This is a genomic window from Mycobacterium sp. Aquia_216 (assembly GCF_026723865.1).
GTDB lineage: Bacteria > Actinomycetota > Actinomycetes > Mycobacteriales > Mycobacteriaceae > Mycobacterium.
The window spans coordinates 1-57,671 of the sequence record NZ_CP113530.1; the positions used below are offsets into that span (position 1 = coordinate 1).

At 65.1% G+C, this 57,671-nt stretch carries 52 protein-coding genes and 2 pseudogenes; 12 read left to right on the top strand and 42 right to left on the bottom strand.

Annotation, left to right across the window (positions count from 1 at the left end; all coding sequences use genetic code 11):
• Positions 1-3: 3 nt before the first annotated feature.
• From OK015_RS29395 to OK015_RS28535, 11 genes and pseudogenes are all read right to left on the bottom strand, one after another.
• Positions 4-450 (bottom strand): annotated as a pseudogene (locus tag OK015_RS29395) (serine/threonine-protein kinase); the annotation flags it as partial.
• 1,230 nt (positions 451-1,680) lie between these two features.
• Positions 1,681-2,517 (bottom strand): annotated as a pseudogene (locus OK015_RS29400) (serine/threonine-protein kinase); the annotation flags it as partial.
• 142 nt (positions 2,518-2,659) lie between these two features.
• Complete coding sequence (locus tag OK015_RS28495) at positions 2,660-2,830, bottom strand: hypothetical protein (RefSeq protein WP_268133306.1); 171 nt, start codon at positions 2,828-2,830, stop codon at positions 2,660-2,662.
• Between the two features lie 191 nt (positions 2,831-3,021).
• On the bottom strand, positions 3,022-4,797 hold the full coding sequence (locus tag OK015_RS28500) for an AAA family ATPase (protein WP_268133307.1): 1,776 nt from the start codon (positions 4,795-4,797) through the stop codon (positions 3,022-3,024).
• Positions 4,798-4,895: 98 nt separating this feature from the next.
• Positions 4,896-6,905, bottom strand: a complete 2,010-nt coding sequence (locus OK015_RS28505; protein ID WP_268133309.1) for a hypothetical protein — start codon at positions 6,903-6,905, stop codon at positions 4,896-4,898.
• Complete coding sequence (locus OK015_RS28510) at positions 6,899-9,499, bottom strand: ATP-binding protein (protein ID WP_268133311.1); 2,601 nt, start codon at positions 9,497-9,499, stop codon at positions 6,899-6,901. The genes OK015_RS28505 and OK015_RS28510 overlap by 7 nt, the downstream gene beginning before the upstream one ends.
• Entirely contained in the window at positions 9,496-9,861 is a 366-nt protein-coding gene (locus OK015_RS28515; RefSeq protein ID WP_268133313.1) for a hypothetical protein, read from the bottom strand. The genes OK015_RS28510 and OK015_RS28515 overlap by 4 nt, the downstream gene beginning before the upstream one ends.
• Entirely contained in the window at positions 9,861-10,154 is a 294-nt protein-coding gene (locus OK015_RS28520; protein WP_268133315.1) for a hypothetical protein, read from the bottom strand. Before OK015_RS28520 ends, OK015_RS28515 begins: the two co-directional genes overlap by 1 nt.
• Before the next feature lie 18 nt (positions 10,155-10,172).
• A complete protein-coding gene (locus OK015_RS28525; RefSeq protein WP_268133317.1) occupies positions 10,173-11,120 on the bottom strand; it encodes a conjugal transfer protein in 948 nt (315 codons plus the stop codon).
• A gap of 14 nt (positions 11,121-11,134) precedes the next feature.
• Positions 11,135-12,247 carry a hypothetical protein gene (locus tag OK015_RS28530; RefSeq protein WP_268133318.1) on the bottom strand — a complete coding sequence of 371 codons (1,113 nt, stop codon included), beginning with the start codon at positions 12,245-12,247 and terminating at the stop codon, positions 11,135-11,137.
• Positions 12,247-12,591 carry a hypothetical protein gene (locus tag OK015_RS28535; RefSeq protein WP_268133320.1) on the bottom strand — a complete coding sequence of 115 codons (345 nt, stop codon included), beginning with the start codon at positions 12,589-12,591 and terminating at the stop codon, positions 12,247-12,249. The genes OK015_RS28530 and OK015_RS28535 overlap by 1 nt, the downstream gene beginning before the upstream one ends.
• Positions 12,592-12,680: 89 nt before the next feature.
• On the opposite strand from OK015_RS28535, the gene OK015_RS28540 reads away from it, so the two are divergent.
• Positions 12,681-13,187, top strand: coding sequence for a hypothetical protein (locus tag OK015_RS28540; RefSeq protein ID WP_268133322.1), 507 nt, complete (start codon positions 12,681-12,683; stop codon positions 13,185-13,187).
• 14 nt (positions 13,188-13,201) lie between these two features.
• Here OK015_RS28540 and OK015_RS28545 read toward each other — a convergent pair whose 3' ends face one another.
• The 29 genes from OK015_RS28545 to OK015_RS28685 all read right to left on the bottom strand — a co-directional run bounded on the left by OK015_RS28545 (position 13,202) and on the right by OK015_RS28685 (position 46,786).
• Positions 13,202-13,873 carry a hypothetical protein gene (locus tag OK015_RS28545; RefSeq protein WP_268133324.1) on the bottom strand — a complete coding sequence of 224 codons (672 nt, stop codon included), beginning with the start codon at positions 13,871-13,873 and terminating at the stop codon, positions 13,202-13,204.
• A gap of 576 nt (positions 13,874-14,449) precedes the next feature.
• Positions 14,450-15,871 carry a type IV secretory system conjugative DNA transfer family protein gene (locus OK015_RS28550; protein WP_268133326.1) on the bottom strand — a complete coding sequence of 474 codons (1,422 nt, stop codon included), beginning with the start codon at positions 15,869-15,871 and terminating at the stop codon, positions 14,450-14,452.
• Positions 15,872-16,456: 585 nt separating this feature from the next.
• Positions 16,457-18,214 (bottom strand): type VII secretion protein EccE, encoded by a 1,758-nt coding sequence (gene eccE, locus OK015_RS28555; RefSeq protein WP_268133327.1) that lies wholly within the window; start codon positions 18,212-18,214, stop codon positions 16,457-16,459.
• The gene (mycP, locus tag OK015_RS28560) at positions 18,211-19,839 is read right to left on the bottom strand and encodes a type VII secretion-associated serine protease mycosin (RefSeq protein WP_268133329.1); all 1,629 of its coding nucleotides are present in this window, start codon (positions 19,837-19,839) and stop codon (positions 18,211-18,213) included. Before mycP ends, eccE begins: the two co-directional genes overlap by 4 nt.
• Positions 19,839-21,341 carry a type VII secretion integral membrane protein EccD gene (gene eccD, locus OK015_RS28565; RefSeq protein ID WP_268133331.1) on the bottom strand — a complete coding sequence of 501 codons (1,503 nt, stop codon included), beginning with the start codon at positions 21,339-21,341 and terminating at the stop codon, positions 19,839-19,841. Before eccD ends, mycP begins: the two co-directional genes overlap by 1 nt.
• Positions 21,322-22,992 carry a nucleotide-binding protein gene (locus OK015_RS28570; RefSeq protein WP_268133333.1) on the bottom strand — a complete coding sequence of 557 codons (1,671 nt, stop codon included), beginning with the start codon at positions 22,990-22,992 and terminating at the stop codon, positions 21,322-21,324. Before OK015_RS28570 ends, eccD begins: the two co-directional genes overlap by 20 nt.
• Positions 22,993-23,068: 76 nt before the next feature.
• Entirely contained in the window at positions 23,069-24,571 is a 1,503-nt protein-coding gene (eccB, locus tag OK015_RS28575) for a type VII secretion protein EccB (RefSeq protein WP_268133335.1), read from the bottom strand.
• Positions 24,572-24,646: 75 nt separating this feature from the next.
• Entirely contained in the window at positions 24,647-25,501 is an 855-nt protein-coding gene (locus OK015_RS28580; protein ID WP_268133336.1) for an ESX secretion-associated protein EspG, read from the bottom strand.
• Positions 25,502-25,593: 92 nt separating this feature from the next.
• The gene (locus OK015_RS28585) at positions 25,594-25,896 is read right to left on the bottom strand and encodes a WXG100 family type VII secretion target (RefSeq protein WP_268133337.1); all 303 of its coding nucleotides are present in this window, start codon (positions 25,894-25,896) and stop codon (positions 25,594-25,596) included.
• Positions 25,897-25,944: 48 nt separating this feature from the next.
• On the bottom strand, positions 25,945-26,268 hold the full coding sequence (locus OK015_RS28590) for a type VII secretion target (protein ID WP_268133338.1): 324 nt from the start codon (positions 26,266-26,268) through the stop codon (positions 25,945-25,947).
• Between the two features lie 83 nt (positions 26,269-26,351).
• Positions 26,352-27,548: a PPE family protein gene (locus OK015_RS28595; RefSeq protein ID WP_268133340.1), complete on the bottom strand. Its 1,197-nt coding sequence runs from the start codon at positions 27,546-27,548 to the stop codon at positions 26,352-26,354.
• A gap of 23 nt (positions 27,549-27,571) precedes the next feature.
• Entirely contained in the window at positions 27,572-27,877 is a 306-nt protein-coding gene (locus OK015_RS28600; protein WP_268133342.1) for a PE domain-containing protein, read from the bottom strand.
• A 151-nt stretch (positions 27,878-28,028) separates the two neighbouring features.
• Complete coding sequence (eccCa, locus tag OK015_RS28605) at positions 28,029-32,279, bottom strand: type VII secretion protein EccCa (RefSeq protein WP_268133343.1); 4,251 nt, start codon at positions 32,277-32,279, stop codon at positions 28,029-28,031.
• A gap of 110 nt (positions 32,280-32,389) precedes the next feature.
• Positions 32,390-32,707: a hypothetical protein gene (locus OK015_RS28610; RefSeq protein WP_268133344.1), complete on the bottom strand. Its 318-nt coding sequence runs from the start codon at positions 32,705-32,707 to the stop codon at positions 32,390-32,392.
• On the bottom strand, positions 32,707-32,955 hold the full coding sequence (locus tag OK015_RS28615; RefSeq protein WP_268133345.1) for a hypothetical protein: 249 nt from the start codon (positions 32,953-32,955) through the stop codon (positions 32,707-32,709). Before OK015_RS28615 ends, OK015_RS28610 begins: the two co-directional genes overlap by 1 nt.
• Positions 32,955-33,956 carry a hypothetical protein gene (locus OK015_RS28620; RefSeq protein WP_268133347.1) on the bottom strand — a complete coding sequence of 334 codons (1,002 nt, stop codon included), beginning with the start codon at positions 33,954-33,956 and terminating at the stop codon, positions 32,955-32,957. Before OK015_RS28620 ends, OK015_RS28615 begins: the two co-directional genes overlap by 1 nt.
• A gap of 2,245 nt (positions 33,957-36,201) precedes the next feature.
• Positions 36,202-36,756, bottom strand: a complete 555-nt coding sequence (locus OK015_RS28625; RefSeq protein WP_268133349.1) for a hypothetical protein — start codon at positions 36,754-36,756, stop codon at positions 36,202-36,204.
• 326 nt (positions 36,757-37,082) lie between these two features.
• On the bottom strand, positions 37,083-37,397 hold the full coding sequence (locus OK015_RS28630) for a hypothetical protein (protein WP_268133351.1): 315 nt from the start codon (positions 37,395-37,397) through the stop codon (positions 37,083-37,085).
• A complete protein-coding gene (locus OK015_RS28635) occupies positions 37,394-37,897 on the bottom strand; it encodes a hypothetical protein (RefSeq protein WP_268133352.1) in 504 nt (167 codons plus the stop codon). Before OK015_RS28635 ends, OK015_RS28630 begins: the two co-directional genes overlap by 4 nt.
• Positions 37,898-38,007: 110 nt before the next feature.
• Entirely contained in the window at positions 38,008-39,087 is a 1,080-nt protein-coding gene (locus OK015_RS28640; protein ID WP_268133353.1) for a PPE domain-containing protein, read from the bottom strand.
• A gap of 9 nt (positions 39,088-39,096) precedes the next feature.
• The gene (locus OK015_RS28645) at positions 39,097-39,393 is read right to left on the bottom strand and encodes a hypothetical protein (protein WP_268133354.1); all 297 of its coding nucleotides are present in this window, start codon (positions 39,391-39,393) and stop codon (positions 39,097-39,099) included.
• Between the two features lie 6 nt (positions 39,394-39,399).
• Positions 39,400-39,702, bottom strand: coding sequence for a type VII secretion target (locus OK015_RS28650; protein ID WP_268133355.1), 303 nt, complete (start codon positions 39,700-39,702; stop codon positions 39,400-39,402).
• Between the two features lie 69 nt (positions 39,703-39,771).
• Positions 39,772-41,775, bottom strand: a complete 2,004-nt coding sequence (locus OK015_RS28655; RefSeq protein ID WP_268133356.1) for a DUF4226 domain-containing protein — start codon at positions 41,773-41,775, stop codon at positions 39,772-39,774.
• Positions 41,772-42,092, bottom strand: a complete 321-nt coding sequence (locus tag OK015_RS28660; RefSeq protein ID WP_268133357.1) for a hypothetical protein — start codon at positions 42,090-42,092, stop codon at positions 41,772-41,774. Before OK015_RS28660 ends, OK015_RS28655 begins: the two co-directional genes overlap by 4 nt.
• 72 nt (positions 42,093-42,164) lie before the next feature.
• Positions 42,165-43,226, bottom strand: a complete 1,062-nt coding sequence (locus tag OK015_RS28665) for a C40 family peptidase (protein WP_268133358.1) — start codon at positions 43,224-43,226, stop codon at positions 42,165-42,167.
• A 264-nt stretch (positions 43,227-43,490) separates the two neighbouring features.
• Entirely contained in the window at positions 43,491-44,234 is a 744-nt protein-coding gene (locus tag OK015_RS28670) for an AAA family ATPase (protein ID WP_268133360.1), read from the bottom strand.
• Positions 44,235-44,273: 39 nt separating this feature from the next.
• Positions 44,274-44,609 (bottom strand): hypothetical protein, encoded by a 336-nt coding sequence (locus OK015_RS28675; protein WP_268133362.1) that lies wholly within the window; start codon positions 44,607-44,609, stop codon positions 44,274-44,276.
• 36 nt (positions 44,610-44,645) lie between these two features.
• The gene (locus OK015_RS28680) at positions 44,646-45,353 is read right to left on the bottom strand and encodes a DUF4226 domain-containing protein (protein ID WP_268133364.1); all 708 of its coding nucleotides are present in this window, start codon (positions 45,351-45,353) and stop codon (positions 44,646-44,648) included.
• A 293-nt stretch (positions 45,354-45,646) separates the two neighbouring features.
• Entirely contained in the window at positions 45,647-46,786 is a 1,140-nt protein-coding gene (locus tag OK015_RS28685) for a hypothetical protein (RefSeq protein ID WP_268133365.1), read from the bottom strand.
• A gap of 159 nt (positions 46,787-46,945) precedes the next feature.
• Here OK015_RS28685 and OK015_RS28690 point away from each other — a divergent pair, with 159 nt between their 5' ends.
• Both OK015_RS28690 and OK015_RS28695 read left to right on the top strand, forming a co-directional pair.
• The gene (locus tag OK015_RS28690) at positions 46,946-48,007 is read left to right on the top strand and encodes a phospholipase D-like domain-containing protein (protein ID WP_268133367.1); all 1,062 of its coding nucleotides are present in this window, start codon (positions 46,946-46,948) and stop codon (positions 48,005-48,007) included.
• Between the two features lie 23 nt (positions 48,008-48,030).
• A complete protein-coding gene (locus OK015_RS28695) occupies positions 48,031-48,567 on the top strand; it encodes a hypothetical protein (protein ID WP_268133369.1) in 537 nt (178 codons plus the stop codon).
• Between the two features lie 559 nt (positions 48,568-49,126).
• Here OK015_RS28695 and OK015_RS28700 read toward each other — a convergent pair.
• A complete protein-coding gene (locus OK015_RS28700; RefSeq protein ID WP_268133370.1) occupies positions 49,127-49,846 on the bottom strand; it encodes an XRE family transcriptional regulator in 720 nt (239 codons plus the stop codon).
• A gap of 195 nt (positions 49,847-50,041) precedes the next feature.
• On the opposite strand from OK015_RS28700, the gene OK015_RS28705 reads away from it, so the two are divergent.
• The 5 genes from OK015_RS28705 (at position 50,042) to OK015_RS28725 (ending at position 55,414) form a co-directional block, all read left to right on the top strand.
• Positions 50,042-50,326: a transcription factor WhiB gene (locus OK015_RS28705; protein WP_268133372.1), complete on the top strand. Its 285-nt coding sequence runs from the start codon at positions 50,042-50,044 to the stop codon at positions 50,324-50,326.
• A gap of 131 nt (positions 50,327-50,457) precedes the next feature.
• Positions 50,458-51,063 carry a hypothetical protein gene (locus OK015_RS28710; protein ID WP_268133373.1) on the top strand — a complete coding sequence of 202 codons (606 nt, stop codon included), beginning with the start codon at positions 50,458-50,460 and terminating at the stop codon, positions 51,061-51,063.
• Positions 51,060-52,103, top strand: a complete 1,044-nt coding sequence (locus OK015_RS28715; RefSeq protein WP_268133374.1) for an alpha/beta fold hydrolase — start codon at positions 51,060-51,062, stop codon at positions 52,101-52,103. The genes OK015_RS28710 and OK015_RS28715 overlap by 4 nt, the downstream gene beginning before the upstream one ends.
• A gap of 29 nt (positions 52,104-52,132) precedes the next feature.
• On the top strand, positions 52,133-52,930 hold the full coding sequence (locus tag OK015_RS28720) for a hypothetical protein (RefSeq protein WP_268133376.1): 798 nt from the start codon (positions 52,133-52,135) through the stop codon (positions 52,928-52,930).
• A 516-nt stretch (positions 52,931-53,446) separates the two neighbouring features.
• Entirely contained in the window at positions 53,447-55,414 is a 1,968-nt protein-coding gene (locus tag OK015_RS28725) for a hypothetical protein (protein ID WP_326498565.1), read from the top strand.
• Between the two features lie 10 nt (positions 55,415-55,424).
• On the opposite strand, the gene OK015_RS28730 is transcribed toward OK015_RS28725, so the two are convergent.
• Positions 55,425-55,691 (bottom strand): hypothetical protein, encoded by a 267-nt coding sequence (locus OK015_RS28730; protein WP_268133377.1) that lies wholly within the window; start codon positions 55,689-55,691, stop codon positions 55,425-55,427.
• Positions 55,692-55,809: 118 nt separating this feature from the next.
• Here OK015_RS28730 and OK015_RS28735 point away from each other — a divergent pair, with 118 nt between their 5' ends.
• From OK015_RS28735 to OK015_RS28750, 4 genes are all read left to right on the top strand, one after another.
• A complete protein-coding gene (locus OK015_RS28735) occupies positions 55,810-56,133 on the top strand; it encodes an ArsR/SmtB family transcription factor (RefSeq protein WP_268133379.1) in 324 nt (107 codons plus the stop codon).
• 171 nt (positions 56,134-56,304) lie between these two features.
• Complete coding sequence (locus OK015_RS28740) at positions 56,305-56,499, top strand: hypothetical protein (RefSeq protein WP_268133381.1); 195 nt, start codon at positions 56,305-56,307, stop codon at positions 56,497-56,499.
• Complete coding sequence (locus tag OK015_RS28745) at positions 56,490-56,927, top strand: PIN domain nuclease (RefSeq protein WP_268133383.1); 438 nt, start codon at positions 56,490-56,492, stop codon at positions 56,925-56,927. Before OK015_RS28740 ends, OK015_RS28745 begins: the two co-directional genes overlap by 10 nt.
• A gap of 384 nt (positions 56,928-57,311) precedes the next feature.
• A complete protein-coding gene (locus tag OK015_RS28750; RefSeq protein ID WP_268133225.1) occupies positions 57,312-57,494 on the top strand; it encodes a hypothetical protein in 183 nt (60 codons plus the stop codon).
• Positions 57,495-57,671: the final 177 nt, after the last annotated feature.

Genomic DNA, 57,671 nt, shown 5'->3' on the forward strand with positions numbered 1-57,671 from the left:
GTCGTCGGGTCGGCTGATCATGATGTTTGTGGGCTTGACATCGCGGTGAAGCAGCCCGCGGTGATGCGCGTGATCTAACGCCTCGGCCGCCCCGCTGACCGCCGCCAGGAGCTCGGCGACCGAGAGCCCGGCGCCCGCGCGGTCGGCGAGCAGCGCGCCCAGGTCGGGGCCGTTGACGTAATCCATCGCGATCCACAGCTGGCCGTCGAATTTGCCGCGGTCGTGTACTGCCACGATATGGGGATGCCACAGCCCCGAGGCCCGATCGGCCTCACGATTGAAGCGCTGCTCAAACCCGACGTCGCCGGATAGATCGGCGCGCAAGACCTTGAGCGCTTCGAGGCGGGGTAGCCGCGGATGGCGGGCCAAATACACCTCGCCCCTGTCACCGCCGCCGAGCCGGTGCAGCACTGTGTAGCCGGCGAACGGGACCTCCTGGCTCAGCGGCATCGCGGTGCACCTTCCTTTTCTCGCCTGTGGCCTTGGTTATCGGTGGGCGGACGGGGCGCTGTACGTCGGGGGGTCGTGCGTGAGATCGACTGTCCCAGCGGCGTTGTAGGTCACGGTGTAGGTGGGGGTCGCCGGGGTGTGGCCGTTATAGACGACGGTTCCAGACACGGCGACGACCATCGTGGTGGGGTCCAGCGAGAACTGTGCTTTGGAAAAGTCGCCGGGGCCGATGACCGACACGGTGGTGTCACCGGTGCTTAAGGCGTTGCACTCTGATGGTGGGGCGACCCCCTGGTAGCAGTAATGCTCCCAGTTGTCCACGGCAGTCCGGGCGGCCTGCACACCGGTGGGGTTGAGTGTCACCACCGGTTGGATGTTGGGGTGGGCGGTATTTCCCGTCAACGCGTTGAGCAGGACCGGCGGCGTTGGGGCGGTGATGTCGACGAAGCGGTTTGACGACGACACTGCCAGTGCGCCAGGGAAAACCGGGACCGGAGAGGTGCCGTCGGTCGCGACGCCGAGCAGTGCCACCGCTTTGAGGGCGGCGTTGGTCACTCCCGGTGTGCCAATATCGACCGGCACGGTGGCGGTGTCGAGCTTCCAGTCGTTACCGTTGCGGCGCACGGGGATACGGGCTTGGGACAGTGTCGGGCCGAAATTGGCCGACAGCATCACGTACTGCACGGTGTTGGGGTCATCGCCGGGTGCCGACGGGGCCGAGGTGACCGTGATGTCGGTGATCGGGGCCGCCGCCAGCTGGGTGTGCAGGGCGTCGGCGGTGACCCACTGGGCTGTGGTCGGGGCGCTGGCGCTCAGCGCCAACGCCGCAGTGGCGTCCCCGCGGGCCAGCGCCTCCAGATAGCGCTGGGCGGCTTGCAGTGCAGCGGCTTTGGGCTGGGTGGCATTCGGTGCCGGTGGGTTGTTGCTGTGGTGGGGGACCACGACATAGAAGGCCAGGGCCGCGGCGGCGATCGCGGCCCCGGCGGCCGCGGCGATGCGTCGTTCTCGCCGGCGGCGCGTTGCTTTAGCAGCCTTGCCGCCCGCCGGCGGGGGAGGCTGCGGCGGCCATCCTGGGTTGGCCGGGGCTCGGGCCGCTGTCGGTTCACCGGGTGCGGGCAATGCGGCCTGAGGCCCGCGCCGATCAGGTGGTGTGGCCCATTCGGGCTGGCCGGTGGAGCCGGGCCCGGTCGGTGGCAACGGGTGGGCGCCCGGTAGGCGGTGGGCCAGCTCGAGGTGATGGGTCAGGGCGGCCGCGAAGTCGGCGCACCGCGCGAAGCGGTGGTGAGGATCTTTGGCCAGCGCCCGGCCGAAGACCGCGTCGGTGACGGCCAGATCGGGGCGTAGAGCGCCAAGCAGAGGTGGCGGCGCGGTCAGGTGCGCGCTGATCACGGCCACCGCGGGGAGGTTTGAATACATCTTGGCGCCGGTCAACAGGTAGTAGGCCGTCGCTGCCAGTGAGTATTGGTCCGCGCGGCCATCGATGGGTGCGCCCATCAGTTGCTCGGGAGCGCTGTAGTTGACGGTGCCCAAGGCCATGTTGGTGACCGTCAGACCAGAGGTGTCGTCGATCGGTCGGGCGATCCCGAAGTCGGTCAACAGGATTCGGGGCGCCGTGCTGTCCTCGGGCTGGCTGATCATGATGTTGGCCGGTTTGACGTCGCGGTGCAGCAGGCCGCGGTGATGGGCGTGGTCGAGCGCGTCAGCGACGGCGCGGATCACGGCCAGCACCAACTGGGGAGGCATCCCCGCGGGATAGTGGGCGCCGACCAGCGCGGCGAGGTCGGTGCCCTCGACATAGTCCATGGTGATCCAGAGCTGGCCGTCGGCCTCACCGCGGTCATGGACCCCGACGATGTGGGGATGCCACAAGCCCGCCGCCAGTTCGGCCTCACGGTTGAATCGGAGCTGAAAACCGGGGTCAGAGGACAGGTCTGCGCGCAGTACCTTGAGGGCTTCCAAGCGCGGGAAGCGCGGATGGCGGGCCAAATACACTTCGCCCATGCCCCCGCTGCCGAGCTGGCGCACGATGGTGTACCCGGCGAATTGGGCGCCCTCGGTCAACGCCATGACCGAGCCCCGTGGTCCTGGCCGTTCCTGCCATGCCGAGACGGGTCGACGACGGCCGCAAGTCGTGCCGGGGGTGGCTCGGAGTCGCCCGCACAGCCGCAGGCTTTAACGTCAAACCCTGTGTAGAGGAACGCCTTTCGTCTCAGCATGGGGTTGATCGGGTGGTCAGCGGCGCGACCTCACCGGTGATCGGCGAACGGTTGCTGCGGGGGTCGGGGATCGCCCTCGGATGGCTTCGGGCGCTGGACAGGGTCGCGGGGACCCCACCAGCCGGCGCCAGGCCGGGGTAGGTCAGCGGCGCGATCCCTGTCATCAGTCGCCTTTCCTGCTCGGGGCCGTCGTCGTGAGGCCTGGGGACATGGTGGGGCATAACTCTTGACAGACGCAATAGTGCGCGCCGGCCGGCGACAACGCGGTCAGCGGGGCCCAGCAGCCGCGCATCTATGGCCGTGACGTGCCTCGATTGCAGCGCGGAGGCCTGGCGTTGCGCCGGCGCAGCGGGGGCTATCCGGTCGCGGGCCGAGACTCAGCGAGCGCACGCTGCATGTCGTCGACGCTGACCTTCAGGACAGCAGGGTCAGCCCGCACCAGCTGGTCGAGGTCTTGCGGGTTGGGCGCAAGCCGGTGCAACCGGCGGGCCCGTTCCCGCCGGCACGCCACCGCCACTTTGCGGGCATAACGCCCGTTGCCGGCGACGTCGAGCATGGTGCCGCTTTCGTACGGACGTGAACGCAGCTCGGTTGCTTCCGTGCGCAGCATCTCCCACGCGTCGTCCTCGACAGCGAGGCGCTCTTTGCCGGCCAAGTGGCGGCCGATCGCCACGATCTCGTCGGGGGTATAGCTGTTGAACGTCAGGGTGAAATGGAATCGCCCGGCCAGGCCGGCATTGGCCTTGAGGAAGTCCTGCATCTCCTTGGGATATCCCGCGACGATTACCACCAATTCGTCGCGGTAGTCCTCCATGTATTTCAGCAGCGTGTTGATGGCGTCGACGCCAAAGGAGTGCCCCTCGGTCTTCGGGACGAGCCGGTAGGCCTCGTCGATGAACAGCACACCGCCACGCGCCTCCTCACAGACCTCCTTCATCTTGGCCGCGGTCTGCGAGACATAGCCGATCACGATGTCTTCTTCCGTCACCTCTTTGACGTCGGGACGCGCGATCTTGCCGAGCCCAAAGAGCACTTCGCCGACCACCCGCGCGAAGGTCGTCTTGGCGGTGCCTGGGGGGCCGAGAAACACCATGTGGTTCTCGTTGCTGGTGGCGCCGCCCTCGCCCTGTTCGGCGAGTAGTTGGTCAATCTGAATCTCGGTGCGCCACACCGCTATTTGCTCTTTGGCCTCGTCGAGACCGATCAGTTCGTCGACGCGGGCCTGGGCGCGGCTCAAGACGTCTTGGCGCTCGCTGGCCAACGCCGCCGCCGCACGCGCGTCGCGGCTGGTTTCAGTTTGGGGGTCCCATTTATCGGTTCGCGTCGCGATCGTTTCGGCGTCGGTCGTGACGATGCGGTAGTCAGGCTCCTCGAGGGCTTTGCGTGCTTGCGGGATCACCGCGCCGTCGATGGTGGCGCTACGGAATGCTTCGTTGGCCGCCTCGAATTCGCCCAGTTCACGCAGGCACCACCCTTTGGTGAGGGCCAAATCCGCGGCGATGTAAGCATTTTGCGTAGTAGTCTGGCTGATAAGGTCGGCCGCTGCCTGCGCTTGTCCCAGCGAGGCTAACGCCATGGCCCGCAGTGTTTGCACCGCGGCCAGTACATCGGTGGGAACGTAGGTCGCGTTAGCTGGCGGGCACACCTCGGTAATGGCGCACAGATCAGGCCATCGCTGGGTGGCGTGATACGCGGTGGCGGTGAGGAACTGTCTCCACAGCGCAGTTTGACTATCGGTGGCCAGCTCGGCGTCGTTGAGAACCGTCATCGCCTGCTCGAACTCGCCGGCGCCGATCAGCGCGCTGGCGAAGGCCAGCGCGATCGTGCCTCGCGACCAGACCTGCAACTGCAGATACAGCGGCGCGGGTACCACGGCCTGCAGCGCGCCGTCTTGCTGGCCGATGCGGCGCGTTTCCCGGTAGAGGGCTCGGGAGTTGAGATAGGCCCCGGCTAACGCGTCGCGACTGTGATCGCCGCAGGCCAGCCGACCCAGCCACGCGTCGGTCATCGCCGGGTTTTGGTCGGTGATCGCGGTAAACGCCTGCTGGGCTGAGCGCGGATCTCCCGAGCTGAACCGGTTGATCGCCTCGTCGAAGGCGCGGCGTTGTTCGGTGGGTGAGGTCGTTGTCATCGGAGTCCCCACTCGGCCACTTGTTCTGTGCTCACCGCTCCCCCTCCACAGCTGTCATCGTAAACGCTCCTGCACCCCGACCTTCTGCGCTTTGTGCGTCAGCGGCCGGTGATCGGTGCGACCGACCCTGCGGGGGGCTCGTCGTCCGGTGGCGGCGGGGCGGTGAAGTCCTCAGGTGGCGGTGCCGGCGGAAGCGGCACGTCCCCCGAGGTGTGATCGACATAGGCCGACAGCGGTGGTGTGCTCTCCCATCCGGCGTTCGGCGCAACTTCTGCGATCGAGCCAGGTTCGGCGGTGGCCCCCCAGTGCGGGTCGAGGACCGCTTGCCCGGGGGCGCTGGTCGGGCCGGCGGCGCGGCCGCGGGTCTGTGGTTGAGGGCGGCGGCGCGGGTCCAGGCCCGCACCGGCCTTGGCGATCAGCTCCTCGACCAGCCCGCCCGCCGCCGCCGCGGTCGCGGCGGCGATGGCAGGGTGCGCGGCGGCGGCCGCCGCGGGCGCCGACGTCGCAGGGACTGCGGATGCCTGCCCGGAGTCCCCGTCATCGCTTTGTGCTGCCGCGGGTACCGGGGAGAATCCGTCTTGCGGCTGGCCCAGCACCTCTTGGGGATCGGCGCTCGAGGACTGCTCGTCGAGCTGCTCCCAGGGCGTTTTCCCCTTACCGTGCAGGCCTCGCAGGCCGCCCAATGCGGCCGACCCCGCCCCTTTCATCCCGGCGTGCATCGCCAGCCCCATCGCCACGTCACTGGCCCGGCCAAGCACGCCGCGACCCGGATGTTGTCCTTCCAGGTCGGCGCGGATATGGCGGAGCAGATACAGCGCCGCCATCGATCCCCCACCCATGATCAACACATGCGCGAAAGGATTGGTGCCGCCCAATTCAGCGGGCAGCGGACGGGAGATGAGCCGTTCGATCGCCAGTCCCATCACGCTGACGAAGGTCACGAACACCATTACTTCGATGGGGTGCTTGAAGAATCGCCACACCGTGGCCTTCGCGTGCTCTTGGGCTGCTCCGGAGATTCCGCCGGCGAACACGCTGGGCAACAGCTTAGCGGTGGTGTACATCGCTTTGAGTGACACCTTGAACACCGAGGCTCCTGAGGAGATCATGAACCAGCCGAACAATACCGCACTGAGAACCAAGATCGCCCCGCTGAATGTGTTTGTGGCATCCAGGTTTTGGGCGTAATGCACGGCAGGCAGATCACCGCAGCGGGCCATGGCCTTGATCGGCCCGTCGGAGATACCCTGCTGCAGCGCCGTGGAGTACTGTCCTGCGCATCCCGGCTTCGAGTCAACGACATGGCCAAAGTTGAAGACCTCCAACGGTTCTCGCACGACATGCGTAATGAGGCTCGATGTCAGAGTGTCGACCTGGCCGGTGAAACCTCCGCCGCCGATCGCACCGTTATGCGTGACTGCCTCGGCGGTACTAAAGCCCATGCTGCGGCCAAACGCCAACATGCCGTCGTGCCCGTACATCATGCCTGCGGGGTCGGAGAACACGGTGATGGCCAACGCTGGCATCATGATCGCCAGCAGGACCATCGTCCACCCGCGGCCGGCTTCGCCCCGGCGTATTGCAAGCACCCCGAGGAATACCCCCAGCGGGACGGTGATGGCGACCAGGCCCCACCGGGTGGTGACGGTGATGACCGCGGTGGTGATCGCGCGGGCGATTTCGCCGAATACCGTCAGCCAGTAGGTCGAGACGGTCAACTTCATCACCCACAGCGACAAGGCGATGATGCCGACGAACAGCCCTGCTTCCGCGGTCAAGATGGTCGACGCTGCGAAACCGGTCGACATGACCTCGAACGCGTGCATCACCCACGGCCACCACGAGCCGGGGTCGTAGACCTGGGCGTCGGGGCCGCCCTGGCTGAGCTGATCGGGAAGGCTGGCCAACGACAGATAGAAGTCGCCGATCGGAACCCCGTAGGTGCAATGCAGGCCGGTCCAATTCAGCACCGCGGCGTTGGTTGATGCGCTCGCTTGTGGTGCCAGCGTCACGGCCATTGTGAACAGCAGTTGCAGCAGTGCACTCACCTTCAGCGGCCGTGCCATTCGGGGGTGGCGCAGCAGCCAGTATCGTGCGCGCGCTAGCACGCGTTGATCCTTTGGCGCTGCCGCTTGCGGTGCGGGTTGGTGTCGTAGAGCTCGGCGAGCTCGCGAGTCGGCGCACTGAACAACTTCACTTTGCCCCAGCCGCCGAACTCATCGAGATGCCACGCCTCGCCTTCGCGGCCGGGAATGACCTTGCCGTGCCGGCTGTCGATCGAATCGTCGCCGTAATTGGGCATCGCCGAGGGACTGGTGTTGGTCACGTAGTCACTGCGCAGCTGCGGGTGACGATCCAGGTCACGGTTGCACCACAGCAGCGTGTCCTCGGCGATGGTCGCATCTTTGAAGCCCAGGCACAGCCGTTGCTCGATGTATTCGTCTTCAAGTACTCCGAAATCATTCCTGGGTGACTGGCTGATCCCCAAGAACAGCGTCCAGGCCTTACGGCCTTGGCGAATCACGTTATTCGCACAACGCTGCCCGCCGGGAGAATGCGTCCATGCCGCGCACTCCTCGACGACAAGGATGTCGGGCTCGGTGTCGCGGGAGAAGAACAGTGACTCCGCCAGATCGGCAGCCATGCCGTAAAGGGCTTGGGCGGCGCGCTGACTCGGGGTGGTCTGGTGGTGCAGATGGGCCTGGTACTCCTCGGTGACCGTCGGCAGCTTCAGGCCGCCGAAGTTCCAGATCACCAGTTGCTTCGACAGATCGGGCAGCAGCAGATCCTCGTCGAACATGGGCGCCAAGAGCCGCTCGGCGCGCAGTCCTTCCAGGGCGATGAGGAGGTCGTCGTCGACGCTGACCCGATCGGGTCTGCTGCGATCGGCCAGAACGCCGATGAGCCGATTGAGCGATCCGATGCCGTCGGCCTGACGCGTGGCCGGGGCCAGCAGCGCTTTGAGGCGCGATGCCTGAGGACTCAACGGCGCGAATCCCATTTGCGGTAGCAAATGATCTACAGTGCGTTCTGCGGCATACTCGAAAGGAAAAATACGCAGCCCGTCGAGACTAAATTTCGGATTCTTCGGGTCGATGACAACCTTTTTGTCGTCATCGAATGTGGATAATGCTGTTTGGTGTTCACGAGCCTCGGTGGGGTCGATCAGATGTACGCCGACACCCAATTCCAGCCACGATCGCACGAGATTCTTAGCGCACTGCGACTTCCCGCGCCCCGGAGAGCCGCCAATGACCAGGTTGCCCGGGTTGTCCCGCCCGGGGGCGCCGACCAGGTCGTTGAGAACGATCTCGCGCAGCCCCGGACTGGTTATGGTCTCCCCCAGTGGGACGCCGACGTTATTGCCTAAGCTGGTGGCCAGTAGCGGCACAAACTTTGCGAAAGCGTTGGTAGTGGACGGGTTTCGGATTTCGTGCAGGCCCGCGCTGGTTTCGGTCCCCGGATTAAGGGCGCGCCACAACGTGGGCTGGCTGCCGCGCCGGCGTTTGAGCTCGAGGCGTTGGGTGCGGTAGCGGCGGATCACCTCCGAGATCGCGGTGTCGGCGGCGCCGGCGTCGGCGGCCGCGGCGATCACCATGACCGCGGCGTTGACGCCCCGTTCAGCGCTGCCCTGCTTGAGGGCAGAGGCCAGCTGCCTACCAGAGACCAGTTTGCGCAGCAGCTCGTCATCGCTGTCGGCGTGGCGGCCGCGTTGGCGTGCTTGGTCTTTGATGTTGGTGATGACGTTATGTGCGGTCGCCACGGCGACTTCAGCAGTGTCGAAGGTGAAATGAATCGTCCAGTCCAGCGTGATGGCCGGTGTGGTCACGTCATCGAGCACCTTGAAGATCGTCGAGCGTGGCCAGCGCAGCCCCCCGTCGGGCCATTTCTCCAATCCGACGATGGCCTGATACGAGTCGGCAACGCCGTCGTCCTCGTGTCGATGCGTGCGCAGAAAGATCTCCGCCTCGGTGCGCGCGGCACGCCATCGCCGCTGACGAAGCGCGGCGGCGGACGGGTCTTTCCACACTGGTGTAAACGCTGACCCCGGGAGTCGGGCCTCGGGGTTATAGGGCTGATTGGGGATCGGCTTTTGCCACGTGTGGCGGCTAGCGGTGTAATTCCAGTGCCACCAGATCTGTTCCACGCTCACCGGTTTCGCGAACAGTGCTGGCGGCAGCTTGGCGACCATCGTGGCGGCGAGTGCGCGGTACTGGGCCAAGGCGGCGGCACTGTCTTTGTCGCGGCCGATGATGGAGTCGAGGCGGCGCTGCCATCCGCCTGCCGCGGTCGCCCCGGACAGGCCGTAGTCCAGGGGAAGGCTCAGCCAATAGATCCGGCGCCGCGAGTGGCGGGCGTGTAGCGCTGGTGCCCAGCGCTGGCAGTGTTGCACCCATGCTTCGGCATGCTCGGGCATCGCGGTGGCGTCAACGACATTGTCTGGGTGGAGATCTGGGTGGGCGAAGATCATGCGCCGGGTGATGTTGCGTGTGGCCACCGGTGCTGTCAGGCCGCTGAGCAGCGCGCCGGAGGGCAGTCCCCGCAGCAACTCGGCGTGCACGTCGGCGACGAGGTCCTGGGACTCCTTGGGCAAAAAGATGAACGGCAGCCCCGATACCAGGTATTCGGCGTAGACGCCGCTGTGGGTGAAACGTAGGTTACCGACCGCCTCTACGGGCGCGTCTCCGGTTGTGATAGTCATTGCGGCGCACCGTTGTTCGGAGCACCCAGGTCGTGTGAACACGTCATGTGAGGGCGCAGGTCGGCGACCCAGAACTGCATTCGGGTACGCAGGGAGGGCCGCGTCGCCGGGAGCTTGGACAGCGCCCAGATCGCAGCGGCGGTCAGCGCGGCGCCCACGGCCCCGATGATCAACGCGTTGCCGCTTTGCAGGTTCAGCGTCATCAGCGAGGCGGTGGCCACAAAACCCACCAGCAGCGCGGTGGTGTCAGGAAGCCGCCATTTTTCCTTGAACGGCAGCCGGAATCCGTCGCCGGAGTCTCCCAGGTATATCGGCAGATCACGTTGGTCCGACCACACTTTGGCCGGGGACTCGTCAGTCATCACTGCCCGTACGGGTTAGGGACGTTGACGTGGTTGGTCACCCCGTGGCTTTGGAACTCATGAGTGATCAGCGCCGCGATACCCGCGGACAAGAAGATAGTCACCGACAAACCGATCACCAAGAACTGGTGGGTCATGCCCGCGCCGGCGCCTTCTTTGCCCGCTTTGCCCAACGTCGACACGGTCCCCACCACGAGTGCGACCCCGGCGAGAAGGCCTTCGAGCATATAGGCCATGGACGTTCCGGACGTGAACAGTCCTTCGGCTAGAAATTGTGTATGTGTCGCGTCCACGATGATCTCCTTGTCTCATTAATTGTGGGTCGAGGTGGCTGGCGTCGGGTCGCTGTTATTACTCACCTGCGGTATTGAGTCTATGCTCGTCACCATCCAGGTCCCGCCGTTATTTTCGACGGTCAGCGGAAACGTAAAATTGATCGTGGCAAATTGCGAGGTTTGTGCAATGACCCGCGCCCGGACATGAATACGGGTCCCGGGTGTCGGCGCATCAGCGACCTCGGTGGCGGTGTCGGCGTTCTTGATCACCGCGCTTTGATAACCGCCGATCGGTTTGATCCACGAGTCAGCAACGACGTAGCGGTCCAGGCCGCTGGTGGCGGTCAGGTAGGTGGTAATGAAGCCGCTCACCACGGGATACACGGGGCTACTCGGGCTCAAGGGGTGGTCGTAGCCCTGCTTCACATCGGCGCCCGGGCCGGGGCTACTCATCGGCACCGGCCAGTCCATTGCGCGGGGTTGATAGTGCCAAACCGAGACGGGCACACCGTAAAACGCGCTCGTCGCCTCGGCTGATGCGTAGGAACGTTGCTGCACGACCACGACAACCCCGTAGAGGTCAACATCGCCGGCCGAGCCGCCCGGCACCACCGACCACACCTTGGGCGTGTTGATCACCGCCGGCGGCGGCGGCGCCGACTGGCTTGCCGCCGGCGCTGCCTCAGGTTCAGACAGGGTGATAAAGCGTTGCAGCGCTGAGCGTTTGGAGCTCGGCGTGGTCAACACAGCGGCCACGAAATCCGCGGCGAAGGCACCCGCGGCGTCACGCTGATTGCCGGCACGGTTGGCGATCGCCGCGACATCGCTGGTATCAGGATGCGATGCGCTGAAAAAGACCTTCACCGAGGCGGCGAACCCGAACACCGCAAAGAGGGTCACCACGGCGATCGCAGCCTGGCGCAGACGACCGCGGCCGCGGCGGATGCGGTGTTGCCAGGTCCTCGACATCGTGAGGGTGCTCATGACAGCTACTCCTTCTAGTTGGGCGAGTGACCGAAGAACTGCAGTTGACTCATCGCGAAGGTGGCATCAACAGGGCTACTGGGGGCGCCGGCGGGATCAGCGGGCGGGGGCGCCGCGGGGTCACCCCCAGGTGCTCCCATGAGGGAATCCACCAGTCCGTTGGGCGGTTGCTCGCTCGGGGCGCCTGCGGGCCCAGATGCAGGCGACGTCGGCAGCGGGTTGGCCGGCGGTCGATCGGTGTGCAGGATGATCACATCCACTCTCGAGACCAGGACCTTGCGGGGCAACGTCACCGACACCGGACCATGGACACTGTGGGTGTCGACGGGCAATGGATCGGTGACGAGTTCATTGCCGTTGAAGAAGTTGAACTGCACGTTGGTGACAACCCGGTGTTGCAGCCATTCATCCTTGCCCCCTTGGGTTTTCGCTACCCACCCCGGGGTCACCGATAGTGAATTGAGCATGTAGCTACATGCGGAGTTCGGGCGCGACGGGTCGCAGACGAACTGTACGTGCAGCACCTGGCCATCGAGCCGGCTCTCCTGTGGTCCGCGACCACACACCCACGCCGAATCGGTTGCTGCGTCGGTCAAAGCCACCGGAGAACGCGCGGCGAGCTGGTCACCCGCCCCACCGTCCGGGGTGCAGCTAGTGCTCCACGGGGTAAACGGCACAGCCTGGTCCTGTTGTGGCACAGCCACATTGGTCGTTGGTGCGGCGGCGACCGCAGCGATGGTGGCGCGGTGCTGGGGTGGGGACACCGGAGCGGGGCCACCGCCGAACCCGACGAACGCCACCACGATCAGCACCGCGGCCACCGCCGCACCGCAGCCCAGCCACACAGCGGTTCGTTTGGCCCCCCGATTGACGTCGGGCTCGGCCTGCTCGCCCACCGCAGCCGACCCGTCGAGGTCGTGCGGGGCGGGCGCGTCGCCGTCCTGCAGCATCACCACGCGCTCGGCACCGTTGTCCGGGCTGGCCACAGCGCCGTCGACGTCACCGGATCGCTGACTGTCGCTGCGCTCGGCCTGGGGCCCCAGCTGATCGGTGACGGTCAGTATCGGCCCGTCTTCGAGCAGTTGCTCGAGCATCCAGTCTTGTGTCGACGCGCTCCCCTCCGCCATCACGAACCCCCATCGCTGATCACGTCACCGTCAATAACCGGATGCCGCTGCGGGTCTCCGTGGGCGTCCCCCCAGACCGGGACGAGTACCCAGCCCGCGGGGTGCGTGGGGATCGCCTGCCGTACGGGTGCCGGCCGGCGCACGGCGATGGCCGATGCCGCCGGCCGCGCCGCCGGCGGCGCAACGACCTTGCGGGCGCGACGATCACGCAGTCGCACCAGCACGACAACGCCCAACGCGACAACGAGCAACGGCCAAATCCTGGCGACCACCTGGACCAGGGCGAGCATCGTGGCCACCGTGCCCAGAAAACCCATGCAGAGGAACGCGATCAGTATTCTCATGGCGCAAACCTAGCTATCGGATGTGACAGAAATCCGGGTCCGGAATCTGATGACGGATATGGTGCATGGGGTGCGGTAGGGTGCGGGATATGACCGCTCCAGCTGACGGGATTGACCGGCTCATTTACTTCGTCGAGGCCCGGCTCACTCAGCTCAAGCTGTCGAAGCAGGAGGTGGCCTCGCGCGGCGGGCCCGGGGTCGACACCCTCGTCAAGGCCCGTCGCCGCAAAACCCAAAAGGCCCAAAACACCCCGGCTGTCGGCACTTTGCTGCGTTTGGACGCCACCTTGGGGTGGCAGCCCGGCTCGGCGGCGGTCGTGCTGCTCGGGGGCTATCCGATGAGCCTGACCCCCCGCCCTAACCGGGCTGGCCTTCGCGAGAAGAAAAACCCGCTTCGGCCTATCAGCGAAGACGAGATTGCGGCGGGTCTGGTGGCTCAACTTCGTGATGAGCTCGGCCGGCTCGAAGAGGACCGTGTCGCCGTCGAGCGGCGCATCGACCTCGTGCGCCGTGTCCTCGTTACGTTGGTTCCCGACGACGAGTTGGCCGCCTGGCACGGCGCGACCACGTCGATTCCCGGCGCCAGCTCTGCCTGAATTACTCATCACCGTCACGGTCGTGTCCGTTCGCCTGGCTCGTGCAATGGCCAGGTGTCGACCAGCCCTGGCCCGGTCATGTCGTAAGCCCCCAAAATGGCGGCCGCGTCCTCGGCCGTGATCGGCCTTTTGACCGGCGTCAGTGGCCACCACTGGTCAGACCCATCCACGGCCAGCCAGCCTTCGGCGATGCCGTAGATGCCGGCCACCGTGGGAATCATGACGAGCTGCAAACACAGCCACGGCAAGATCGCCACTTGGCCGAAGGAGCCTGCGGGGTCATAGACGAGCTGCGAAATCAGCAGCGTCAGTGCGCCCAACGCCGCCCCACCCCACAGCATCGCGGCGACCGGGAAGCCGCGCAGTGTGTGCGGGATGAGGCTGACCAGCACCGCCTTCAACACCCATCCTGCTCCCCACCCGATCGGCACCACGACGGCGGCTGCGACCACGAAGGCCACTTCGGCGTGCGCGGCGCGCGATTTGGTTGCCCGCATCCACAGCGGATCGATCCGGGTGTCGTCGTGCGGATCGGGCACCGCCGACGTGCGAATGCGCTGCCGCTTGCGCACGATCCGTCCCAGCTTCTCGGCGCGGCGGCGCTGAATCGTCGACCACCCTTGGTGGTAGGCGATCCACTCTCGCCGGACGTCATCGAAGCGATCCGGAGGCAGGTCAACAGCCATATATCGAGCCTAAAGCGCCCAAAGAGGCTCTCCTGCACTAATTTCTTGACCGCCCAACCGCGCTGCTGAGGGGCTCACGAAGACAGGTCAGGCTCGGCCGACTGCTGGGACTGAGGCCCGGCACCGAGCTGGCAGTTCATACCCGCACCGTGTGATGTCCGCTGCAGGCGGTGCGGGCGGCGCGTGTCCGGTCTGCGTGACGTGCGAGGGCCAGCAGCATGGTTGCCACTGCTGGACAAGACGCAGCTGAACACGGCTGACAGACAACGCGTTACGTTCGCCGTTGCAGACGCCGACGCGATTGTTTGTGGACTTTATCGACCGGAATATTGGCGCCCAACAGCGGCGCGATCTGCAACGATCACTTACTAAGTGGACGCTAAAGCTTTTTTATGGCAGCGGATTTGAGGGCGTGCCGCATCTCATTTCTGTTGTCGCGTGGCACGCTGCGGCCATGCGCTGAGGTAAGCCGTCTCGCGTCTTGTCACCCGGTCTCGTGTGTCAACTTCGTGCTCGTTTCTTCGTCGCAAGATCTGCTGCCGCATAGCTACGGCGCAGGTCGAGGCAGTCTATACGTCACTGCGATAGGCTAGACGACACGAAAGTGCGACTAGGAAAACGGTTTTGAGGCTCTACAGGGCGGCGGCGGCGGGCGGCACGCAGCTCGTCAAGATAGTGGATGAATTCCTCCCAGTCCATCAGCTCGACCCGCTCTCCTGGGGCCCCTCTGGGGATGATTCTCGCTTCTCTTACATTGCGGGGCAGCAACTCTGCGGGCTCCAGCGCATTTCCGAATTGGCGGCTGGTGTTCTTGTTGTCCGAGTTGTGATCGTAGCTTTGGTGACTACGCGTTGCTTTGCCTGCCCAGAATGCGGCCGACTCCATGATATCGCGCTCGTGCGAGCCGTACATGATCATTGCCGCGGGCGTCACATCTCGGATCGCTTTGCCCTGCAGTGGCCCGTAAATCGCGTCGAGCTGCGAACCAGACTGTGCAGCAAAGCAAATCGAACACCCCAGGCCACGTGACTCGGCCAGATACTGGGGAAGCCGCGGGATCGGCGTGTTGGTGATCTCGTCAAGGAACAACCCGATGCGGTGAAATTCCTCCCACTGCGCTACTTTCATGCGTTGCCGGTTGATCAGCTGATCCATCAACACAATTGCCTGCGCCGCGACTGTTCCATCGGCCGGTGTCAACAGGAACAGCGTGGCATCGGGGACATCGAAGAACGACAAGTCCAGCGGCGAGAAATTGCGGTCACGTTCGGTCGTGAGCAGCCACGCGGTGAGGACCTTCGTTACGGTCATCTTCACCGAATCCCGCTGTTTAGGTTCCATTTCCAGCACCGCGCGCACCCGCGCCATGAACAACGCGTCGTCGGTCCATGCCGCTGCCGACGCCCAGCCGGGTTTCCACGACATCTGGAACGGACCTAAGAGATTTTCGATCTCGACATTTTCCGATGCCGCGAGAGTCCACTCCATGCCCTGTCTGGTCGCCGCAGGGCTCGCGGCGTACAACAGGCAGACCAGAGGAGCCAGTGCTAACTGATCCCACGGACCGGGATCGGACCCTTGCCGGAATGCGCTACCGGACAAGGCGATCGCCGAGGTGCTCAGCAGGCTCTGCGCGGTCGCTATTGCGTCGTTGAGGTTGGTGATGAGCGCTGTGGGGTCGAAACGGTACGGCGTATATTCTTTGGGATAGTAGGGCGCGCTGATGGGACGCAAATCCAACAGCGCTGTCGGCCCGGAGCGGCGCGAAGCCACCATCTGCATCAAGTCGTCTTTGCTGGACGACACAAACGCTGGGCCGGGCCACAACACGGCCGACTGGGCCAGCCAGCGGCGTGTCTTACCGGTTCCCGGCGGTGCGAATCCCCCCACATGGGGTGCGGTTTCCAAGGGAACCAGCCGGCCTTGCGCGTCTCGGGTCCAGCCGGCGAAGGGGGTCACCGGCGGCCGAAACCCATCAGTGCTGCTCGACAGTGCCATGGCTCAGCGCTTCGGTGGCTGCGGAGGCATTGAGGGCATGCAGATCGGTGCTAGGGCGGGCCGTGGAACCCTGCGCGTGCCCAAGCAAGTCTCACACAGCCGATCGTCATCATGGCCGCGGCAGTCCGGGCACGGCATCACACACTGCGCGCAGTAGTCTTCGCCATCCCAGGCCGCAGGGCCGCTGCTGTCGGGTCTGACGACGTTGAGCCAGCTACGCACTGTGGCATCGCCCACTGCCGTCAGGGCAGCGCATCGCCTACACGACAACGTGTGCGCCGGCTGGCGTGGCGGTTCAGGTCGATGGGCGCCCGAAGGGCGATGCAGATCCTCGGAAATGGTCACAGCCAGGCTGATTTGGTCGCGGGTATATAGCCATCCCACAGGCTCAACCCACGTCCGCGGCACGAGCTGCATAATCACGGGGCCGGGCAGCCCGCTGGCCTGGCTTACTTCTTTGATGGTAAACAGCCCAGCCAAATCCGCCGGCTGGTGGCGTCGGGTTCTATCAGGTAGTGCCAAGGTGCTCTGCGTAGCCATGCTTTAAGGTTAAATCCCCCACACCCCATGGCCGTTCGCTATTTTTCAGGCCCCTACCGCGTCGCCCGTCCACGTTTGCTCTTGGCGGAACACCACCATAGACACGTCGACGGTTCGGGTGGCGGTCGTGATGCGGACCGTGGATTGAGAGGTCTGCTCAAAGCTGAGGTCGGGCACCATCGCGTCGGTTGGGCTGTGGCCCACCGTGATCACCGTCGAGGACAGTCCGGCCTGCGGCGCGATGGTGGCCCGGTCGTTGATGATCATCGTCGGTACGAATTCGGCGGGCCGGCGTGCTTCGACCACCGCAATGTTGGTTTGTGAGACCGAGTACCAACGCCGCGGCTCGCGCGAGTAGATGGCGATGCGTTCGCCTGCGGCCGCGGCCCGGATCAGCAGCTGGCGAACATAGAAATCCGAGGTGTTCATGACGATGCGGGTCGGTTGGGCTGGATCAGTCAGCGGCCACATGACCAAATCGTCACGCTGGATCGGTGGCCACCCCGACTTGTCGTCACGCAGCGCTGCGCCGACCAGAATGCCGGTCGGACCGACGGGAACCTGCAATTCGTCGGCGCCATGCAACAGCCTGGCCGGCAAATGCAGCGCAGGTTGCGTTGCCGGCGCGGCCCGCAGCGCCGCGCGGTACTGACTGCCGGGCAACGTGTTGAGAAACAGGGTCGGCGCCTGCTCGGGTGGGCGAGGGTCGTTGGTGCGCACCAGCGCCGATACCTGCACCGGCCCGCCCGGCAGCTTGCGGAGCATCATCACGTGCACGATGTGATCACTGCGCAGTGACCACATCTGATGGAATGATTCGGTCGTAATGTCCTCGGGCGAAAAGTAATACGACGTGACATAGCCCGGTTTGGCGTTGATGGTTTTCCACCTCACGTCGGCCTTGGGTCGTGCCGGCGGCGCCGCGCGAACAGCGCCCGCGGTTCCCCCGGGCCGGCTACCTACGCCGAGCAGCTGAGGCTCGGCGACACCCTCACTCCCCCTGGGGGTAGTGAGATCCGCGCCGTCATCGTCGCCCTCGTCGACGACCGCCGGGCGCGCGGGCGCAGACGCCAGACCGATGCTGAGCTCCTCGAGCATCGTGTCTTGTTCTTCGGCGTTGAGCACTCGCGCTCGACAGCCTTGCTGCTCAAGAGCTTTCACGAGGCGCTCGGTGGCGGCCGCGGCTGCCGACCCAATCGAACGCCGATACATAAGCCCACGGACCGATTCATTGATGTCAAGGCGCACAATCAAATGAGTGGTGCGCTGCCCTGCTGCCCCCCGATCGGCCAACAGCGTGTTGTAGAGCTGCGGATACCCCGTGCCGGGGCGCACCCGATACCCTGCGGTCGCGATGTCGACACCCAAATGCAGCCCACCCGGCTGTTCCATCAGGCCGATCACGACGTCGAGCGGTAGTAGGTTGTCGGTCAAGACCAGTGTTGAGCCACGCAGGTACGACGGCGAATACGGTCGCCCGTCAACCTCGATCATGGTGACGGCCTCATTGTCGGCGGTACGCACCCCGTAGACGTCGCCGCCATGGCTAATGTCTACCGCGGCACCCACGGCGGTGGTGTGCCGACGGTCACGCATCCAGCGAGAGCGGTCAAGCACCCAGGCCGCGGCGTTGCGTCGGTGCACCGTGACGACCAGCAAAACCACCGCGGCCACAGTGATCGCCGCCGCGGGCCACCACCCGAACCGGTACGTCGGCAATATTGCGAACGCCGCGACGCCGATCGCCTCGGCACCGAGGACAGCACCCAAGGAGGGCTTGACATTTACCGAGCGGGCCTTCACGACATCCTCCGCCTGATGGCCACCACACCGAACAGTGCTGCGGCCGCCAAGGCCACGACGCCGAGGCCTAGCAGGGCCACGTTACGTGGCCGCAGATCCGGGGCCGGCGGCTTGGGCGGCACATGCAACGCGGTACTGAGGTGCTCGACCGGTTTGGGATCACCTGGGGTGATATCGAAGGTCAGCGCGGCCACCGGATCTACCACGCCGTGGCCAACCTGATTATCCACCGTGTGCGCGGGATTGTGGGCGGTCTCCATAATCCGCCGAATCACTTGGTGTGCACTCAAATCCGGGTATTTTGCACGGACCAACGCGGCTACGCCGGCCACATACGCCGCCGAAAAGCTGGTCCCCCACACGCCGTTGCCAGTACCAGGGTCGTTGCCCGGAGAGGCGTTGACCGCCGCGCCGTTGACACTCGAGAGCCCCATGATGCGCGAGCCCGGGGCGGCGACTCCCACCCACGGACCATTGATGGAATCCGGCATCGGCTGGCCTTCCGGGGTCACCGCGGCGACCGCGAGCACGTAATCAGAAAACCACGCCGGGCTCACAATGGTGCGCACTCCTGACCAATCTCGGGGGTCATCGACGTTGAGCGGGTTGAACACTGGGTTTTGCCCGCAGTCGTGCTGCATGGGGTCGTTGCGGTTACCGGCGGCCGCCACGATCACCGCGTCCTTGTCGACCGCGGCGTACCGCACCGCTGCCCCGAGCGGGTCCTGGTTGACCGGTGCTGCAGCATTGGTGCACGACGCCAGGGACACGTTGATCACCTTTGCGCCGCGGTCCGCCGCCGTGCGAATCGCCTTGGCCAGGGACAGCACGTCACCGGCTTTGCGGTGCAGGTCTTGTTCCTCAGGGGTGGGATGAGCCGGGGAGAACGCTGCGGAGGCTTGCCTGATCGAGATCAGTGTGGCGTCAGGCGCCACCCCCACCACCCCGTCGGGTCCAGTCGGTGGGGGTCCGGCCACCAGCGGTTGGCCCGTGTTAGCGCCGCCCGTACCGTCGGCGGGAGCATCACCGCCCGGCGGCGGTGGTGGTGGCGGAGGGGGCGCGGTCACTGTGACCGTTGACGGCGGCGGCGGTTTGGGGGTAGGAGGCGGAGGAGCGGGATTTGCAGGCACCGGTGGCGGTGCGGCCGGCGCGCCGGCACCGGTCGGTTTGGGGGCGGGCCGACTCGCCGGATTCGACGGCGCGGCGCCGATGATGCTGGCCACGAAGGAACCGTGGTTGTCGCAGTCGGTAAGTCCTCCATTGGGCAATCCCTGCACGTAGTCGCCCCCGGCGAACAGCGACGGAAAGCGCGGATTCGGAGTGACGCCGGTGTCGATGATCGCGACCGTCACTCCCGCGCCGGTTGAGTATTGCCAGGCCTGCGGGACGTTGAGCATCGTGTTGCCCGGGGCGGGCTGGGCGACGTTGGGATCGGCGATCACGACGGGCAAGATGCACGCCTCGCTTTGCCGCATCTCTTCGGTCGGTCCGGGTGTCTCGGCCGGGGGCAGCGCGCCTGGATCGATCACCGGCGGGGTGATCGCCATGGCGGTCGGAGCCGCGAGCACATGGGCGGCCAGGAGAGCGGCCGCACTCACTGCGCAGGCCGCGGCCTTGGCTCTCATCAGTGATACCTCACGAATTGAATGAGATCGATGGTCCAGGCGGCGAAGACCACTACCACGGTGGTGGCGAAGTATTCGGCATACTCGACGACCTCACGGACCGGTTCAGAAAACATGTGAGTGGGCACGATCGCGCCAGCGAGCAGGGCGGCAAGCGCAATGCCCACCACCGCCGCGGCCGACGCCAAGACCACACCCGTCGCGCCCGGGCTGGCCGCGAATCCGTAGTGGGTGGGGATGGCAAACAGCGAGACGGCAGCCCCGGCGACCAGGGTGATGGCGTGGCGACGATCCCGGAACGCGCGCGCTCGCAGCACCGCTATCAACCCGATGCACGCCGCGACCGCGACAAAGGTCCACTGCGTACCCACGCCGGGGTGAATCGCAAACCACGACGCGACCACCTGAGTCAGCGCGTTGCCCAGCAATAGGCCCATCAACACCCGGTTAGACCGCAAGGCAACCTCGCCCACCTGTTCGCCGGTCAACGTGATGTCTCGCGGGCTGTCCGCCACCGGGGAAATAGTGTCTTCGGGATCACTCGGAGAACGTTCATACATATCTTTGCCGGTGATCGATTCGAAGCTCTGCCGCGGGACGCGAGCCAGGCGGCGCCCGATTCCCGGTGCAGCCAGCGACACAGTCAACACCCCGACCAGCACCACCACGGCGATGCGCTGCCCCGGCACGGCAAAGAACATCCTGGAGGCGGCGCTGCCGAGCGCGGCGACCGAGACCGTCACCACTGTCGTCGCGGCCACCCAGTAGCGGCCGCTGAGCTTCCCCAGGGCCGCGGCAGCCACCAAGGCCACACCTGCTGCCAGAACACCGTGCGGAGCGCCGGGATGCCCGCCCGGCGGCGTCGTTGCACCGGCGGCGACCAGCGCTACGAGCACCGCCCACGTTGTCGAGCCTGTGACGAACCGGTCTGCGCCCATGCGGGCGGCCAACAGCGAAGTTCCGGCCAGCACGAGCGCGGTGATGGCGAAAATCGTGGGCACCAGCCAGCCACCCGAACTCGCCCACCGCAACCGCCATACCAGCAGCGCGGCGATGCTGAACGCGAGTAAGGTCAGCGCGACGGCGACCCGGGCGGCGTCCAGCGCGGTCACCGCCGGAAAATGCTCTTTGGCCCACTTCGCGATCGCCGCGCTGACATTTTCGATGTTCGGCTCGTAACGCTGTGCCGTCGCGGCGGGGACAAATGCCAGTAGCTCGGCGTCGTTGACCCCTTGGGCCGCCAGGGACAGTTTTCCCGACAGCATCGTCATGCCTGCTGCGCGGGCGAACACGAAGGCGCCGCCGGGCAGCTCTTTGGCGCCGATCGATTTAAGTCGGCGGTTGATGGTGTCGCGGGTGGGCTCCACGAGCTTGGCCAGTGGCACCGCCGCGGGAAGCAGCAAGTCGATCTGGGTATCCCCCACCAGCAGCGACACCCGGCTCGATGGGGGGATCAGCGTCTCGGCCGCGGTGGCCGTGGGTTTATCGGCGGTGGCGGTCATTGATTCCCCTCGGGCCGTCGGTGGTGGCGGCGAAGTGTTCGGCGCAAGCCGCTGCCACCTTCAGCAGAGCGCGGTGGGTGTCGCGATTGATATCTCCCTCGAGATCGATCACCCCGCCGGGCCGCAGATGCTCGTCGTAAGGGAGCTCGATCACTTTGTGGCCCCCCTGGCTGAACCGTTCGAGCAAAAGCGCACGATCACGCTTGGGTGAATGGCCGTCGGAGTCATTGAGTACGACCACGGTCCGGTTGAGCAAACTCGTGTAGCCGTCATTGGCCAGCCACTCCAAGGTCTGCCCCGCCGCCGAGGCGCCGTCGTACCACGGTGAGGACACCACGATCAGCGCGTCGAGGTCGTCGAGGACGGCGCGGGTGACCGGGGAATCCAGGGTCGATCCGCAGTCGACGATGGACAGCGTGAAATGCCTGTCCAGCTGAAACGTCGCTGCCTGGTAGATCGCCTGGTCAAGGACCCGGCGCCGGGCCGTTGCAGATTCTCCGCCCAGGACGTACAAGCCCGCTTCGTTGCTGCCCAGCCGGCCGCGGATGTCGGCGAAGGTGTCTAGGTGCTGGTCAGCGGCTAACTCCCAGTACGAGCCCGATGTGGAGGGGTCGATGCGGCTGGCAAGTTTGCCGAACGCCGTATCGGCGTCCACGGCGACCACCCTGTCGTCTTTCCGCAGCCCCGCGAAGACCGACCCGACGCTGGCCGAAATGGTGCTCTTGCCGACCCCGCCCTTGCCGAGCACGCCGATCTTGTATTTACCGCGCAGCAGGGACCGGATCTGCTTTTCCAGGTCGTCTTGCTCGCGCTCGTCCCGTGAGCGGCCGAGATTAATCAGCTTGAAGCTGCCCCGATAGAGCGCCTTACGCCAGCCCCGCGTCGGCGGCGTGCGCTTGGACGGCACCAGCTCGCTGCTGCGGATGTTATCGACGTAGTTGTACTTCGTGCCCGAGCCTTGAGCCTGCGACCAGGAATAGGCCTCTTCGGACGTCTCGGTGTCGCCTTGGGCTGCCGGCGGCTGCCACTGCGGGTGGCCCGGGCTCTCGCCCGGGCGGCCGGGCGCCGGCGGGAGGTCGCCTTGCGGGTATGACGTGCCGTAGGGCTGCAGCTGGCTGCCTGGAGGCGCCCCGACTGGAGGCCCATACCGCTCGCCCGCCGAGCGCCAGTCGAGCGGGCCCGCCGACGGGGGCAGCGGAGAGGGCGCTCCGGACCGGCGGCGTTGCAGCTCGTTGTCCCAAGTGGGAGGGTTGGGCAAGTTGACCACCGACGTCACGTCTTCGTCGGGATCGGTGCCCGGATGGGGTGAACGATCAGGCCACCGCTGGTCCGGCGAGGCGGATACCGGCCACATCGGCCGCGGTGGCGAGCCGGGGGGAGGCTCAGCGCGGTGGGCGCCCGAGGAGGGATCGACCGGGTGGGTCGGGCCCTCGGGGAAGCCCGCGGTGGGGCGGTCTGGCCAGTCGAAGCGGGAGTGCCCTGCAGGTTGGGCTGACGCGCCGAAGCCCGCTGGCGGCTGGTCTGGCGCGGGACTCGGACTGTCGTGATGGGGTGCGCTGCCCTCGTGTTGTGCAGCGCCACCCGCAGGGTCTGTCGGAGGGTGTGGCCGCGGCACGTTCTCGTCGAATTCAGGGTCTGGACGCTCGGTCATAATTTTGATCCTATCAGCGGGGATGCACGATATCCGCGTTAGTTTTGGAAGCCGGGATTTTCGGCATCATTCCTGGTCACGGCGTTTTTGTCGGCAATGTTTCGGCCCCAGCTACCGGAGCTAGGGTGTCATGCTGGGTAAGGGCATCCGCGCGCGAGAGCGCCGGACCTGGTGCAAAGGTGCGTATCAGAACCCACGGCGCCTGGCGAGCCGAGGCCGTCGTGATGTGCAATGGCTTGAGGGCTGAGTCGTCGAGTTCGATGCCGTAGCGCACGCCCTGATCCGATACCCACCACAGCGAGTCGCGGCTCACCGAAACAGGGTCGGCGTTGGTGGTCATCACCAAATTGGTTGCGTTAGAGGCGATGTAGACCTGATCGGCCTCGGCTACCGCGCCGCCCGCTCGCGCGTCCTTCACCAGGTGTACCAGCCGGTCATCGGATTCCGGCGGGGTGGGTAACCCCTGGCCTGAAAGCACCGCCACCCTCGCCGCCTTATCGGTGGAGCCTTTCGACCACGCCAGACACGTGGTGCCGTTGACGTTGGTGTCGACGAGGTGCAGGCGTGTCGGAGGGTAGTAGGACACCGGCAGCGACTCCACCACCGGCACAGCTGCGAGCCGATCAGGCGACACCACCACCGGGGCTAAGTCCCCGAAGGAGTTCGCCGAGCGCAACAGTGAGGCGACGAACGGCGAAATATGTTGAATCCCGTTGGACAGCAACACAAACAACTCATCACCGGATTGCTGAACGTCGTGTACCGACAACACTGAGCCGATCGGTGCAGGCCGCCCGAGATCCCAAGGTGAGGGTTGTCCTGAGTTAGGGATAGCGGGAATGACCAGCGGATCGGTAGCCGGAATCGCGTCGTAGAGCGCTGTCGACATTGGAATCGGTTGCGGTGCTGAGGAATCTACGCCCAGCGCCAAGGCCACCGACTTGTTGGAGACATCGATCTCGGAACGATGTCCGTCCCAGATGACCACTGTTTTGTCGTCATGGCGGGCCAGTACCGCATTGGGCATCGTCAAGGGCGCCGATCGCCGGCCAGCCAGCGGACCCGCAATCGTGGTGACTACCGGCGCCTGGCCGGCGGACTTGGTGGCGGTAGCCATGGGAGCGCTGTCGCACACCGCCCACTGCGATTCCAGGCCGGTGCGTACTGGCATTTGTGTTGGCGCACCGACGATTCCGACCACAGGGCCCTGAGGGTACTTCGCCAACTCTGCAGCTTTGACGAAGGTCGGGTTGGCATCCTCGCCCGAGATCAGCCGGGCACTAATCAGATTCAACGCCGGGTGCAGCCGATTATCGACCATGACATAAATGGCGCCGGTGTCTCGGTCGGCCAAGATCTGTGATTTACCCACCTGCCCAGCGGGCTTGATGTAGGCCATTAAGGCGGCCAGCCCGATCATGACGATGGTCAACGTATACCCAAGCACAAGAGCTGATATGCGGCGCTGCTCAGGGTCGTAATCCAGGCGTACGCCGTGGTGGCTTAGTGCGGCCGCATTACGCCGATTCCAAAAATAATGCGCCGTAACCTGCAACCGCGACGTGAGATTCAAGGCCATGAGGCAACCTTACCCACCCTCAGTACACGATATCCGCGCTAATTGGCTGACCCAAGACATGCGGCCGCCGCTGTCTCAGACCAGCTGCGGAGCCGACAGCAAGTTGGCCAGATCGTCACGTAGGCCGGTCACGGTGGTCGGCCAGATGCTCATCCATTCCTTGCCATCGGCTCCGATGGTGGTGGTGAAACTGATGCGCCCGTACTCGGTGTCGGCGACGGTCAACACCCGCGGGTGTGCGCGTACGTCGGGGCAATGGTCGATGACGGACACCACCGCCATCGCCGACTGATCCAGCCGGGCGGCCGCCTGCACCACCTCGACCTCCCAGGGCCCCAGCCCCAGCCGGCGCAGCGCTGCTGCCATTCCCTCCGGCGACTGTCCGGCCGCCTCGATCGCCACTTGCATCATGTTCTTGGGCACGTTAATGCCCTCAATGTCGGCCGGTGCGCACTCACCGAACGCGGGCAACATCATGTGGCACATCAAATCGACCTGGCGAGTGGGCTCATCGCTTTCGCCTACCCCGCCGATCACCATCTCGTCGCCGTCTCGCGCGCCCATGGCCAAATAACGACCGTAACGGCAGACCACCATTACTCGCTCATGCACCGTAGGGCCGGAATCGTGCGTCGCGGGCTGATCGGGCCGGCGGATCGTGAGCATTACCTCTCGCTCGGCGCGGCCCAGCACCGTCATCCAATCCCGCACCACAGGGTCGACCCGGCCGTGCTCATCGATAACGCCGGCCTGCACCAAGCTGTGGTACTGGGCAGTGCTGGCCAGCGGCACCTTGCCCGCGTCGGTCTCGACGATCAGATCCGAGTGCGCCGACGGGATATAGGGCTTGAGATGCAAACCAAGTGGCATCCTTTCGACGCCCAGCAACGCCTGCAGCGCCCACACACATTCCACCGAGGTGTTCAACACCGCTTACATCCCCCGATCGCGATCTGACGCGCAAGAGGGGGGCCTGCCGCAGCTGGCCCCCCTCTATGCGGTTCCGACGGATGAATCCGACCTTAGATCGACTGGAAGCTCGATCCCACGGTGCTGTCGGCGGCCTGGAATGCCTGGGAAGCACCGTCGATGGTGTCCCCGTGGCGGAAGATGACATCCTTGCCGTCCTGGATGCCCTCGTTGATCAACTGCTGCGCCTGCGCGTAGGCCTCAGCACCGTGCGGACCTGAGAAGAAGTCCCGCGAGGCCGCCAGCAAGTTGTGTGCTTCCTGGCCAATCGAATCCAGCTCCTGGGCGAAGCTGTGCATGCCGGCCGTCATATCGGCCAGACCGGCGGGGTGGTAGATCATGGGTCCTTCACTCATCATGAATTCCTTTGCTCGTAGTAGCGAAAAGTGTTGTCCTGGTGCGGATCAGGTGAAACGCAGGTGCCCGGCCACCGACGCGATGTGCCCTTGGGCCTCGGAGTCGGTGTTGTGGTACTGCGACGCCCCGCTGCGCAGCAGTTCGTTGACCGACTGGAATCGGGTCTGGATCTTGTTCTGCGCCTCGTGGATTTCCTCGGCAGTCACCAGGTTCGTCGACCCGGCGCTACCGCGCAGGTATTGCGCAGAATTGCCATGCTGCACCAGATCCGAGTAGCGGGACAATACGTCCTGGGCCCGGTGGGACAGCTCGTCCATCTGTCCGGCCAGGCCGACCACTGAACCCTGATCAACGTGAATGGGTTGTGACATCTAAGTTCTCCTTGCAATAAAGGTTGTACCGTCGGTGGTATTTCTGAGTCTAGGAGCCCATTGAGGGGGTCTCAGACGCTTTTTTAGACGCGTTGTCGCTCCCCCCTACTTGAGCCTGACCGCTCAGTTACCTGCAGGACACGGCCCGGGCGTTGTTGTTCGCCGCTGGCACCCTCGCGGCCCATGGCGCCCGGGGCGCCGTACAGTCCGCCGCCGCCCACGCCGGCCGGACGCGGCGATGATTCGCCTGCAGTCTCTGAGGAACTCTGCCAACCGCCCGGAAGGGTAGGCGTGGTCGGGGTACTAAAACTGCTGGCCGGACGAACAAAACTGCTCGACAGCGCAGTGGAGCCGCTCAGCAGCCCACCCCCGCCACCACCGGCGGCGCCCATTCCGCCCATCGAGGCGCCCGCGGCGGCCGCTTCGGGACCCAACCCCCCGGCCGCTGCCCCGTTAAGACCATTCATCGAAGACAGCGGGCCCAACATCCCCGAGAACAGCTGCGGTGCTTGCCCCAGCATCGATGGCAGCTGCTGACCCGCCGATGTGAACTGGCCGAACGTCGAGCCCAGCTGGCCAAACAGGCCACCAGCCTGGCCGGCCATCGACGACATGATGGACGTCGGTTGTGACTGCCCGTCCGCAGCGGTGCTCATCGTCTTCGCGCCGGCCTGAAACGCGCTCTGCCCTCCGGTTTGGCCGACGTCCTGGGCAACCCCCAGCGCAGGACCCAGCGGATCGGAGGCCATCGGCGAGAACGGAGGCGGCGCAGAAATTGCTCCGAGAGCCGTAGTCACCACAGCCCCGTACTGGGTGCGGCTGGTCGCGTTGGTCACCCAAAAGTCAACATACTGTGCATCGAGGACATTAATTGCGGGCGTGTTCTGGCCGAAGGCGTTCGTGCCGACCAAACCCGCTTGAGTGACACGGTTGGTCACACAGACCGGGGAGGGAATCATCTGCTCGACCGCGGCGGTGTGGGCGGCAGCAACCTCGGCGGCTTGAATCTGACCGACACGGATCCAGGCCGACGCCGCGGTCAGGACCTCCATGAATTCCGCGGCCGACATTTGCATCGCTTCCCCGCCCGGGCCCTGCCACCCCACCATGGCTGTGGTCGAGGTGGTCAACCCCATCGCGGTCAGCTCAGCGATAAGCATGTCGGCCACCGATTCGTAGCCAGCCACCGCCTCCACAAGGCTTGCCGCGAGATCCCCGGCGATCATGAGGGTGTGATTGATCTCCGGCGTCACAGCACCGGCATCAGCGAACGCGGTCATCCCGCCCTGCCTCCCGGGTCGGGCTAGATGACGAGCGTCGCCTCATTCACCGCGTCCATGGCGGTGTAGGCCACGCCGCTGCTAGCGATGGTCTGTGCGAACAGTGAACGCACAAGGGTCAACTGCGTGAGCATCGCGTCAGTGGCGGCGCCGTGCGCGGCGAAACCGGCGGCCGCGGCGGCTGAGGCGTCCTCAGCCCCCGGCGGCAGCACCGCCGTCACCGGGCCAGCCGCACCGGCCATCGTGCCGCCCATTGTTGCGGCCCCGCTCTCTTCTGCGGCTGAAGCGCCCGCAAGCACCGGAGCTGCGATCAACAGTGGACTCGTCATAATTTCCGCCTCCCCAAAAGCAACTCGCCCGTGGTATCCAGCTTACGGCCGCCGCGGACAACGTCAGACTTTAAATCGTACCGCCCACAGGTGACACCCGCCTGCGATCGCTGATATGCGGATACCCATTTCTGACCCGCATCATCCCCACTCAGCGTCGCTTACCTACAAACGGCGGATCAGACCATCCCACCAGCACATTGTCGACCCCCGTGCGCCGGGCCAGCCGACCCTTACCTTCGCGCTGCGGCTCGGCGTAGACCCCAGGAACAATCACCCCATGCGCGCGCAGCCCGTTCATCACCAGCACAGGTGGTCCCATGTTCATCATCTTGCCCAATACGCCCTGCCCAGATTGCGAGTGATAGCTGAATTGCGCGATGTCAGCAGTAGCCACGATGTGCAGCCCCAAATCCTCAGCCTCCGCGACATATTGCGCGAGCGGCATCAATGGACTGCTGGCACCCGGCCATGCCGTGATCCCATCAATGACCACAAACAATTCGCGGCCTTCCCAGAACCGTTTCGTCGCCAAATCCTCAGGCGGAGTACCCGGCGGTGGTCTGCGCGTTTCCAACAACGCGGCTAGCTCCTTGACGATTTCGGCGATATGCGTTGGATTTTGCGCGTAAGACGACAACCACTGTGCCGGCGGAACCACGCCGATATTGGCGCGGCGGTGCTCCAACAAAATAATCGTCGCGTCCTCGGGGCGATACGAGCCCATGATGCCCAGCATGATCGCTCGCAGCCACGTGCTGAGACCGCACTCGGCCAGTCCCGTCGCCACCGCGTGAGGGTGCTCGAAGAAATCGATCGTCGCCGGCACAAGCGGTGCGCCCGGCAGGTTCGATTCGGCAAGACCGAACGGCACCACCCGGGCCGGCAGCGGCTCGGTGATCCCGGCGAACACATCGGCAAGAAGAACCTTCTCGGGCAACCGCGCCACGGCCGCGGCTTTCGTGACGCCGGCCACGCGCCGCACCACCGCGCTGAGCTCATCTCCCTCAACACGCCGTGCCGGCATCTCCGGTTCCCCGGTCTCGCTTGGTGGATGCGCCAATGCCGGCCAGCCCACCATCATGTGGTGCCCATCGGGGGTCAGACCGCGGCCCGGCTTGTCGGGAACCTCGCGCGCGGGGTTGCGTTCCGGGTCGGCCCGGTCACGTTTGACGGTGGTGTCGTGCTCTTGGACCAACTTCAGCTCAAGCGTCACACCCGTCTCGGTCTTCACGCTCGTGGAAATCCCCGACAGCGTGCTGGTGTGTGTATAAACCACCCGCACGCCGTAGTTGCGTGCACGCATCAGCGCTGCGACGCGCGGCGCCAGATTCGCGTAGGTTTCGGTGAAGTTCTTCCACCCATCGATGATCAACACGACATCGCCACCGTCGACCGATCTTGCCGCTTGCACGTCGGTCACCGGTGTGGCCTCGGAGTACTGGTCGGCGCCGAATTTGGCAACGCGCACCTGGTCCATGTCGAGGCGCTGCGTGGTGAAGGCCTTATCGCGTTCGTTGACGATCGCTTCCACAGTCGCGATGACCCGGTTAACCCCCTCACCGTCGGTCCCCGCCACGACGGCCGCCACATGCGGAAGATCAGAAATTCGCGCCAGTTGCGGGCCGCTTGCCGCGATGCAGTAGAACTGCACCCGCTCCGGCCGATACAGCAGCGACGTAGACGTCACCATCGTCATCAACGCAGTGGTCGCCCCGCGAGTCGGTGCGCTCACCACGAGCGCATTGTCGCGAAGCAGGTCCATGCAATACGGCTCCTGACGCGCCCCGCGCGGGTAGTCAGCCAGCGCAACCGGCATAAAGAGCCCCGGGTTGTTGCCGTAGTCCACATGCCACGGGCGACCTCGCCAGCGCCCCACCAACTCATCAACCGGCGTGGGATCTCCCAACACCGGCAGCCAGATCGGCCGCGGCGGCCGCTCGGGGCCCGCCTGCAGCGACTCCGCGATCGCCGTCACCATCTTGACGGGTTCGTGCCCCGGCGTTGGCTGCGGCGCCGGCGCAGCGCTCGCCACATCAACGAGCTCAGGCGCCGGTGCCAGACGGCCGTCGACATCCTCGCTTTCGTCGACTATGAACACCCGAGGAATGAACTCCGTGGCGGCCCGTTGCGGCGCCGGCGCGTTTCCCGCACTGTCGTCAGGCGGAACGAAGTCGGCCGAGGTGAAGAAATAGCGAAACTTGCGCGCCTCGCGCAACGCCACCCGCAGATAGGCAGTGCCTTCCTCCCCCCGCGGCGCGATGTGAGCGGCCCGCGCATCTCCGATCCCGGCTTTGGATTCTTCCTCCGTGCCGGTACGGGCGGCCACGTTATAGCCGAGCAACTTGGTGATGTCGCGCAGATTCTGGGTGTCTTTGGTCTGGCCGACCAACTTCAAGAACACCTGCAACGAGCGGCCCACTCGGGCAATCCGCAAATACAACTTGCGGAACTTCGGCCCGTAGATCGGGTCGGCGAACACCTCGTTGTACTCATCGGTAATCACCCACAACACCGGGATCGGTGGCAAGGTCGGGTCGACCAGACGACGCCGGTTGTAGGTGGTCACATCTGGACAATCATCGAGTGCGGCCAACATCTCACCGCGCCGATCCAGCTCACCGTCGAGCGTGTCATAGAGCCGACCCAACAGGTGTCGTTCTTCGTAGAGGTTGCTCACCGCGGCCACTACGTGCGGAAACCGGCTAATCGCCCCGGCCGCCGATCGCAGCTTGAAGTCGGTGAACACGATATTGAGCACCTCGGGTGAGTGCGTCAAACACGCCGCGGCGATCTCAGTGATCAAACCCTCGGACTTACCCGCCCCGGTGGTGCCGATAAACAGTCCGTGCATCCCCATGCCGCCTTGCGCACCCTCGCGCAGATCCAGCCACACCGTCTCCCCGGTATCGACGTAGAGACCGATTGGAAACCGCATCCAGCCCGGTCCCTGCGCACGGGTGGCCGCCCACAGCCGGTCGGTATCCAGGTGACGCGGATCGCGAATCCCCAACACATCCAAGACATCACGCTGTTCGACCTCGCTGACGAGGTTCACACTCATCGACCCTTTGGCCCGGTACCGCGCCAAGGCCCGGGCAAACCGTTCTGCCTCATCAACACTCATTTGATCGGCGCTCGCGTAGAACGCCTCCTCGAGCTCGTCGGACTTCGTGTCCGAGGACGCATACATCGCTGCCGCATGCTGTTGTTGCTCGCTGAGCGCCACCTGCTTACGTAGCACGCCCCCGTCGATGCGGTATGTCGTCTCCGGCGAGAACCCCACCCACTGCTTGGCGCCGGCGCCGATCGTCCCGCTCGGGCGCGGTGGGACCCGCTCTGCCAATCGGACAAAGCAGGTGCCTGCATACCCCAGCGCCCCGGTCAGTCCCGCCCAGTCCTCCGGCGTTGCGCAATAGTCGTCGACGATCACCCGAAGTGCTTGCGCCCGACCGCCGGCCGACATGCCGCTAGCCGGCGCCTGCCATGACTCGCGGGAATTGTTGGGGTCCTCATCGAAGAACACCTCCAACTCCGCCGGCGAGCCAAACAACATTCGGCGTTCTCCACAACCATCGCGCACGCTGGCGTGCTGCATGTGCGGAAGCCACTTCGCCCAGTCCCATTGCGACGGTGCCGAACTCACGACGATGATCTCCAGATCAGCAGGGCTGTGAAAAGCCGCCAACTGGCATAGCATCGCGCGCACCAAAGCACGCCCCTGTTCGAGGTTCCCCACGATTCCGATGCCTGGAAAGCGCTGCAACCACACCGCTTTCGGCACACCATCGACGTACTCCTGCGCGTTCAAAAACTTGCGCAACGCATGCCCGGTCGCCGGCTCGAGGTCGGCAGCCTGAGCGATCTCAGGCTTTTCCAGCGTCATTGCCAGCTTCACCTTGCCGACACCGACGCGCACCACCGAGAACATGTCCGATCCGGGCTCTCGATCCCACATCCGTACCGAGCCCGCCACCGAAATCAAATCGTCTGGTGCCCAATGGAAATGGCAGCGATGCTCCCACTGCTGCCTCCGCTGAACGTCGACAATGTCGCGGGTATCGTCTTGCTGAGAGAACCATTTGCGGCGGCGAGCCGTCAGCTCGCCCCACGACATCTTCCGGGACGCGCCACGATTGCGTACCACCATGCCGATGGCACTGAAAGCGGCCATGCCACCGAAAAGCCCGAAACCACCAGCCAATTGGCGAGCACCCGAGGCATACATCACCACAATTAAGCCGACGATCCCAACTAGCAACACCACCGGCAAGACAATGCCCCAAATACTTCGCGGCGGCGGGACCGGAGCAACAATCGGCGGCTCCAACTTGATCTTGCCGCCGCCAGTTTTCGGGGGTCGGACAGGATCGCCTGGTCGCTCAAACCTATGAGTGGTCACCTCACCACCCTAACCCGCGTCTGACGCGAAATCCGCGCTAAATTCGCTACCCCAGACATCGTGCACGCGGTCGATGCCGTGCTACCCAGATCGGGTACGCGCAGCGGTTTTCAGACCGTCACGACGGCGGACTGTCCGACCGCTTGAAGCTGCGTCGCGTTGCGATCATCCTCGGCCTGCATCGTGCTAACGGCTGCCTGCGAAATCTGCTGAAGTGCAGGACCCTCGCCGGCAGCCTCGGTCGTCATCGCCGTAGCTTCCGTACCCATGGTGGCGGCTAGGCCCGCCCACGCACCGTCGAAGGGTGATCCTGTCACCGGCGTCGGTACCGCCCCCGCTTGCGGCGCAGTTCGTGCCGACGTCTCCGCGATCGTGGCGGCGGCCTCTAGCAGCGTGGGCGGAGTTACCTTAATTACCTGAGCTGGCATCAGCTCTCCCCTATCTCGTCGGCAAAGCCGATTTTCCCCTCGAAGATCATCGCTTCAAGTTCCGCGGCAGTGGACGCCAACTCGATGACCATCTCGCGGCGCTGATCTTCCATTCGTTGCGACAACCCGGCACATACATCATCCAACAGCGGACCCGCCTTCAACGGCGGTATTTCAGGAACACTCACCGCTGCCCTCCCTGTTAACGCGGCGATGTCGATCAGTGCGCTCAAAACCGGGCCTTCCATCAGCGACCGTCACTTTGCCCATGGTCCAGAATTTGACGGGTCAGATAGGCAATCTCGGGATACTTGATGTCCCGACCGCCAGTCTCACCGAGTCCCCACAGCAGCAAAATCTCGACCAACCGCGACAAATCGAAGTACGCCAGGACATGCGGTGAAGCGCCATCACGGTTGATCAACCCTGGGCGCAGGCTGGTGCCCATACCGACCGCCTCGATGTAAGCACCCTCCAACGCGGTCCAACACTCTTGCTTCACCGGTACCCCACTGCGCAGGGTCCCCAAGATTTCCCGAATCACCGGGGGCACCGCGAGATCACGCACCGCGCCGGCACGGCCGAGAGTGGCCTCGGCCGCCTCCTGCGTCATGCGCCACGCTTCGGACGGATCGGGTAACGGGCCATCGCCGAAGCCCAGCAGCCGCGCATACAAGGCACGATCCACCGTTTCCAACCGGTGCATGTGGCTTTCGTCAAGCGGCATTACTGGGGCTGTCTCACTAATCGGCGACAGCTCTGCCGGGCAATCTTCGAAATGCGGGACGCTCGCGGCGCGCGCTGGCACCGAGGAGCCGCCATAGCTGGTGGACACTGCCAGCGCCCACAACTCCACATCGGGGCTGTTCTTGGTGGCAAGCTCGGCGTAGGCCAGCATGGTTTCGGCGGGGTTAGCCCAGCTAAACCACTGCGACCGAAAAGCCGGACTCAAGGTTGAATCCGCGAACAGCATCCGCGCCGACCGTGGGACAAAGACCCCGGCCGGAATGTAGCCCGCACCATCGCTATTGACCACAACGGTCTCGACACCAGACTGCGTGCGGAACACTCCCACACACCAGTCCATAAACAGATACTTGCTCTTCTGGGAAGCATGCAGCAACTGATAAACCAGCTGCGATGCCGACTCCAGCAAAGGATCCGGGCGCGATGAGCGCACCCCCTCAGCCGCAGCCCCAGCGCTGGCCCCCACACCGGAACCCACCACGCCCGGAGGAAGCGGCGCCACCGGCGCTGACCCCGAAGAACCGCCGCCCGGAACTGACGATGCCAGCGGTCCACCTGACGCAGGGCTAACCGCTGCTCCGGCCGAAGCGGCCACTGCTGTACGAGGAACGTCGGACCCGAACGGTGGCAACGGCCCCACCGGGCCCGCGGGTACACCCCCTGAGCCCCCCGGAGCAGGCGAAGCTGGCACAGGCGAAGACACGGCTGGGGCACCCCCCGACGCAGCGACCGGAGCCGGACCCGGCGAATACGCGCCCGCCGGAGCCGCGCTCGTCGGCACCGACGACGGCTGCGTCACCGGCGGAGCTAACGGTGCAGGACCGGCACCCAACCCCGCGCCGAACCCACGCGAGAAATCCGTCGGAGCCGCAGTAGGCGGGGTCATCCCCCCAGCACCCGGAGAGAAACTAGTAGGCGTCAAACCCTGCGGCAAACCACCCCCGCCCGGCAACCCGCCACCCAGACCCGGAGTTTCCGGAAACTTAAAACCACCGCCGGGTATTCCGCCACCCAGACCTCCACCGCCGGACGGGGACGGAAGACCTCCCCCTCCCCCTCCACTAAACGGTAGAGGTGGTGACGGGAAGCCGTCCGTACTTAATCCCTGTCCTTGACCAGCTTGCGGATGCGACGGTTTCCCATTGAGCGGGTTATTTCCCGCTCCGGTCACATTTTGTCCCTGGCCGCCCGGTTCACCGTTAGGAGGAGGACTACCGGGTCCTTGTTGGCCGCCACCACCTGGTTGGGGTCGCCCAGGTGGGGGTGGCGGCGGCGCTTCGGGCTTCCTCTCCCACCCTGCCGGCATATTTCCGATGCCGCGCCCGCCTCCCGGGCCACTTCCGTTCTGCTGCATTTCGCGCAGTTTTGGATCGACAGGGTCGCCGCCGTCCCCCTGTTGCCCGCCTGCTTGTTTGGGCCCCTGATTGCCGCCCGCGGCGAGTTGAGGTTCAAGCTTCACCACGGCGGCAGTCGCGGCCGCGGATTTGGCCATAGCATCCGCCCGGGCCTTGGCTATGACCTGGGCGATTTTCGCCAAAGCCAACAGCCCTGATGTGCCGAGGCGGGACTGCTCCTCCAGACGCGCGATCTCTTGGTGCGCCTTTAGGTCGATTTGGTCGAGATCCTCGCGGAGACCGTAAGCGAGCCGACCCACTTCTTCGGAAACGCGCGCCATGCTGAACCATCGGTCGGCATGCGACGAATACATCGATGCGATACGTCCAGCGGCTTGAACAAACCCGTCCGCCACGTGGCCCGATAGCTCTGTAGCAACCCGATTGGAGGCCCCGCGCACGACGTCGGCCAGGTCGAGATTCTTGACCCCCTCGCCATGCTGCGCCTCAGAACAAGTCTGGCAGCTCTGAGGGTCAGTGTTCGGCCACGATCCTCCGAGGATCATCGCCGAGTATCGCCGGTGCGGCATACCCGCCGGCGCACTGAGACCTACCACTTCACCCCCAGGTCCCAGCAGATGCTCAACGGACCCCCTAGTGCGGAAAGGCTGTCATTCCAGTTTGTCTGGTCGTACGGTTGCCAGGGTCCAGCCTCAAGGTCGGCAACGAGATACCGACGATCGTCAACAAATCGCTGAATTGACCGTCGAAAATAGGGATCAGCATCCGGGTGATTATCGATCACCGGCTGGATACGTCCGACCCAATCCTTAGTGTCATTCAGGAATTTCGGAATGCCTGCATTCCATTCGGGGGAATTTGCCGGTCCAAGACTCGAGTAAGCCTGCGCCGTTCGGTTACTTTCGGTCATTAAGGGCGCGATGGCGGAGCAGAGGGACCGATTCGCGGCAGTTGTATCCGACGCAGCGTGCGGTGACGGCGGCGGAGTCGTTCCAGCGACGGGTACGGCAGAGGGGGCTTGCTGGACAAGCGCGACGACACCTACAACGAGCGCCGCAGTCGCCATCACGATCGACGCAGCAATGGCAATTGTCGAAACCTTGGTCGTGCTGCGGCGCGGGGGTGGTGGCGGGTACGGCCAGTTCCCTGCTGGCGTAGCTGATGGGGGCGTAGGAGGAGCGGCAGGCAGAAACGGGTCCTGCCGCGGCCCGGCCTGCGTCCCAGGCTGCTGCCCATGATGCGTCGTCGTCATCAATCCAGCTTAAAGGTTGGCAGCGAGGCTGGCCACGGAAAACTCTTGACAATAGCAGCAGCGATGACCGCCACCGGGTAGCGAATGATGAGATTGGAGATGATCGGAGCGTGCGTCCGGCCGGCCTACTCTTGGGTTCGCTACCACTTAATGCCGAGGCTCCAGCACGTTTCTAGCGGACCGTTGTACGCGCCCAAGCTGTCGTCCCAAATATTTTGGTCATAGGGTTGCCAGGGTCCGGCTTCTAGGTCTGCCACTAAGTTCTTCCGGTCGTCGACATATCTCTGCAGTGTCCGTTGAAAGTAAGAGGAGACGTCCGGGTGACTATCAATGATTGGTTGAAGGCGGCCCAGTAGATTCTTCTCATCGCTGACGAATCTTGGCGTACCTGCATTCCAGGCTGGGGAGCTTGATGGAGCCAGGCTAGAGAGCGCTTTCGAAATGCGGTCACTCTCCGCCATAAGCGGCGCGATCGCCACGCACAATGACTGGTTTGCGGCGGTGCTGTCGATGGGCTTCGGCAGCGGTGGGGATGGTGCTGCCACGGGGATAGAGGAAGTTGCCGGCCGCCGTAGGTTGCTGATGCCGACGATGAGGGCGGCAACGGCGATGGCGAGTGCCGCTATCGCTGTCCCTATCGCGATGACGACTGCTTTGTTTTGCCGCGCAGGCGCAGGCGCGGGTGGCGAATTCACTGCTTCAGCTTAAGTGCTCAAGGCGGCCCGACGAGCGTTAAATTTGGCGTTGTCGTCGACTCGTCTCGCCGATCCGAGCCAGTTTGATAGCGACTGAGGGTGATTCGTGCGCATCCCTCGAAAGATTGTGCACGGTAGGTGGTTTGAGGGACGGTAGGGTTAGAGATGCCCCACCACGGTGTGGCTGAAAGGGCTCGGCGACCTCCCACCCAAGGCCGGGCCCTTTCACCTTTTCTTGCACAGCAACGCATCTCGTGACGATCGGCACGCTGCTCGCGAGGCGATGATCGCGCCGGCCTTGGCGGCCGAGTAAGTGCGGAGTGTGATCAGAGGATTTCGCCGCGCATCTCGTCGACACCTAGGTTTCCTGCGGAGAAAAGGTTGTTGAGTTTCTTCTCCAGCTGCAGATTCGTCATGACGTTGCCGATCGCGTCGGCGATCCGGACCTCGAGCAGGCGCCCATCGAATCCCAATGTCAGGGACACGAGTCCTTCGGGGTCGTCGACGCCGGCGCGTAAGTTGTCGAGCTCGTTGAGGAGATTATCGAGTCGCGACAGCGTGGCCGCGGTCTCCGTCTGGCTAAATTTCACTTTCTCGGCGTCACCGAGATTCTTGAATTCGTCGTCGGCGCTGATCGTCACGACGGCTCCTTGGGCGGGCGGGTCACCAAGCGGCGCACGACGGGAGTGCCCGCATCGGGCGAATCGTCGTTGTCGGGCGGTTCAGGATTGCGCTCGCGCTGCGTTGCGGCCGAGGCCGCCGACAACCGGTTCGTATCGACGCGCCCAGTGACGTCCTCGGTATGAGGAATATCGCGCACGATGACTTTGCGTTCGCGATCGCGATCGCCCTTGCCTCCACCAGCGCCCGACCCGCCCGGTGCCCCGCCGAGCCCGCCCATGCCCCCCATCGGCATGCCCATCGGACCACCGCCCCCAGCCGCGGGACCGCCGGCGGCGGGACCGTCGGCTGCTCCGACCGGCGTGACCGCCGGGGTCGGTGGGGCGCCGGTCGACGGCGCTACGCTAAGCTCCCCCGCACCGCTGGCCGGAGTGGTCGGAGCGGGATCGCCGCCCCCACCGCCGGCCGGGTCCCCACCACCAGCGGGGGACGACTCGTTGCCCATTTCCGGCGAGTCCATTTTCGGTTGACCCAGGCCTGACAAGCCCTGAGTGGCTGCCTGGATGGCCTGCTCGCCTGCCTGAAGCACGGCCTGGGGGCCCTTGGTGACCGCGCCCAGCGCGCCGCCGATCAGCCCGCCCGCGCACCGCCGAGCAACGCGGGCAACAGCTGCGGTATCAACCCTGCCGCGCCCCCGCTTTCCTCCGGCAGTGGATCCGCCGACGGATCTGCAGGGCCAAGGCCTTCTCCGTCCCCGGGACCACTGGTCGTCGGATCGCCCGGGGTTTTCGGGGTCGTCGGCTCCTGGTCTGCGGGGTCGGCCGTGGGCTGGTCAGTCGGCGGGGTGCCAGGATCCTCACCGCTGGTATTGGCGACCGTGCGCACGTGATAGGGCGGGTAATTGTTCACAGCCTGCCCGTCAAGCTTGTTCTTGTCGGCGACCGCTTGGGCCAGCTGCGCGGCGTGTTTACCACCTGAGGCCGCGTTGGCCACCGCGATCGTGTGCACCCGCTGCTGGGCGCTGACGAATTGCTGCGGCGTCGGCACCGCTTGACGGACTTGAAATTGATTGTCCGCGTGATCATTTGCTTGCTTGACCAGAGTTTGTGCGCGCTTGCCGTAGGTCTCAAGACCCTGAGCGAACTTCAGCAGATGTCGACTTACCGCCGGCGTGGACACCGGCCCGTCCAAAACGTCCGGAAGCTGCTGCACAGAATCCCGGATCATCTGTGACGCGTCGTGTGTGGCGGCCGCGACCCTCGACCACGCGTTGATAAACGGTTCCCCTCCGCTGGAGCTGCCCGAGTGCACAGCCGCGGAAATGGCCTCCGGCGGCATCGGGGCCGGGGGGCCGATCGGTACGCGCACATCGGGAGGCACCGGCGGGGCCGGAGGGGCCGAACCGGCAACACCCGCCGCGCCGGCGCCACCCGGGTTCAGGCTCGCGATAGCCCCAGCATTGCTGGCGTCGGTCTCGACGAACGTGATGGCTGTGCCCGTCAGATGCTCAACGGTGCCGATCAACGCCGTGATATGGGCGATAAGAGCCGTCGTGAGTTCGGAGCCAGCGGTCGTCAGCCTGGTTGCGGCCCCGAGCGAGGCTGGGTCAGCGGCCAGCGGCGCGTGCGGCACCCCACTTCCGCCCAGTGCTTCGAGCGCGCCGAGCAGCCGCTGCGCGGCCGCGACGAGCCCGGGTGCGTCGACCTTCATGCCATATCCCTACAGATTCCTGAGCCGGGCACGGGCCTGCTCGAGGTCCTGGTGAGTGGCCATCCAGGCGATTGCGTCGGCGGGAGTGCCGCGCTGTTCAAAGTCAGCGCGCAGCGCGACTTGCCCCTCCAGGTAGGCGACATCGGCGCAGGCCTGAATCCGCTCGGCGATCTCGTGGCCGCGCAAATCCATCACGGGCGGCTCTAGCTGGACGCCTAACACCTGACCTGACCCGCCCACCCGCACCCACACGGTTTCATCGGGGGTGCTGGCGGTGTATTCGCGGTCGGCGGCGTCGGTTGTCATAGGTCGTTAGAGCTGTCGGATCTGCTGGGAGTTCTGCTCGTCGACGTCAGTGTAAATGTGGGCCGCACGCTGGAGCTCATCGCTGGCGTGACGGTGCCGGCTCGCATGCTCGGCTAGCGCGTTGTCGCGGTCGATCAACACGTCACTGACCGCTGCTTTGACCTCGTGCATGATCGGCCCGAAGGTTTCTACGGCAGCTTGGATATCCCCGCCCCGCTCGCGGGCGGCCTCGACGACGCGAACGACGTCCTGGTGGTTGCCGGCAACCACCTGTAGCACATCGGGATCGATGTGGATGGGCTCGGTCATGGCTGGTGTTCCTTTCCCAATTTCATTTCAGTGTCCATGGTGGTGGCACAGTGTGGATGAACTTTGCTGCTATCCGCCCGCGGGAGCCGCGGCTGCCAGCGCGGGTGCAGAGCTCGCCGGTGGCGCCGACGCGACGGGGGGGATCGCAGGCTGCGGCTGGGGTGCTGCCGGGGGCCCGCTATGGGGCCCTGTACTGGTGGCCGCGGCGGTGGGATCGATCCAGCCCAAAAAGTCGGGGCTCGAGGACACCGATTCCAGGGGAACGACCTGACCGTTGACATAGGCCTTGACTGAGCTCAAGACGGGCACGTAGTGGTCCTTGAACATAGCCAAGTCGCCGCAGGTCAATCGGCTTGGATCCATTGGGTTGGTCACCGGTGTGCCAGGCGGTGGCAGTTGGATGTTGTTTTGGCGGTAGGCCGCATCGACGGTTTTGCCCGCCAGATAGTCGCGGATGGCCTGCGCGGCCTGCGGGCTGCGCGCCGTCGCCGTCGATCCGTCGGGCAGTTTGACCGTCGGCGAGGGCGGCGCCGGCGGGGTGGCGGGGTTCGGGGGGTCCCCCGGTGTGGAGTTACCCGCGTTTTGGGCTTGTGGCCCCTGCTGCCCAGGTGCGCCCTGCGCACCATCTGGCGGTGTCGTGGAGTCCGCCTTGGCGTCCTTGCTGTCCTTGGGATGGTCGGGACTGTCTTCAGGCTTGTCCGCAGTGTCTGAGGGGCGCTCATGATTACCCTGATCACCCAGACCTGATGCCAAGCCCGCCAACGGGCTTGCCGCGCCGGCCAATCCACCCAATGAATCCAGCGGGCTGCCGCCAGCTCCGCCGAGGCTGCCCAGAGCGGGCAACATCGACGCCAGCGACGATAACGGGTCGCTGCCTAATGGGCCGCCGCCGAGCATGTCTGACAACCCGGGATCGGACATATCCGGTGCGCCCGCTGACCCTGGATCGCCGGCGGCAGGGGCCGGGTCGGGCTCGGCAGGCGCGGGTGGCGACGCGGGCGGTGCAGACTGGCCCCCTGGATCGGCGGCCTTCGGTGAATCATCGGTGTTGCCGGCGCCGTTGTCGGCCGCATACAACGCGGCCAGTGCCTGGGCGGCTTTGCTTTGATCTTCAGCGCTAAGGCTCCCGTCGGCAAGCAAATCATTGGTCGCGCCGACCTGGTTGCGCAGAAACGTCAGAAATGCCCGCTCGCCGGCGGGGGTATCCATGGCCATTGTCGGATTGTTGACGGCGTCGACGATCTTCTTCTGAATGTCGTTGAGCTTCTGCTGACCAGCGCTGGTCGTGGCGTGCGCGTTGAGCAGTACCTCCGAGAGCTTCTCCTCGGCGTCGCTGATCTTGGTGTAATGATTCTTGAGCTCTTGCTGCAGCTTCTTGACTGCGTCGGCGGCCTTGCCCGATTGCTGCTCATCGGTAGCCAGCCCGTTGTCACCGGGATGCGGGGTTGGGTCACGCGGCTTGCTGGCGTTGTTAAATTGCTCCTCACTGATGGGGGCACCGTTCTTGTCGAAGAACGTTTTGGTGCCGTCTGGTCCCAGCGTGTAGTAATCGCCGTTGGAGTTCTTCGGTGTCAGTAATCCGCTCTTTGGGTCATTGTAAAAACCGTTGTCGCTGTTGGGAACACCGCCCAGCTGAGGTCCGATCTGCTGGCCATTGGCGTTGACCGGAGCATACTGATCACCAAGCTTGCGATAGGCCGCTGGCGGAATCGGCGGCCCCTGCTTGCCGTCAGGGCCGACCAAAGACACTGTACCGTCGTCATTTTGGGCCCAGTTCTGTTTGCTTCCCGAATCGTGATAGACGATAGTGCCGTTGTCGGGCAACCTCGTGCCGTCGCCAAACACCAGATGGCGTTCATCGCCGACGTTGTCAGTGCTGTAGTGAATGCTGGGGTCGCCGTATGCTTGTCGCGCGTGATCTAGCACCCGGCCCCAATACGGGTCATGCTTGCTGATGTAACGGCCGTGGTCCGACGGCATCACCCAACCCGGCTCCGACCATCCCTCACTACCGGCCTTGTGATCCCATACACCCCAGGAAGTGTTGTCGCCGAACTGTTTTGCTCCGCTCATCGCGACGTACCAGATCCGCTGCCTGCCCGGGTCCAGGCACCGCCGAGAACACGGCGGTCGGCGAGCGCGTCGGCGAAGTGGCCGCCGGCGTCGTGGTCGTCGTCGCCGCCGACGGACTGACTGTGCCGCTGAGTGGGTGCTGTCGCCCCAGCGGTGCCTGGCGCGCTGAAGTAGCCTCCACCAAGGTCATCTTCGAGATCGCGGCGCGGCGCGAACGCCGGCGGCTCCGTTGGGGGTACGCCGCCACCAAAAACGTGCTGCGCGTGAGAGACAACGCCCAACACCTGTTGGGCCTCTTGCTCTAGACGTGGGTTCACCGCCGGTCCTTTCGTGAAGGTGATTCGAGCCTAACGCCGCCCGGTGACCCTCTCCTGCACAATTTCGGGCTCTCAGGCCGCCAGCGCGCGTACTGGTCGACGAGCGATATAGCGGCCAGGCATCGGGGCGATTCGGACCACGTCACCACTGGTGGGCGCATGCACGACCTGATGATCTGAAATCGCCAGCTGCACATGCCCGGGGCCGCCTCGACCGCCCTCTCCGAAGGCGTCGAGCGGGAAAATCAGGTCCCCGGCGCGCACCTGTCCCGGTGGCACCGCCACACCCTGTGTGATTTGCGTATAGGTGTCGTTGCCGAGCTGCACCCCGGATTGACGCCAGGCCCACTGCGTCAGCCCTGAGCAGTCAAATGAGTTGGGGCCCTTCGCCCCCCAGACATATGGTCGGCCCAATTTGCTTAACGCGGCCTGTGCAGCGCCGGAACCGGGCTCGCCGGGAACAGCATTGGCCCTGCTCCACGAATCAACGAGTCGGGTATGCGGGTTGTGCGATCCACCCCCGCCGAAGCCGCTAAGTCCTGAGAGGCCAGACAGCATCCCGCCTTCCCCGCCACCGAAACCACTGCTTCCAAACGGGATTCCGCCGAAAGGCATTCCGCCCCCAGCGCCACGACGCCGCGAGTACAGCATCGACCGGATCGTCGCCGCCAGTTGCGCGTCCTGCGCCTTGTGGGCGTTAACGATCTGCTGTTGTTGGGCGAGGCGGGCGCGTAGGGTGGCGATCAGGGCGCGTTGGCCGGCCGGGGTGCCTGACACCGGGGCCAAGGTAGACGTGTCGGCCGCGGCGCCGTTGACGACCGATCCGGAGTTGGCCCGGCCCGTCCAATCCACTTGCACCGCATCGTGAATCTGCGTGCCCAGCCGGTTATCGGCGGTAGAAGCCTTCACCAAGCCCGGGGCGGCGTCGGTGGCGAAGGTGCTGTAGGTCGCCGGCAGCACACCAGACAGCCCGGACATGCGGTGATGGCTGTGGCGAACCAGCTCGGCGGCCCCACCCAAGGCCGCGCCGCTGTGCCCGGCCGCCACGCCCCCACCGGTGCCCGGCTGGCCGAACAACGCATGCGCACGGTTGAGCACCTGGCCCACGTGCGCCACCAGCGCATCTATCGACACCCATCCAGTATCAACGCACCCACACCCCACCCCAGACACATTTTTCGGGCACCCAGTCAGACCACGACGCGGCAGCCGACGGTTGGAGGCGCGCAATTGCTTGGCGCGAAGCGTGACCGCGTTATCCACGCGGCGGGAGACGGTCCATGCTGGGCTGGTCACGAGTCACGCTGCGTTGCATCGCCGGCAGCCAGCCCCACTACGACAAACGCGTGCCACGTGCTCACGGCGCATTCGCCTCGTTGGACGCGTACGTCAGATCGTTTAGGAGTTTGGTAACTCGACGTCAAGTAATTCCCGTAGGAATTGCTCAGGTGCGTCGAGGAAGTCCCGCGTGATCCGATAGTGTTCGGTGTCTTGATACGCCACTCGGCTAATGCCGGCGTCTGTGCAGGAGTAGATGGTCGCGCCAGGGTAGGCCATCAGGATCGGTGAATGCGTCGCTATCAGAAACTGTGAATCGTGGCGAACGAGGTCATGGATCCGCGCTAGGGCGGCCAGCTGGCTTGTCGGTGATAATGCCGCCTCGGGTTCATCCAGCAGGTAAAGACCGTTGCTGGTAAACCTTTCGACCATCAGTGTCAAAAAGGATTCGCCGTGGGATTGTTCGTGCAACGAACGGCCACCGTAGGCGCCGGCGATGATGTCGGAGCCGAGATGATCGATTTCCGTCGCGACATTGAAAAAGCTTTCCGCGCGCAGAAAGTATCCCGTGCGGGGTTTGCGCGTGCCGCGTGCAATGTCGAGATAAGCGTGCAGGTTCGAGTGGGAGGCACGTGTGGTGAAGTTGAAGTGACGGCTTCCGCCCTCAGCGTTGAAGCCCAGCGCCACGGCGATCCCTTCGAGCAGCGTGGACTTGCCGGCGCCGTTGGCGCCGACGAAAAATGTCACTGGGGAATCAAACTCCACCGTGCTCAGCGATCTGACCAGCGGCAAGTAGAATGGATACACCTCGAAATCTTCGACTGCGCTGCGCGCTAATCGAATGCGTTTCAAATAGGTCGACACCGCGCTCCCCTCAAACCTCGCGTCACCTTGTCTCGCTTTTTACTCGCGCGCCCCAGGTGTGCGAGGTATGTTCGCGGGCCGCTTGATTCGATGTATGTAACGGTCCGGGTCTTCCACTTCGCGCATGGTCTGTGTGTTCGCGTCCCATTCATAAGCGCCTGCGTCGTGGAAGGCCTGGAAAAGGTCGATGACGTGCTCGGGATTGTAGAGCTCAAGTTGGTCGGCTGCCCGGTAGACGGAGCTGGTCACCGTTCCGCCGTTGTAGGACCGAATGCGGAAAGGTGCCCGAAAGAGCTGGTCGCGGAGGTCGGCCTGCGCGGCGCGGTCCGCTGCGTCAATGATTGCTCGGTAATTCCAGACCGGTTGGTCGAACATTCCTATCCTTTCTTCGCCTGCGACATCAGGTCGCTTTTACGCTTGGTCAACGATGAATGAGCCGGCCACTCCCCCGGGCCCGGCGAGATGGCACTCCCATCGCTGCCAGGGATACAGAACCCTGCGGAACGTAATCCAGGCCTCACATTCGTTCATGGAATTGAATAATTTGTACGCCGTGGACGGGTCCCAGATGTCGCCAGGGCTGTCGCTGGGCAACGGGCCGTCCCGCCCGCCAACAGCCCGAGGCGCATCCTTGGGATATCTGAGCGCACGGATCTGCGTGGCCGCAGCGCTACCGTGTTGCTGGGTAGTTTGGACAACCTGGGAAGCCTGCTCGAGCTGGCCGCGTAGTGCGCTCACGATCACGCGCTGTTCGGCGGGGGTCCGCGCGCCCGCCGCGGCCTGGGTGATCGCGCGGGTCTGGTCGGCAATCACGTCGAGACGCTCGGCGCCGGCTTTGGTGACCGCGGCGGCGCTCACCAGTTGAGTGCTCAGGTCCGCGTCGCTCGTCGACGCGGTGGCCAGGGGCGGAATTGAGCGATCCACCAGCTCGCGGTAGGACGGCATTCCGGAGCCGCCAGCCATCTCGACGGTGCGGTCACGCCCGGCCCTCGCGAGCTGCGCCGCTTCGGCGAGGAGGGTGGAGTTGTCCGAACCCTCCATCCTGCTCGCCGAACCGAACAACGAGCGGGTCCGCGCAATCGCGGCCTGCACAGCAACGCAGGTCTGCACAAGCGACATCCCGCAATTATCCCGCCGATCGCGGCCCGCGGCAGCAAAACCCAGCTCGACGACTCTGCGGTATGCAGTTGCTAGCCGCGCGCCAGAAGCGGCGGCTACCCGTGCGTGATCCCGTTGTGCATCGGCGCTGGGCGTAATGACATACCCACAGCTGGTCAGGCTTGTGCAACTGGTTGCCAACCGCGCCACGCGCATCCGAGTCTGGGCGCGATCGTATGGTGTTGATTTTTCGGGTGAATGCGACCAGAATTGGTATCGCGTCAACAACTGGGAAATTTACACCGCCCCCGTGCTCAGACCATCACGCCGCCGCCGCCGACGATGTCGCGGTACAGCGCCATTGCTTTTTGGTGCTTTCCCATAATTTCCGTTAAATACCCTTGTCGCCCATGGGAATACGCTTGGGCCGCGGAAGGCTCCCCTGGGCGTTGTTGGAGCCAGAAGATCGATTTCCAGATGTCGGGCGACCCCGGTCCGCCGTGATGGTCGAGTCGATTGAAAAACTCCGAGATCGCCAAGTTCGGATTACGTCGGCCTGGGTACGATGCGTCTTGCTGAAAAACATCTTCCCACAGCCCATTCGGGCTCTTAGCCCGCGGATTCAAATTACTTTCCTGCATCGCGTCAGCCAAAATCGCCGTCGTCTGATACGGCGAATACCCGCGACGCTGCGCCTCATGGACGATGGCCGACGCCACCTCGCGTGGACTCGAATCAAGTGTCAGCGCACCAAGTGGGATCCCGACCGCCCCTTGCGGCGCCCGCAACCCCGAGGGCGTCCCAGACCGTGACCCCGCTCCGCGGCCAAGTGCGGCGACCGGGCTAATCAGTCCACCCAGACCACTCGACCCACCCCCGCCGCCACCACCAAACCCACCTCCCCCACTGCCGAACGGCATTGCACCGCTCGGCATTCCGCCCCCGCCGCGGCGACCCCGCCCATACGAAAGAGAACGCATCATCGCCGCTAACCGTGCATCACGCACCGTGTATTCGTTGACAAGGTGCTGTTGTTGGGCGAGGCGGGCGCGTAGGGTGGCGATCAGGGCGCGTTGGCCGGCCGGGGTGCCTGACACCGGGGCCAAGGTAGACGTGTCGGCCGCGGCGCCGTTGACGACCGATCCGGAGTTGGCCCGGCCCGTCCAATCCACTTGCACCGCATCGTGAATCTGCGTGCCCAGCCGGTTATCGGCGGTAGAAGCCTTCACCAAGCCCGGGGCGGCGTCGGTGGCGAAGGTGCTGTAGGTCGCCGGCAGCACACCAGACAGCCCGGACATGCGGTGATGGCTGTGGCGAACCAGCTCGGCGGCCCCACCCAAGGCCGCGCCGCTGTGCCCGGCCGCCACGCCCCCACCGGTGCCCGGCTGGCCGAACAACGCATGCGCACGGTTGAGCACCTGGCCCACGTGCGCCACCAGCGCATCTATCGACACCCATCCAGTATCAACGCACCCACACCCCACCCCAGACACATTTTCGGTCGTCTCACCAGTGAGCCCGGGACCGGGCCGGAGAATTGTACGCGCCCCCGGCACCCCGGACTGCACAATTTAGCGCACGGCAGTACCGTTGCGCCCCAATACCATCCAACTATGCCAGTGCACCGATCACACGCGGCCGCTGCGGTGGCCGCCGCCGCGGCCGTGATATCGGCCTGTGCGGGCTGCGGTATCAACTCCGCCGCCGGCAGCACACACTTGAGTGCCACGGCTGCCAGCGCCACCGGGACCTACCGACTGATCCAAGAACCCGACGCCGGCTACCAGCCGATCACCGACATGATCGGCGCGGCAACACAATCCGTGCGTTTGGCGATGTACGAACTCAGCGACGACGCCGTGGTGCACGCCCTTGTCGACGCAAAGCGCCAGCGTCACGTCGAAGTGCACGTGCTGCTCGACGCAGCCTTCCACGGCCGCCAGACCAACCAGGCCGCCTTCACCGAATTGCAGCAATCTGCAATCGACGTGACCTGGGCTCCAGCGGACGTCATCTATCACGAGAAACTCCTCGTGATCGACGACACCTCAGCGGTGATCGGCACCGCCAACCTCGTCCACAAATATTACCGATCCAGCCGGGATGCCTTTGTCGTCACCACGGCCCCCGCCGACGTGGCCGCAACCACGGCAACCTTCGACGCCGACTACGCTGCCGCGCACAACGCCGCTCGCTCGACGCCGACCGCCACAGCAGGTGAGCACCTCGTCTGGTCCCCCGCCGCCGAAAGGCAGTTCGTCGACCAGATTGCTACGGCCACAACGAGTCTGAACATCACCAGTGAAGAATTCATTGACGCCCCGGTGCTGAGCGCGATCGCGCACACAGCCCGCCGAGGCGTTGCGTGCCGCGTCGTTCTCACGGAGGACCCCGCGTGGAACCCGGCCATCAACGAAGTCTCGGCCGCCGGGTGCTCGGTACATCTACTGCCCCGATCGGCCTCGGCACTGTACATGCACGAAAAGCTGCTCCTTATCGATGCCGCTGCGCTGATCATCGGCAGCCACAACCTGTCCCCTGCCAGTCTGCGTGACAACCGGGAACTGTCCCTCCGCCTGGACCAGAGCACCGCCCCAAGCGTGCTGGCGGCCGCCGCCAGCACCTTCGAGCACGACTACCAGCAGGCCGTGCCGGCCACCAGCTCAGAGCGTTAGACCCCAATCGAAAGGAAGCCACCATGACATCGCTCACACAGCTCACCGTCGAGCACGCCGACGACCTCAAACGAGGCCGTACCACCGCCGTCTCGTCGGGTGGGTGGTGCGTCAAAATCTCTGGGCCCAACGTCATCGTGCCCGTACAAGACAGCGCCGGTAAATCCATGGATGACTTGGCGACACTGCTTCAGGCGGCCTACCAGATGGCGGGTACTCGAATTAACAGCGGAATCGGATCGTGGGCCCGCGTGCGTGACGCGCTGCCTGAACGGCTGGTCGACGACCTCGTTGCGGTCCTACGCGCCGCCCAGCGCACCGCCGACGCCCATTGGAATCGGGCGTCGTGCGACGTCTATCGCTGCCTGGGGCTGGCGTGGCGCGACGCTGACATGCGCGTGCCACACACACTTCTGGTCGCAGCCATGCGCGCGGGCCTGCCGCCCGAAACCACCGTGTGCGATTTCAACAGCACCGCGAACCTGCACACCGTTCACGCCCTCTTTGATGCAGCGATCGCCACTGTGCAACAGGGCGCGGCAACAACACACGTCGCCTGATCTGCGTGTTCTAGGCGTGGCGGGGATGCCTTCTCCTCGACGTCGACCACGCCCGGCGCCGGTGACGCGCTGACCTGACATCTGGTCGTCCTTCAAGACAATGTGGGCATGCAGGATTGGGCGGAGGCCGCTCTGGCTTGGGATCTCGCCGATGCCCTGGGTCCCGGCTTGTCGGGGAGAGCCGGACAGAAATGTATGCCGCGATCGGCGCCGGGAACGCCTACGCCGCGATCGCGGCCTTGCTACAGGCGAACACCGGCGACACCCTCGGTTGCCTCGCCCGCTCGTGGACAGGCTCGATGATTGGCTCGACGGCTACCGCCACGGCAGCGACGCCCCGCGGTTGCGTCATCTCCTTGACCGGTCAACCGCCGGCAGATCGACTGCGTCCGAACACGACTCGCAGCGCTAGACCTCACAGTTCGAGCGCCGGGCCCTCCTCGCGGCCGCTGTGACGTTGATGCCTTGACAACATATCGGCACTGTTGCGGGCTTCCTCGTACACGCGTTGGGCCCACCGTCGCCACGCGTTCGAAGGTTTCCGGCGACGGCAGGTTGTCTAGGTTTCATCGGTGAGCTCGGCGATCAACGCCTCGATCCGACGCTGATCGTCCTCGCTGAGGGGCTGCTCGGATTCGGCGGCCACCACCACCTCAGTTGCGACATCCATCGCGCCGGCGGCGTCGGCAACGGTCAGGGCGGCCATCGTCCGGGCCGTGTACAGGCGTTGACCCAACGTGGCGCCGGCGGCGGCTGCGGCACGCATCATCAGTTCGTCGTATCTCTGCCGGATCACCCGCAACGACTTAATCACCTCCGGGGCGCGCCGGCTGGTGCGCACCGCCCGCGCCGTGATCGTCTCTACTGCCCGTAAATCGGCGAGCACCCGGACCGTACGTTCTGCAAAGCTGGGGTCGCTCTCGGCGGGCAGCGCATCGGCGGCGGCCAGCACTTGGTCGACCGCGAGTCTTACCGCATCCGTAATCACCGCGCTGGCATCTGACTCGCTGCGCACTGTTTCGATAGCACCGCTTACGCGGGTTGTTCTACCGTCGCACAACTTTGCCAGGGTGCCGGGGGGCCACTGAACAACTTGCTCGAGCTTGGCCCTCGTGCGCTCACGGGGCCACGACCGCCCCTTTTCGAACGCAATCAGGTTGGGCGCGGCGATCACGCCTTGCTTGTGTAATTCCCGCTGTGAAATGCGCAATTCCTTGCGGCGGGCAGCGAACGCCGCACCGGCGCGGGCCACGCCGACGGGGTCCGCGTCGTCGTGCATCGGGCCAGTGTATCGGTTGGCCCGGGCCGGCCCATAGAGCTGGTCAACGACGTGTCTGAATGGGCAACCAAGTTTGCTGCTTACGCATAGTGCTAACGATTAACGAGAGCTGCTTACGTTTGTGCTTGCGATGCTAACGTTAGCGCGCTAACGTTAGCGCCCATCAAGTGCTAACGCTCAGTGGGAGGAGCGATCGTGACCGCAATTTTGGAACCACCGCCAGTACTGACCGCTACGCCATGCGTGGCCGACCCGGACCGCTGGGCCGACGGCGGCAATGACCCCACTCTCAAAGCCCTCTGCCGCGGATGCCCACGGCGCTGGCTGTGCGCGAGTGAGGCCCTAGACACACCGGGCATCGAAGGCCTGGTGGCCGGGGTACACGTCCCCAAAGAGGGGCGAGCGCGGACCTTCGCGTTGCGCCAACTGCAATCGCTGGCCGCCTATGCCGGCTATGCCGATCAGCCTGCCATCCCTTAACGGCCGCTCTAGGCGACCGTTGTCGCTGCACGCGGTTCTGCGTGGTTGTGACGGCCACGCCTCAGCCACCCGCAATCGGCCTTTGTCCCCCGACACCATCCGCCGGGGCCTTCCTTCCTAGGAGGTCCACCATGACCACCATCCTCAAGCCTGTGCCTGTCGCCCTCGAATCGGCGCTGCGCGCCGGACTGCGCTGGCTTTATGCCACAGAACAACCCGCGGGCGCCCTGGTGGAACGCCGCGGCGCCAAGATCACCACCGCCGACCGGGCCTTACGCTTCCTTCCGCTGGGCCTCGATGGCAACCCGCTGATCGTCGTCGACCTCCTCAGCGTGCGCTGGGGCGTCGGTGAACTCAGCCCACCCCTGAACGCCCTACCGGCTGATGAACTGCCCACTCTGGCAACGGAGTTAGCGGAATTAGCCATCCCCACCAGTGCCCTTCATTACCACGGCATTACCGGCACGATCGCCCTCGACGCCCCAGCGCACCCTAGCCTGCAGGAGGCGGTGCACCGTTACGACCGCGGCTGCCCTTGGCATCACACCCAGGTCTGCGAAGCCCCTCTGCGCCATGGCGGCAAAGCGTGTTCTTGGCACTCCGATGGGCATCGGCGAGCCGTTTGGCCCATCATCACCACCCCCAATACCGGTACCGACACCGCGGAATCGTGCCGTGCCGGCGACATTCACCCAACGTCGCCTCGAGGTACCCACGTGGGCGGGTGCACATCGTGACCGCGATCGCCTGCCCGGCCCCGCCGGCCACACCGGTGCCCGCTGACTACCCCACCGCCACGCGACACCCACGCGATCTAGAAGTGGTAACCCGCGATGGGACAACGCTTTCCGTGCACGACAGCAGTCCCGCTGCCCCTATTCATACTGTGCTCTTTCTGCACGGCTTGTGCCTCAGCCGGGCCACTTGGACGTCGCAGTTAGTCCGGATCCGCGACGACTACGGGCCTTCGGTACGGGTCATCGCCTACGACCACCGCGGCCACGGTCAGTCAGGGTCTGCGCCGATCAGCACCTACACGATCGACCAACTCGCCGACGACCTCGCCGACGTCTTGGTTGCCCTCGACGTGCGGGCCCCGCTCACCCTGGTCACACACTCTATGGGTGCGATGACCGCACTCGCCTACCTCAGCAGGCCGGCACCGTGCCGCCCCGTGGACCCCAGCGGGCTGGTGCTCGTCGCCGCCGCCGCAGGCAAGCTCAGCCAACGCGGGTTCGGCCGGTTGCTGGCCACGCCGGCGACCACGGTCTTGACTCGCGCCGCAGCGCACGCTCCCGAAGCTCTCCTACGCGCCCTCGTGGCACCGTTGTGCGCGACATTGTCGCCCGTCCGTGGACGTCTCACCGCCGGCACCATCGCCTCAATCACACTTACCGCGCTCAGCACCACGGCCGCCTCGACCGCCGTCGGCTACCTACCCAGCCTGCGCACCTTCGACCTGTCCCAAACGCTCGCCGCGGTGCGGGCACGCACCGTCGTCGTCAGCGGCGGCGCTGACACCTTGACACCGGCCGCCCATGCGCGCGAGCTGGTCGCCGCGATCCCCGACGCCATCCATCTCCACGTACCCCAGGCCGGCCACATGCTGCCCCAACAGGCTCCTGAGCTCATCCGCCGCGCCATCCAGACGGTAAGCGGACTCGCACCGGCCGAGCCGATGCCGGCCCAGCATTGCCCGTCGGCACCTCAGATATGCCCACTGCCCTCAGCTGCTACCAGGCCCCAGCACCGCGACCACTTGACCACTGTTGGCTGACCACACCCCCGGCTTGCAAGGAGACGTCCATGCCATCGGCAGCGCCCACACCTCAGCGCCCATTGCCACTCCCGCCGCACGCCAACGCTTTTGATACGACATCAGGTGTATCAGGACATGGGCAACGAAAAGACCACGGGGACTGGCTATCTCACTACATCGACTCCGAGCCGGTGCGCAACCACATCACCCGGCTGCGCGTTGCGGGCATGGAAATCAAGCACATTGCGCGGTCGTGTGGCATCTCGCCCGGCGCGATCGAGCTCATCGTGGATCGGCGCACCGGCGCAGCAGTGAAAGTGCTGCGCAGCACGGCGGCGAAGATCCTCGCGGTCACCGCGCCCTCGGCGACGGACGACGTACCGGTGGCCACGCGACCGGCGTCAGCTCTTGGAACACGACGACGCGTGCGCGCGCTGGTCGCCGCGGGCTACACCCCCAGCATGTTGAGCCACGAGCTCGGCATCACCCCGAAGAATACCTACACGCTATTCAGTCACTGTGACGAAGTGCCGGCCGCGATCGCCCACGCGGTCGCTGACCTGTTCGACCGATTAGAAATGACTCCGGGACCCTCGGATCGCGCCCGCATCCTCGCCCACAAATTGCGGTGGGCGCCGCCCTTGGCCTGGGACGAGGACAGCATCGACGATCCCAACAGCGATCCCGCTCCGGCGGCCACCAAACCGCCCACCTTTGCTGAGCGCTACCGAGAACTTCGTGAGCTCGGAGTGCACGACGAACTTGCGATCGCCCGGCGTCTCGGCATGAAAGTGGACTCCCTGCAGCGGCAACTGGCGCGCTACCGCCAGCAGGTCGCCCTATGAGCGGTCACGCCGTCGACGGTCCGATGACGATTGACCTGTGCGCCACGGCGCCAACCGCGGGCCTCGCCCGGGACGTGCGTCAGGCCTGACGATCGCGTGACCCCAACGCCGTCACCTGCCGGTCGGCGCTGTCACCAGCGTGTCTGCCCGGATAATCCGCCACTGCATGCCAGACTCGTCATCACCACGAGTGCCAGGAGGCCCATCAACCACTTCAAGAGCTGCGATCTGCACCGACAGGGCCGGACGCGGCAAGGGCCCGATAACAGAAATCCCCGCCGAAGCGGGGAAATCCGAAATCTGAACTGAAGCGCCAACTTCCGTTCAACGCCCACTACAACCGAACACTCTCCACGCGCCGCCGAGGGGCAACCACAGTGCTCACCGAGCAACCAGGGTTGGCTCCAGGATAAAGGACACCCTTGTGAGCCGCAACGACATCGTGCTTATCCCGTCACCGACAATCTCGCTGTTCGCCACTCCGCCAAGCCTGCAACCCTTTTCAGCGGTATCGCTGTGACAGCGGCGCTGGCGGCGGCCGCCGACACACCGCTCACCTACAGCTGCACGCCCGATCTCGTGTGGAGGCGCCTGGCGCGCCTGGTGGCTGCGCCCGGGCGCAGCCGGATGCGTGTGTGGAACCCGATCACCGAGAAGTTCAGCGACACCGCTAAGCGCACCGACCGCCTCCCGGCCCGCCCGGCCGCGGTGTACCTCTACACGCGACGGCGTACGGAACTGGTGTGGCTGGACTTCGATGCCAAGCGGCACGGCCGGGCTGCCGTCGACGCTGACCTAGCCACCGCGGCGTCATGGATGACCGATTGCGGTGGAGTTGTCGTGATAGATCGCTCCACGAGTGGCGGCGGACACCTGATCTGCCCGCTGGCCATCGGGACCTCCGCGTCACTTGACGAAATGGTCCAGCTGGTGCGGTTGTTAGCCGCCCGGCTGCCTACGTTGGACATCACCCCGAACACGAACGCTGAGACAGGGTGCATGACCCCGCCCGGCTCGCCATGCCGCGAAGGCGGCTTCCGCCAGCTCGACTGCAGCCTCGACGAGGCCGTGGAAGCCTTCACCACCCGATCGGCACCCGATCTGTTGCCGCGGCTCTATATGCTCCTCGGCGCGCTCAAACCGAACCCGCGGCACGTGGCTGCCAACGCTCCTGCGGCCGTCGACATTGCGTCCTACACAGCCGGCCTCGGCGACGACCAACGGCTCGACACACCCTATATCCGCGCCGATCCCTTGCCCGGCGACGTCGACACCTACGCACGCCACGGCACCCTGAGCACGTCACGCCCCACCTGGGAGTCCAACCACGAAGCCCGCATGTGCGTGATCACCCACGCCATTCTCCGCGGCCACAGCCTGGCAAGCCTGCGCAGCATGATCGCCGGCGGCGGCCCCTGGCAGCACGGCCTCGGCAAGGCCTACGACCGCTACGAGCACCGCGCCGACCAAGCCCTCAGCCGCGACTTCGCCAAGGCCCTGGACTGGCTGGTCACCAACCTCTTAAAGTCCTCTCCCCCGCGGCACAAGAGTAAGTACTCACCGGGGGGGCAGAGGGGGCCACGGGGCCCGCTTGAGCTTCGCGTGTGGCTGGCGAATGCACTGGCGTGGGCGGATCACGAGTTCGGAGGCAAGCGCTATCGGTGGACCGTGCACGCTGTGCTGCAGACCCTCGCCTTCTGCGCCCTGATGGCCGGAGAGCAACGATCCGGTACCTGGCTAGTGGGCGTGGGCGGGCGGGCGTTGTCGCTTGGCTGCGGCCTGCTGAGCGAAGACACCATCTGGCGCGTACTAGCGGATCTGCGTGACCGTCCGGGCGCCCCCCTGGTGCTCACCCGTCAACACATCGGCACCGAACCTGATGTATACGCCCTAACCATGCAAAACAGGGTGACGAGAGACCCCGCTCGCGCCGAACGGATTCGGATTGAGCCCGTCCACGATGCATGGCTGGTGCTCGGCCATCACCTGCGCCGGATCTACGAACTCGTCGCTCACCACAGCCTGACCACTAAAGCCGATATCTATGCTGCGGCCGCCGTTCCCCGCGCCACCGGCGATGCGATGGTCACCGCCCTGGAGGTCGCCGGCCTGCTCACGCGATCCGGAAGAGGCAGCGTCGGCCTAGGCGCGGAATCACTGGACAACATCGCTGACCGGCACAAGCTCGACGTGAGTCGAGCCAACCGCTTGAGCAGGCATCGCGCTGAGCGCGAGGCGTGGCGCAGCTGGCTGGCCGAGCGCAAACGGATACGGGGCACTGACCCCTACAACGACCTGTCCCCTACGCGGCCGGCGGCAAGCGTCATGGCCGGCGGCCAAGACCAGGACGACGCTGAGCACGCCGCTTGGCTGCAATCGGTGATGGCCACCGGCCCCCCCGACGACCAGCCCTACGATGACGTCGAACGCGAGGCTATCGAGATGATCGGCGACCTTCTGGGTGGCCGGATCGTCGCGGCCTGACCGGCACGCGTTAAGACGCGCGAGCCGCCTCTGACACGTCGTCGATGTCGCCGAGCTCGCCACAATATGCGCGGGCCTGCTGAATGAGGTCGTCAAGGAAGGGAGTCAGGAGCTTGGCGACGTCAGTGCCGTGATCTTTGGCGAAACGAGTCAGCACGTCGTGGTCCTCGGCGCTTACCCTCTTGGCCACATACTTGGACGAGGGACGGTTTCCCTCGTACTCGCGCCAATTCCGACGCCGCCTCGTTGACTTCGCCACCGCGGCCGTGTCCGCCATGTCTGCTCCGTTCACCTCGCCGGGTCCTGCCGGCCCGGGGTCAGCTGACCAGGTATTACACGATTCTTGTAACAGGATATCAGTAACGAGAATCCTGTAACAGGAATCGTGTAATAGCATGTCAAACGTGTCGTACGCACAGTCGGGGCGAGTCCAAGAACTCTCCGCGATCGTGTTCGGGCAAAAACATCGTCTGGCCGTCATGGCAGCAATCGCCCAAAGCGACGGCCTGGTCAACCCGAGTGATCTCGCCGCCGCCCTCGACTTTCGCGCCCAGAGCACACTCCAGCAGCCGCTCAAAGACCTCACCGCTGCGGGTTTGATTACCCGGGAAGACGGCATGGGGCGCGTCTACTATCGTCGAAATCCGCACAGCCTATGGGGCGCGGCATTGGACTTACTGGCGCAGGCCCTCAGCGAGGAAATCACGGCGGACACCTAAGCGCCGGCGATCAACACCCCGATCGTGCCCGGGCGAAATGCTGTTGGGCACCCCGAGACGCAGGGTGGGCCACGACGCTCGTTGGGCGTTGGCGTGCAGCCTTCAAAGTGCCTGCCGACCAGGCCGCACGAATGCGTATATATCGCTGCGCTTCCTGTATATACTGGGTGGGTGGGAAAGCATCTAATTGACATCGATGAGCAGGCCTTGGAGAAGGCCCGCGCAGAACTGGGCACTTCCACGATCAAAGAGACGGTGAACGCGGCGTTGCACCGCGCGACGTTGCACCGACAAGAGCATGTGAGCGCGGCGCTAGACGTGCTCGCCGCCGTGCCGTCCGAAGATCGCGCCGAGGCATGGCGCTGACGTTTCTCCTCGACACCAGCGTGATCAAAAGACTCGGCCAGCCCAACGTGCGGCAAGCGGTCGAGCCGCTCGCGGCCGCGGGCCAACTCGCGCGGGCCCGTATCACCGATCTCGAGGTCGGCTATTCGGCGAGGAATGAGGCCGAATGGGACCGCTTAATCGGGGCGTTAGACGCATTCAAGCCGGTCGAATCGACCGAATCGCATCATCGTCGCGCGCTTCAGGTGCAACGGCTCCTGGCTCAGCGAAGCCAGCGCGGCCGCAAGATCCCCGACCTCCTCATCGCCGCCGCCGGCGAAGAACACGGACTGACCGTCCTGCATTACGACGCGGACTTTGACCTGATTTCCGCAGTGACCGGCCAACCTTGCCAGTGGGTGGTGCCTTCTGGGACGGCCGATGAGGGCGTCTCGGTTGAGCGGTCCTGACAACGGGCACCAGCATTCAACATTGGGCCCGGCGTGTATCCCACGGGGGCACTGACTGCGGTCAGCGCACAGTCGTGGAGGGCCGGTGCCTCTTCTCCCCCGGCCCGCATCCTCTCGCAGATTCATGGCGCGAGGTTGCCGACCACCAGCGCCCATCCGACACGTTCGGTGTTCGGTGGTCGTCGCCACGGTTGAGGCCGAACGATGGGAGCCGGGCCGGTGAGCTGACAGCGTCGGAAATGCCTGGCGCAGCGGGCATTTCACGGCGCCGGTGGCTGTCGCGATGTCGTCCGGGGCGCACGGTCGGCCACGACCACTAGGTGAACAAGGGCCCCGGACCTTCGCATTTCGTCACGGTGATGAAACGCTGGGGCTTGGTTTGCTGTGCAGGCGATCATGATGACATCAGCAAACAAGCTCGGGCATATTTTCAACGGTGGGCCGCGGATGGCCTTTTATCCGTTGTGGGTCGACGGTATTCCTAAGAGTCGATGGTTCGCTGCCGGCAGCGGCGCGGCTGATCGAGTGGGTGTTGAGCGCGCCGATGCGGCACTGAATCCGAACTGACTGTGCGACGTGGATCGGAGGGGTGTCCGCTGGTAGCGCTTCACGAGGTGATGCACCGTGCATCACCTGCTGGATGCTCCCCTTTCGAGGGGTGTGTTGTCAGGCGGGATCGCGCGCCCCTCGTTGTAGGTATCGGCGATGACTTGGATCTGAGTGGCGAACGCTTCATCGGTGAAC

Excerpts from the sequence above, each read along its gene's own strand:
- OK015_RS28735 (WP_268133379.1), top strand. The coding sequence starts at position 55,810 with ATGTCAAACGTGTCGTACGCACAGTCGGGGCGAGTCCAAGAACTCTCC.
- OK015_RS28655 (WP_268133356.1), bottom strand. The coding sequence starts at position 41,775 with ATGAGCGGAGCAAAACAGTTCGGCGACAACACTTCCTGGGGTGTATGG.
- OK015_RS28510 (WP_268133311.1), bottom strand. The coding sequence starts at position 9,499 with ATGACTATCACAACCGGAGACGCGCCCGTAGAGGCGGTCGGTAACCTA.
- OK015_RS28585 (WP_268133337.1), bottom strand. The coding sequence starts at position 25,896 with ATGAGTGAAGGACCCATGATCTACCACCCCGCCGGTCTGGCCGATATG.
- mycP (WP_268133329.1), bottom strand. The coding sequence starts at position 19,839 with ATGAGAGCCAAGGCCGCGGCCTGCGCAGTGAGTGCGGCCGCTCTCCTG.
- OK015_RS28710 (WP_268133373.1), top strand. The coding sequence starts at position 50,458 with ATGACCACCATCCTCAAGCCTGTGCCTGTCGCCCTCGAATCGGCGCTG.
- OK015_RS28590 (WP_268133338.1), bottom strand. The coding sequence starts at position 26,268 with ATGTCACAACCCATTCACGTTGATCAGGGTTCAGTGGTCGGCCTGGCC.
- OK015_RS28730 (WP_268133377.1), bottom strand. The coding sequence starts at position 55,691 with ATGGCGGACACGGCCGCGGTGGCGAAGTCAACGAGGCGGCGTCGGAAT.
- OK015_RS28515 (WP_268133313.1), bottom strand. The coding sequence starts at position 9,861 with ATGACTGACGAGTCCCCGGCCAAAGTGTGGTCGGACCAACGTGATCTG.
- OK015_RS28650 (WP_268133355.1), bottom strand. The coding sequence starts at position 39,702 with ATGACCGAGCCCATCCACATCGATCCCGATGTGCTACAGGTGGTTGCC.
- OK015_RS28610 (WP_268133344.1), bottom strand. The coding sequence starts at position 32,707 with ATGCCAGCTCAGGTAATTAAGGTAACTCCGCCCACGCTGCTAGAGGCC.
- eccB (WP_268133335.1), bottom strand. The coding sequence starts at position 24,571 with ATGGCCTTGAATCTCACGTCGCGGTTGCAGGTTACGGCGCATTATTTT.
- OK015_RS28595 (WP_268133340.1), bottom strand. The coding sequence starts at position 27,548 with ATGACCGCGTTCGCTGATGCCGGTGCTGTGACGCCGGAGATCAATCAC.
- OK015_RS28640 (WP_268133353.1), bottom strand. The coding sequence starts at position 39,087 with ATGAAGGTCGACGCACCCGGGCTCGTCGCGGCCGCGCAGCGGCTGCTC.
- eccD (WP_268133331.1), bottom strand. The coding sequence starts at position 21,341 with ATGACCGCCACCGCCGATAAACCCACGGCCACCGCGGCCGAGACGCTG.
- OK015_RS28525 (WP_268133317.1), bottom strand. The coding sequence starts at position 11,120 with ATGAGCACCCTCACGATGTCGAGGACCTGGCAACACCGCATCCGCCGC.
- OK015_RS28720 (WP_268133376.1), top strand. The coding sequence starts at position 52,133 with ATGCCATCGGCAGCGCCCACACCTCAGCGCCCATTGCCACTCCCGCCG.
- OK015_RS28635 (WP_268133352.1), bottom strand. The coding sequence starts at position 37,897 with ATGGACTCGCCGGAAATGGGCAACGAGTCGTCCCCCGCTGGTGGTGGG.
- OK015_RS28700 (WP_268133370.1), bottom strand. The coding sequence starts at position 49,846 with ATGCACGACGACGCGGACCCCGTCGGCGTGGCCCGCGCCGGTGCGGCG.
- OK015_RS28540 (WP_268133322.1), top strand. The coding sequence starts at position 12,681 with ATGACCGCTCCAGCTGACGGGATTGACCGGCTCATTTACTTCGTCGAG.
- OK015_RS28645 (WP_268133354.1), bottom strand. The coding sequence starts at position 39,393 with ATGACAACCGACGCCGCCGACCGCGAATACACCGCCAGCACCCCCGAT.
- OK015_RS28675 (WP_268133362.1), bottom strand. The coding sequence starts at position 44,609 with ATGTTCGACCAACCGGTCTGGAATTACCGAGCAATCATTGACGCAGCG.
- OK015_RS28745 (WP_268133383.1), top strand. The coding sequence starts at position 56,490 with ATGGCGCTGACGTTTCTCCTCGACACCAGCGTGATCAAAAGACTCGGC.
- OK015_RS28690 (WP_268133367.1), top strand. The coding sequence starts at position 46,946 with ATGCCAGTGCACCGATCACACGCGGCCGCTGCGGTGGCCGCCGCCGCG.
- OK015_RS28550 (WP_268133326.1), bottom strand. The coding sequence starts at position 15,871 with ATGGCACTGTCGAGCAGCACTGATGGGTTTCGGCCGCCGGTGACCCCC.
- OK015_RS28615 (WP_268133345.1), bottom strand. The coding sequence starts at position 32,955 with ATGGAAGGCCCGGTTTTGAGCGCACTGATCGACATCGCCGCGTTAACA.
- OK015_RS28535 (WP_268133320.1), bottom strand. The coding sequence starts at position 12,591 with ATGAGAATACTGATCGCGTTCCTCTGCATGGGTTTTCTGGGCACGGTG.
- OK015_RS28570 (WP_268133333.1), bottom strand. The coding sequence starts at position 22,992 with ATGACCGAGCGTCCAGACCCTGAATTCGACGAGAACGTGCCGCGGCCA.
- OK015_RS28530 (WP_268133318.1), bottom strand. The coding sequence starts at position 12,247 with ATGGCGGAGGGGAGCGCGTCGACACAAGACTGGATGCTCGAGCAACTG.
- OK015_RS28545 (WP_268133324.1), bottom strand. The coding sequence starts at position 13,873 with ATGGCTGTTGACCTGCCTCCGGATCGCTTCGATGACGTCCGGCGAGAG.
- OK015_RS28600 (WP_268133342.1), bottom strand. The coding sequence starts at position 27,877 with ATGACGAGTCCACTGTTGATCGCAGCTCCGGTGCTTGCGGGCGCTTCA.
- OK015_RS28500 (WP_268133307.1), bottom strand. The coding sequence starts at position 4,797 with ATGACAACGACCTCACCCACCGAACAACGCCGCGCCTTCGACGAGGCG.
- OK015_RS28495 (WP_268133306.1), bottom strand. The coding sequence starts at position 2,830 with ATGACAGGGATCGCGCCGCTGACCTACCCCGGCCTGGCGCCGGCTGGT.
- OK015_RS28695 (WP_268133369.1), top strand. The coding sequence starts at position 48,031 with ATGACATCGCTCACACAGCTCACCGTCGAGCACGCCGACGACCTCAAA.
- OK015_RS28680 (WP_268133364.1), bottom strand. The coding sequence starts at position 45,353 with ATGTCGCTTGTGCAGACCTGCGTTGCTGTGCAGGCCGCGATTGCGCGG.